Annotated in this window: 62 protein-coding genes, 1 tRNA gene, 1 riboswitch and 1 other annotated feature (1 of these 65 running past the window's edge); of the genes, 29 read left to right on the forward strand and 34 right to left on the reverse strand. The window is 36.9% G+C overall.

What is annotated here, in order from left to right:
* Both F3D3_RS14640 and brnQ read left to right on the forward strand, forming a co-directional pair.
* The coding region (locus F3D3_RS14640) for an ISAs1 family transposase (RefSeq protein WP_139132106.1) at positions 1 to 352 on the forward strand (352 nt) is incomplete at its 5' end.
* A 263-nt stretch (positions 353 to 615) separates the two neighbouring features.
* Positions 616 to 1,935 carry a branched-chain amino acid transport system II carrier protein gene (gene brnQ, locus F3D3_RS14645; RefSeq protein ID WP_069875089.1) on the forward strand — a complete coding sequence of 440 codons (1,320 nt, stop codon included), beginning with the start codon at positions 616 to 618 and terminating at the stop codon, positions 1,933 to 1,935.
* An 84-nt stretch (positions 1,936 to 2,019) separates the two neighbouring features.
* Here brnQ and F3D3_RS14650 read toward each other — a convergent pair whose 3' ends face one another.
* The 26 genes from F3D3_RS14650 to F3D3_RS14760 all read right to left on the reverse strand — a co-directional run bounded on the left by F3D3_RS14650 (position 2,020) and on the right by F3D3_RS14760 (position 27,725).
* Entirely contained in the window at positions 2,020 to 2,538 is a 519-nt protein-coding gene (locus F3D3_RS14650) for a hypothetical protein (RefSeq protein ID WP_069875090.1), read from the reverse strand.
* Between the two features lie 194 nt (positions 2,539 to 2,732).
* Positions 2,733 to 2,894: a hypothetical protein gene (locus F3D3_RS24195; RefSeq protein ID WP_175438389.1), complete on the reverse strand. Its 162-nt coding sequence runs from the start codon at positions 2,892 to 2,894 to the stop codon at positions 2,733 to 2,735.
* A 175-nt stretch (positions 2,895 to 3,069) separates the two neighbouring features.
* A complete protein-coding gene (locus F3D3_RS14655) occupies positions 3,070 to 4,161 on the reverse strand; it encodes an RNA-guided endonuclease TnpB family protein (protein WP_069875092.1) in 1,092 nt (363 codons plus the stop codon).
* Positions 4,158 to 4,559: an IS200/IS605 family transposase gene (gene tnpA / locus F3D3_RS14660; protein WP_069870028.1), complete on the reverse strand. Its 402-nt coding sequence runs from the start codon at positions 4,557 to 4,559 to the stop codon at positions 4,158 to 4,160. The genes F3D3_RS14655 and tnpA overlap by 4 nt, the downstream gene beginning before the upstream one ends.
* A gap of 310 nt (positions 4,560 to 4,869) precedes the next feature.
* A complete protein-coding gene (locus F3D3_RS24200) occupies positions 4,870 to 5,046 on the reverse strand; it encodes a hypothetical protein (protein WP_175438390.1) in 177 nt (58 codons plus the stop codon).
* A gap of 53 nt (positions 5,047 to 5,099) precedes the next feature.
* Positions 5,100 to 5,276, reverse strand: coding sequence for a hypothetical protein (locus tag F3D3_RS14665; RefSeq protein WP_207645386.1), 177 nt, complete (start codon positions 5,274 to 5,276; stop codon positions 5,100 to 5,102).
* 160 nt (positions 5,277 to 5,436) lie between these two features.
* Positions 5,437 to 5,631 (reverse strand): hypothetical protein, encoded by a 195-nt coding sequence (locus tag F3D3_RS14670; RefSeq protein ID WP_069875095.1) that lies wholly within the window; start codon positions 5,629 to 5,631, stop codon positions 5,437 to 5,439.
* Between the two features lie 349 nt (positions 5,632 to 5,980).
* The gene (locus tag F3D3_RS14675; protein WP_069875096.1) at positions 5,981 to 7,723 is read right to left on the reverse strand and encodes an IS1634 family transposase; all 1,743 of its coding nucleotides are present in this window, start codon (positions 7,721 to 7,723) and stop codon (positions 5,981 to 5,983) included.
* 495 nt (positions 7,724 to 8,218) lie between these two features.
* On the reverse strand, positions 8,219 to 9,916 hold the full coding sequence (locus F3D3_RS14680) for a diguanylate cyclase (protein ID WP_069875098.1): 1,698 nt from the start codon (positions 9,914 to 9,916) through the stop codon (positions 8,219 to 8,221).
* A complete protein-coding gene (locus F3D3_RS14685) occupies positions 9,913 to 10,416 on the reverse strand; it encodes a GNAT family N-acetyltransferase (protein WP_069875100.1) in 504 nt (167 codons plus the stop codon). The genes F3D3_RS14680 and F3D3_RS14685 overlap by 4 nt, the downstream gene beginning before the upstream one ends.
* A gap of 195 nt (positions 10,417 to 10,611) precedes the next feature.
* Positions 10,612 to 10,833: a hypothetical protein gene (locus tag F3D3_RS14690; RefSeq protein WP_069875101.1), complete on the reverse strand. Its 222-nt coding sequence runs from the start codon at positions 10,831 to 10,833 to the stop codon at positions 10,612 to 10,614.
* Between the two features lie 29 nt (positions 10,834 to 10,862).
* Positions 10,863 to 11,456, reverse strand: a complete 594-nt coding sequence (locus F3D3_RS14695; protein ID WP_069875103.1) for a zinc dependent phospholipase C family protein — start codon at positions 11,454 to 11,456, stop codon at positions 10,863 to 10,865.
* Between the two features lie 246 nt (positions 11,457 to 11,702).
* Positions 11,703 to 13,112, reverse strand: coding sequence for a 6-phospho-beta-glucosidase (locus F3D3_RS14700; protein WP_069875104.1), 1,410 nt, complete (start codon positions 13,110 to 13,112; stop codon positions 11,703 to 11,705).
* Between the two features lie 65 nt (positions 13,113 to 13,177).
* Positions 13,178 to 15,037 carry a beta-glucoside-specific PTS transporter subunit IIABC gene (locus F3D3_RS14705; RefSeq protein ID WP_069875106.1) on the reverse strand — a complete coding sequence of 620 codons (1,860 nt, stop codon included), beginning with the start codon at positions 15,035 to 15,037 and terminating at the stop codon, positions 13,178 to 13,180.
* A gap of 172 nt (positions 15,038 to 15,209) precedes the next feature.
* The gene (gene licT / locus F3D3_RS14710) at positions 15,210 to 16,028 is read right to left on the reverse strand and encodes a BglG family transcription antiterminator LicT (protein ID WP_242877145.1); all 819 of its coding nucleotides are present in this window, start codon (positions 16,026 to 16,028) and stop codon (positions 15,210 to 15,212) included.
* A 383-nt stretch (positions 16,029 to 16,411) separates the two neighbouring features.
* Positions 16,412 to 16,786, reverse strand: coding sequence for an enolase C-terminal domain-like protein (locus F3D3_RS14715; protein WP_069875109.1), 375 nt, complete (start codon positions 16,784 to 16,786; stop codon positions 16,412 to 16,414).
* A gap of 1 nt (position 16,787) precedes the next feature.
* The gene (locus F3D3_RS25215; RefSeq protein ID WP_084389084.1) at positions 16,788 to 16,931 is read right to left on the reverse strand and encodes a hypothetical protein; all 144 of its coding nucleotides are present in this window, start codon (positions 16,929 to 16,931) and stop codon (positions 16,788 to 16,790) included.
* Between the two features lie 105 nt (positions 16,932 to 17,036).
* Positions 17,037 to 17,873 (reverse strand): hypothetical protein, encoded by an 837-nt coding sequence (locus F3D3_RS14720; protein ID WP_069875111.1) that lies wholly within the window; start codon positions 17,871 to 17,873, stop codon positions 17,037 to 17,039.
* A 327-nt stretch (positions 17,874 to 18,200) separates the two neighbouring features.
* Complete coding sequence (ilvB, locus tag F3D3_RS14725; RefSeq protein ID WP_069875112.1) at positions 18,201 to 19,820, reverse strand: biosynthetic-type acetolactate synthase large subunit; 1,620 nt, start codon at positions 19,818 to 19,820, stop codon at positions 18,201 to 18,203.
* A 39-nt stretch (positions 19,821 to 19,859) separates the two neighbouring features.
* Complete coding sequence (gene ilvN / locus F3D3_RS14730; RefSeq protein ID WP_069875114.1) at positions 19,860 to 20,342, reverse strand: acetolactate synthase small subunit; 483 nt, start codon at positions 20,340 to 20,342, stop codon at positions 19,860 to 19,862.
* Between the two features lie 70 nt (positions 20,343 to 20,412).
* Positions 20,413 to 20,653 (reverse strand) — a binding site (T-box leader).
* Between the two features lie 52 nt (positions 20,654 to 20,705).
* Positions 20,706 to 22,112 (reverse strand): GH1 family beta-glucosidase, encoded by a 1,407-nt coding sequence (locus F3D3_RS14735; RefSeq protein WP_242877146.1) that lies wholly within the window; start codon positions 22,110 to 22,112, stop codon positions 20,706 to 20,708.
* A gap of 82 nt (positions 22,113 to 22,194) precedes the next feature.
* Positions 22,195 to 23,148 (reverse strand): CdaR family transcriptional regulator, encoded by a 954-nt coding sequence (locus F3D3_RS14740; protein WP_207645387.1) that lies wholly within the window; start codon positions 23,146 to 23,148, stop codon positions 22,195 to 22,197.
* A 142-nt stretch (positions 23,149 to 23,290) separates the two neighbouring features.
* Positions 23,291 to 24,055: a type I 3-dehydroquinate dehydratase gene (aroD, locus tag F3D3_RS14745; RefSeq protein WP_069875117.1), complete on the reverse strand. Its 765-nt coding sequence runs from the start codon at positions 24,053 to 24,055 to the stop codon at positions 23,291 to 23,293.
* A gap of 75 nt (positions 24,056 to 24,130) precedes the next feature.
* Complete coding sequence (locus tag F3D3_RS14750) at positions 24,131 to 24,952, reverse strand: shikimate kinase (RefSeq protein WP_069875119.1); 822 nt, start codon at positions 24,950 to 24,952, stop codon at positions 24,131 to 24,133.
* A gap of 569 nt (positions 24,953 to 25,521) precedes the next feature.
* Positions 25,522 to 26,616: an ABC transporter ATP-binding protein gene (locus F3D3_RS14755; RefSeq protein WP_069875121.1), complete on the reverse strand. Its 1,095-nt coding sequence runs from the start codon at positions 26,614 to 26,616 to the stop codon at positions 25,522 to 25,524.
* Between the two features lie 122 nt (positions 26,617 to 26,738).
* A complete protein-coding gene (locus tag F3D3_RS14760) occupies positions 26,739 to 27,725 on the reverse strand; it encodes a 1,4-dihydroxy-2-naphthoate polyprenyltransferase (protein WP_069875122.1) in 987 nt (328 codons plus the stop codon).
* Between the two features lie 182 nt (positions 27,726 to 27,907).
* Between F3D3_RS14760 and F3D3_RS14765 the strand changes: the two genes are divergently transcribed.
* From F3D3_RS14765 to F3D3_RS14775, 3 genes are all read left to right on the forward strand, one after another.
* Entirely contained in the window at positions 27,908 to 28,747 is an 840-nt protein-coding gene (locus F3D3_RS14765) for a YitT family protein (protein ID WP_069875124.1), read from the forward strand.
* 23 nt (positions 28,748 to 28,770) lie between these two features.
* Complete coding sequence (locus F3D3_RS14770) at positions 28,771 to 29,820, forward strand: hypothetical protein (protein WP_069875126.1); 1,050 nt, start codon at positions 28,771 to 28,773, stop codon at positions 29,818 to 29,820.
* Between the two features lie 108 nt (positions 29,821 to 29,928).
* A tRNA-Thr gene (locus F3D3_RS14775) sits at positions 29,929 to 30,004 on the forward strand.
* A gap of 1,031 nt (positions 30,005 to 31,035) precedes the next feature.
* Here the strand turns inward: F3D3_RS14775 and F3D3_RS14785 are convergent.
* On the reverse strand, positions 31,036 to 32,460 hold the full coding sequence (locus F3D3_RS14785; protein ID WP_069871022.1) for a transposase: 1,425 nt from the start codon (positions 32,458 to 32,460) through the stop codon (positions 31,036 to 31,038).
* Between the two features lie 163 nt (positions 32,461 to 32,623).
* On the opposite strand from F3D3_RS14785, the gene F3D3_RS14790 reads away from it, so the two are divergent.
* Positions 32,624 to 33,187, forward strand: coding sequence for a hypothetical protein (locus F3D3_RS14790; RefSeq protein WP_069875130.1), 564 nt, complete (start codon positions 32,624 to 32,626; stop codon positions 33,185 to 33,187).
* A 753-nt stretch (positions 33,188 to 33,940) separates the two neighbouring features.
* On the opposite strand, the gene F3D3_RS14800 is transcribed toward F3D3_RS14790, so the two are convergent.
* Positions 33,941 to 35,266: an ATP/GTP-binding protein gene (locus F3D3_RS14800; protein WP_069875134.1), complete on the reverse strand. Its 1,326-nt coding sequence runs from the start codon at positions 35,264 to 35,266 to the stop codon at positions 33,941 to 33,943.
* A 336-nt stretch (positions 35,267 to 35,602) separates the two neighbouring features.
* On the opposite strand from F3D3_RS14800, the gene F3D3_RS14805 reads away from it, so the two are divergent.
* Positions 35,603 to 35,905, forward strand: a complete 303-nt coding sequence (locus tag F3D3_RS14805; RefSeq protein ID WP_069875136.1) for a hypothetical protein — start codon at positions 35,603 to 35,605, stop codon at positions 35,903 to 35,905.
* A 128-nt stretch (positions 35,906 to 36,033) separates the two neighbouring features.
* Entirely contained in the window at positions 36,034 to 36,894 is an 861-nt protein-coding gene (locus F3D3_RS14810; protein ID WP_242877147.1) for a DNA/RNA non-specific endonuclease, read from the forward strand.
* Between the two features lie 156 nt (positions 36,895 to 37,050).
* Here F3D3_RS14810 and F3D3_RS24205 read toward each other — a convergent pair whose 3' ends face one another.
* The 4 genes from F3D3_RS24205 to F3D3_RS14825 form a co-directional block, all read right to left on the reverse strand.
* Positions 37,051 to 37,212, reverse strand: a complete 162-nt coding sequence (locus tag F3D3_RS24205) for a hypothetical protein (protein ID WP_175438392.1) — start codon at positions 37,210 to 37,212, stop codon at positions 37,051 to 37,053.
* 122 nt (positions 37,213 to 37,334) lie between these two features.
* Positions 37,335 to 37,697 carry an alanine--tRNA ligase-related protein gene (locus F3D3_RS14815; RefSeq protein ID WP_139132108.1) on the reverse strand — a complete coding sequence of 121 codons (363 nt, stop codon included), beginning with the start codon at positions 37,695 to 37,697 and terminating at the stop codon, positions 37,335 to 37,337.
* Positions 37,698 to 37,821: 124 nt separating this feature from the next.
* Positions 37,822 to 38,658: a GNAT family N-acetyltransferase gene (locus tag F3D3_RS14820; RefSeq protein WP_069875142.1), complete on the reverse strand. Its 837-nt coding sequence runs from the start codon at positions 38,656 to 38,658 to the stop codon at positions 37,822 to 37,824.
* A 199-nt stretch (positions 38,659 to 38,857) separates the two neighbouring features.
* Complete coding sequence (locus F3D3_RS14825) at positions 38,858 to 39,088, reverse strand: hypothetical protein (protein WP_069875144.1); 231 nt, start codon at positions 39,086 to 39,088, stop codon at positions 38,858 to 38,860.
* Between the two features lie 243 nt (positions 39,089 to 39,331).
* Here F3D3_RS14825 and F3D3_RS14830 point away from each other — a divergent pair, with 243 nt between their 5' ends.
* The 3 genes from F3D3_RS14830 to F3D3_RS23410 all read left to right on the forward strand — a co-directional run bounded on the left by F3D3_RS14830 (position 39,332) and on the right by F3D3_RS23410 (position 41,905).
* On the forward strand, positions 39,332 to 40,177 hold the full coding sequence (locus F3D3_RS14830) for a site-specific integrase (protein WP_069875146.1): 846 nt from the start codon (positions 39,332 to 39,334) through the stop codon (positions 40,175 to 40,177).
* Positions 40,170 to 40,790, forward strand: a complete 621-nt coding sequence (locus tag F3D3_RS14835; protein ID WP_069875148.1) for a transposase zinc-binding domain-containing protein — start codon at positions 40,170 to 40,172, stop codon at positions 40,788 to 40,790. The genes F3D3_RS14830 and F3D3_RS14835 overlap by 8 nt, the downstream gene beginning before the upstream one ends.
* A 66-nt stretch (positions 40,791 to 40,856) precedes the next feature.
* Positions 40,857 to 41,905 (forward strand): IS630 family transposase gene (locus tag F3D3_RS23410; RefSeq protein WP_139132109.1). Its coding sequence is split into 2 segments (ribosomal slippage): positions 40,857 to 41,366 and positions 41,369 to 41,905, totalling 1,047 coding nucleotides; the frame shifts between segments, so codons are not numbered across the junction.
* An 11-nt stretch (positions 41,906 to 41,916) separates the two neighbouring features.
* On the opposite strand, the gene F3D3_RS14850 is transcribed toward F3D3_RS23410, so the two are convergent.
* Complete coding sequence (locus tag F3D3_RS14850) at positions 41,917 to 42,234, reverse strand: magnesium transporter MgtE N-terminal domain-containing protein (RefSeq protein WP_069875152.1); 318 nt, start codon at positions 42,232 to 42,234, stop codon at positions 41,917 to 41,919.
* Between the two features lie 529 nt (positions 42,235 to 42,763).
* Here F3D3_RS14850 and F3D3_RS14855 point away from each other — a divergent pair.
* From F3D3_RS14855 to dapA, 4 genes are all read left to right on the forward strand, one after another.
* Positions 42,764 to 43,570, forward strand: a complete 807-nt coding sequence (locus tag F3D3_RS14855; protein ID WP_069875154.1) for an RNA polymerase sigma factor — start codon at positions 42,764 to 42,766, stop codon at positions 43,568 to 43,570.
* Positions 43,571 to 43,646: 76 nt separating this feature from the next.
* Complete coding sequence (locus F3D3_RS14860; protein ID WP_069875156.1) at positions 43,647 to 44,102, forward strand: OsmC family protein; 456 nt, start codon at positions 43,647 to 43,649, stop codon at positions 44,100 to 44,102.
* 188 nt (positions 44,103 to 44,290) lie between these two features.
* On the forward strand, positions 44,291 to 44,575 hold the full coding sequence (locus tag F3D3_RS24685; RefSeq protein WP_069875158.1) for a hypothetical protein: 285 nt from the start codon (positions 44,291 to 44,293) through the stop codon (positions 44,573 to 44,575).
* A gap of 140 nt (positions 44,576 to 44,715) precedes the next feature.
* Positions 44,716 to 44,894: riboswitch (Lysine riboswitch) on the forward strand.
* A 187-nt stretch (positions 44,895 to 45,081) separates the two neighbouring features.
* Positions 45,082 to 45,960 (forward strand): 4-hydroxy-tetrahydrodipicolinate synthase, encoded by an 879-nt coding sequence (gene dapA, locus F3D3_RS14870; RefSeq protein WP_069875160.1) that lies wholly within the window; start codon positions 45,082 to 45,084, stop codon positions 45,958 to 45,960.
* Positions 45,961 to 46,300: 340 nt separating this feature from the next.
* On the opposite strand, the gene F3D3_RS14875 is transcribed toward dapA, so the two are convergent.
* A protein-coding gene (locus tag F3D3_RS14875; RefSeq protein WP_255364392.1) for an IS3 family transposase occupies positions 46,301 to 47,457 on the reverse strand; the annotation gives its coding sequence in 2 pieces (ribosomal slippage) (positions 46,301 to 47,175 and positions 47,175 to 47,457; 1,158 coding nt in all).
* Positions 47,458 to 47,779: 322 nt separating this feature from the next.
* Here F3D3_RS14875 and F3D3_RS14885 point away from each other — a divergent pair.
* The 14 genes from F3D3_RS14885 to F3D3_RS14950 form a co-directional block, all read left to right on the forward strand.
* The gene (locus F3D3_RS14885) at positions 47,780 to 48,337 is read left to right on the forward strand and encodes a flavodoxin family protein (RefSeq protein ID WP_069875164.1); all 558 of its coding nucleotides are present in this window, start codon (positions 47,780 to 47,782) and stop codon (positions 48,335 to 48,337) included.
* A 94-nt stretch (positions 48,338 to 48,431) separates the two neighbouring features.
* Entirely contained in the window at positions 48,432 to 49,124 is a 693-nt protein-coding gene (locus F3D3_RS14890; protein WP_069875166.1) for an epoxyqueuosine reductase, read from the forward strand.
* A 29-nt stretch (positions 49,125 to 49,153) separates the two neighbouring features.
* Positions 49,154 to 49,552, forward strand: coding sequence for a VOC family protein (locus F3D3_RS14895; RefSeq protein WP_069875168.1), 399 nt, complete (start codon positions 49,154 to 49,156; stop codon positions 49,550 to 49,552).
* A gap of 3 nt (positions 49,553 to 49,555) precedes the next feature.
* Complete coding sequence (ymfI, locus tag F3D3_RS14900; protein WP_069875170.1) at positions 49,556 to 50,293, forward strand: elongation factor P 5-aminopentanone reductase; 738 nt, start codon at positions 49,556 to 49,558, stop codon at positions 50,291 to 50,293.
* Between the two features lie 43 nt (positions 50,294 to 50,336).
* A complete protein-coding gene (locus F3D3_RS14905) occupies positions 50,337 to 50,975 on the forward strand; it encodes an alpha/beta fold hydrolase (RefSeq protein ID WP_069875172.1) in 639 nt (212 codons plus the stop codon).
* A 77-nt stretch (positions 50,976 to 51,052) separates the two neighbouring features.
* Positions 51,053 to 51,559: a hypothetical protein gene (locus F3D3_RS14910; protein WP_069875173.1), complete on the forward strand. Its 507-nt coding sequence runs from the start codon at positions 51,053 to 51,055 to the stop codon at positions 51,557 to 51,559.
* On the forward strand, positions 51,556 to 52,494 hold the full coding sequence (locus F3D3_RS14915) for a lysine exporter LysO family protein (RefSeq protein ID WP_069875175.1): 939 nt from the start codon (positions 51,556 to 51,558) through the stop codon (positions 52,492 to 52,494). Before F3D3_RS14910 ends, F3D3_RS14915 begins: the two co-directional genes overlap by 4 nt.
* A 36-nt stretch (positions 52,495 to 52,530) precedes the next feature.
* Complete coding sequence (locus tag F3D3_RS14920) at positions 52,531 to 53,109, forward strand: GrpB family protein (RefSeq protein ID WP_069875177.1); 579 nt, start codon at positions 52,531 to 52,533, stop codon at positions 53,107 to 53,109.
* A gap of 23 nt (positions 53,110 to 53,132) precedes the next feature.
* Positions 53,133 to 53,771, forward strand: coding sequence for a chloramphenicol acetyltransferase (locus tag F3D3_RS14925; protein WP_069875179.1), 639 nt, complete (start codon positions 53,133 to 53,135; stop codon positions 53,769 to 53,771).
* 134 nt (positions 53,772 to 53,905) lie between these two features.
* Positions 53,906 to 54,250, forward strand: coding sequence for a DUF898 family protein (locus F3D3_RS14930; protein ID WP_207645388.1), 345 nt, complete (start codon positions 53,906 to 53,908; stop codon positions 54,248 to 54,250).
* 202 nt (positions 54,251 to 54,452) lie between these two features.
* On the forward strand, positions 54,453 to 55,211 hold the full coding sequence (locus F3D3_RS14935; RefSeq protein ID WP_069875181.1) for a class I SAM-dependent methyltransferase: 759 nt from the start codon (positions 54,453 to 54,455) through the stop codon (positions 55,209 to 55,211).
* A 333-nt stretch (positions 55,212 to 55,544) separates the two neighbouring features.
* Positions 55,545 to 56,600, forward strand: coding sequence for a LacI family DNA-binding transcriptional regulator (locus F3D3_RS14940; RefSeq protein WP_084389075.1), 1,056 nt, complete (start codon positions 55,545 to 55,547; stop codon positions 56,598 to 56,600).
* Positions 56,601 to 56,618: 18 nt separating this feature from the next.
* Positions 56,619 to 57,503, forward strand: a complete 885-nt coding sequence (locus tag F3D3_RS14945; protein ID WP_069875183.1) for a carbohydrate ABC transporter permease — start codon at positions 56,619 to 56,621, stop codon at positions 57,501 to 57,503.
* On the forward strand, positions 57,493 to 57,671 hold the beginning of the coding sequence (locus F3D3_RS14950) for a carbohydrate ABC transporter permease (RefSeq protein ID WP_139132110.1). 646 nt of this gene lie beyond the right edge of the window; the window shows 179 of its 825 coding nt (coding positions 1–179); it begins with the start codon at positions 57,493 to 57,495; its stop codon lies off the right edge, out of view. The genes F3D3_RS14945 and F3D3_RS14950 overlap by 11 nt, the downstream gene beginning before the upstream one ends.

Genomic DNA, 57,671 nt, shown 5'->3' on the forward strand with positions numbered 1-57,671 from the left:
AGGTATGGTAAGGCGCACAGTGACCACAAAAGGAAAAGAAAGCGTAGAAGTGAGCTATTTCATATCCAGTTTAAAAACACCAGAAGAAGGACCATGTGAAGTGTTTGCAAAGGCCGTGAGATCACATTGGGGTGTAGAAAGTTGTCATTGGATACTTGATGTTGTTTTTAGAGAAGATCATAGCCGAGTAAGAATGAATAACGGTGCTGCAAATCAATCCATGTTGAAGAAGATAGCCATGAATATTTTAAAACAAGAGACCATCACGAAAAAGAAGACCAGTTTAAAGTTGAAGCGTTATAAAGCATCAATAGATGAGTCTTTTCTAACGAAAGTAGTATCTGAGCTGTAGAAAAAAGGCTGAGTTATACCATTCGTAGGGTAAGTCGGCTGTAGTGATACAAACGGTTTATTAGTTGTGCCCTCAAAACTGTAAAAAGGATTGAGCTCTGCATTAAAACATAAGTCATGCCACATAATCCAATAGCGCAATGCTATTTTTTTAAGACTTTGAATAAAAGCCTTGATTATGGTAGATTTTCATGCGATAGCCGTGTACATTATGCCCGTTAACATTGCACTAAGCGTAAACGATTCTGAATAAGGAGGCAATTTATGAAACGAGAAATAGAAGATTCTATTGTAGTAGGTGCAGCACTTTTTGCAATGTTTTTTGGTGCAGGTAATTTAATTTTTCCCCCTGCAATTGGTTTATTCAGTGGTGATCAGTGGTTATTCAGTTTAATCGGTTTTTTTATAACCGGTATTTGCCTACCTGTCCTCGGGGTACTTTCGGTTTCCCTATCCGGGGGCACCATCAGTGACTTGGCCTCAAAAGTCGGTCCAAAATTTTCACTGATATTCAGCACAATCCTCATATTGGCAATTGGACCCTTGTTGGCTATTCCAAGAACGGGGGCAACTGTCTACGAGATCGGCGTGGCACCACTTGGAAACTTTAATCCACTTTTGGTATCTATAATTTATTTTTCAATTACACTCTTCTTTGTGATCAAACCCTCTGGTATCATAGACAAGATCGGCAAAATCTTAACGCCAATATTATTGCTTGTCATTGGCGCTATTATTGGAACAGGCCTTTTCCACCCGATTGGTAATCCTGTAACTACTAAACTTGAAAACGCTTTTTCTTTTGGATTCTTACAAGGCTACCAAACAATGGACGCCCTTGGTTCAATCGTAATGGGAGGCATTATATTAGCCGCATTAGTTGAAAAAGGTTATAAAAATCGTAAAAAGCAAATTAAAATGACCACTATTGCGGGCCTTCTGTCTGGAACATTGCTCACTTTAATCTATGGAGGCCTCATGTTTTTAGGCGCCTCCATCAGTCCAATGGTTGCGCCAGATATCAGTAAAACCGCACTCATTTTAGAAATCACACAATTCGTATTAGGTCCAAACGGTCTTTTGGTCATTTCAATTGCAGTTTCAGCAGCTTGCTTAACAACTTCTATTGGATTAACCGCTATTGTGGGGAATTTTTTTGAAAAGGTTTCGGACGGCAAATTACCGTATAAACTCACCGTCATTTTCGTTTGTGCCTTCAGTGCAGTAATGAGTGTTGTCGGTGTTGAGACGATCGTTGAAATTGCAGTGCCATTATTAGTACTCATCTACCCAATCGCCATGGTATTAATACTATTTAACCTATTCGATCGCTATTTGCCACATGTTGCAGCCTATAAAGGTGCTGTTTTAGGCGCAGGTTTAATTGGTTTTGTAGACGCAGCGAAAGCACTCAATTGGGATGCGCTCAATGTTATTTTCGAACCTATATACACACTTGTGAGCCACTTCCCACTTGCTGATTATGGATTTGCATGGACTCTTCCTGCATTAGCATTTTCACTCATTTTCGGATTACAGGGCCTCTATGCAAGTCAGCTTAAGCTCCCTTCAGAAACCATATGAGTATTGTACACTACATTTACAACTGTCATAATCATAAAAATCGCATTTAAGGGGGGCTATAAGAGCCCCCTTTTTTTTCGATAATCACTTTATCTTCTGATTTTGCCAAAGTTGATTCAGTTTAGTCGCAAGCCATGATGTTGCCATAGGTGCTAAATCTTTGGTATCTAGCTCAATTAGATGTTCTGTACATTTTATTTCTAAAATTTCAATAAGCACATTGATATCATACCTTGATACTTTGTGTTCATAAATTCGATCATATGAATAAAGGTAGATCGTTATCGATCTCAGCCTAGAATCACCATAACTCTCAAGTCCAATTTTCTGAATGTCCTCATATTTTATGCTGAAATCCTTACCTAAAGCTTTTTTGAATATCAGTTGCTGTCGATTGATGACTATATTATATATATTCAACTGCTTTAACACGATCAAAGTAACTACGCTCAAAGAGATCGCCATAAATAGTCCAGAATAAATATGCCCCCTTACGATAAACAATATGCAATATACCGCATAATAGAAATAGACTTCAATTGCAAAATTAATGGTCCGCCTATAGGGTGTCAATATGTATTGAACTTCGGTTTTGGTTTCCATTGCTTAACATCCTCTCTTTTTCTTGCTTTTTATTTTTATATAACCCTTGAGGAGATGTCCCCCACTTCTCTAAGTGGGGGTTCATATTCCTAATTCAGTGGGAGTCCAAACGCCCACTGAATGCAATCCGATAGGATTGTGCAAGTGTTACGAAGGTAGCGAAGCGGACTGAGTAGACACTTTGATACCCTTATTTAGATAATTTCACACTCAATATCACTCAACCTTACAGGTCCTTTTTTCTTAAGTACATATTTAATCAGCGGATATGTAAAAATCCCTGCAAAAAAACCGCCAATAGCCATTCCCATAGGCATATATATGAGGGCCAACACATGATGGCCAACTTGTTCCATTGCCTCATTTGCAGTTGAGGATCTCATCACATAATGGATGAGATCAAAGAATAGAGCTACAAGTACAGTGACATACTCCCACCACTTGAAGAAGTGGGGGCTTCTTGTTCGAGTAGCCTAACGGCTACAGCATAAGCAAGCTATCCCCGTGTGCCCCACGGTTCTATGAGTTCGTTTACCCTAATAATAAGCGTATACCTTCCGTTTTGATATTTATACTTGCATTGTAATCCCTATCCATTGTCATGCCACAATCTTCGCAATGATATGTCCGCTCTGAAAGCAATAATGTTTTCTTGACTATCCCGCAAGCACTACACTTTTTAGAACTTGGAAACCATTTGTCAATTTTGACGAGGTGTTTTCCTTGTTCCATCAACTTGTAATTAAGCATAGACACGAACATCCCAAACCCATTATCCATAACACTTTTACCAAAATTCAACGCTTGTGACATCACCTTCATGTCCAAATCTTCAATACACACTGCATCAACAGCATCGGCGATCTGCTTTGACTGCTTGTGTAAAAAGTCTTTTCGTTGGTTCKTCACTTTCTCATGAATTTTCGCTACTTTTATTCTTTGTTTGTTTCGATTTTTACTGCCCTTTTGGCACAACGATAGCTTTTTTTGTTCGCGTTTGAGTTGTTCAAGAGACTGTCTGTAATACCTAGGATACTCTGCTGATATGCCATCGGAAGATAGAAAAAGTGCTTTCATGGAAAAATCTAACCCTAAGAATGTTTTAGGCTGAACTGTTTCTATAGTCACTTCATATTCATATAAGATACTTGCAAAATACTTCCCAGTTGCAGTTTGACTTACCGTTACAGCTTTAAGTTTGTATTCTTTAGGAATAGCTCGGTGCTGTTTGATTTTCACAGCTTTAAGCTTTGGTAAAACAATACAACCATTTTCTAACTTGATATTTCCATTTACAAAATTAGTTGTATAACTTTTGTTATTATTTCGTTTTGACTTGAATTTAGGAAATCCTGTTTTAGGCTTTCTAAAAAAGTTGTTATAGGCTGTTTGCAAATTCATTTGCGCATTAGCAAGTGCTAGACTGTCGACTTCTCTTAGCCATTCAAATTCTGCTTTATATTGTGCGGGKGTATTTTTCAGTTTTTGATTTGTYYTCTTGTAATATTCTATTTTATCGCCTAGCATTTTATTGTAGATAAAACGCACACAACCAAAAGTCTTACCTATGAGCACTTCTTGTTCTGAATTTGGATATATTCTAAATTTGAACGCTTTATTCAATGCTTTTCACCTTGACTTTCTATATATTTCTTGATGACTTCAATAGGSGCGCCACCAGTTGTAAGTAAACAGTAACTTCTTGACCAAAAATATGCTTTCCATAGTTTTTTACGAATTGACTGAAATTCATTTTTGAGTAGCCTTGAGCTCGCACTTTTATAAGCATTAATAAACTTTGATAATTCACTATTTGGGTGTGCCTTGAACAGTATATGAATATGGTCACTKTCGTGATTCCACTCTARCAATGTTATATTGTAATTTTTTGCGATATATTCGAATATTTCTTTAGCTCTTTCAGATACTGCATCGTCAAGGACCATTCGTCTATATTTGATTACTAGCACAAGATGATAATACATCAAGAATACCGAATGATTATTATTATCCATTTTCATTTATTTACAACCTCCTTTGTATACTACTACTGATTATATTATAGCATTTTCTACAGCATATTTCAAAGGCAAAAACCACCGATTCATCTCCCACCTACGCTCTCACTCCGTGAGCAAGGAAGGCTAAGAGGAAGGAGACTTCTCAGCTTTTAGGTTAAAAGTCCTTTCTTAACGCGCTTTAAAACCTACAATAATTACAGTTTGTAGATTATAGCGATTCCTTTACATAATTCACACAATATAGCCTTTTTTACAACTGATCATCACAATTAAGGCATTTAGGAAGTGAAAAACTAAAATAAGACTATGCTCATTGTTTTTTCTTATATTGTGATAAGTTGACAAGTAGTAATGTAATATTGGCAAATAAAATGACGAGTCCAGTTGTAATCGGCTGTGGCGTAAGCACTTGAAATACGACAATCGCTACCGATAGTAAAATGCCCAAACACGATATATAAATTGCAGTCTTGTTCTTAGTTTTCATTATGATGATCTCCTCGTGTATAAAATTTACATCTGGTTTAAATTTTTTCTCTTTTACTTAAATCTATTTACATAGCCTTCTTTGAAATCATTATATAATCCACCATAAACCGAAAATTTCTTTGGATAGTACAAAAATTCACTTTCTAAATCACATATCATTGGCACCTCAGAAGCAGTATAGTGAATTGTCTTGTTCTCACAAACAAATTCGATTGCTCGTGCGTCCACGTCCCTACTTGCTAGTACGGCAAAAGACATTATCCCACATTGAAGTCCTCGGGGTAATCCCAGACGATTCTTTTTAGAATTCGCCTATATGCTTTAAATCGCGATTGCTAAACTTGGATAAAATTTTGTTTGTATATATTTCGTACTCCATTTTAGATCTCTATCTTTTTTTAGTATGCTTTCCAGAGTTTCCCTTTACAAGATCAACAGGAAATCGAGACTTGTTGCGTTCAACTTTATCAAGCATAATTTTCTCAATATCAGCGATTTCATCCTTTAAAGCCTCTTCATCGTAACGATCACCCCATTGAAAATGCTCTAGCCATTCATATAACCCTTGGGAGATGTCCCCCACTTCTCAAAGTGGGGGTTCATATTCCTAATTCAGTGGGAGTCCAAACGCCCACTGAATGCAATCCGATAGGATTGTGCAAGTGTTACGAAGGTAGCGAAGCGGACTGAGTATACGCTTTGATCCTCTGTTATCTGTCTTTACATTATACTATACTTTTTCATAGTTAAATCAATATAAAGTCACTTACAACTTTTTTTAGCGTTTAAAAGAGGCAAATAAGCCTTTGTCTTATCCCATAACTTGTGATATAATCCTGTCTTTGACAGTTGCTGAATATAAAAAGCCTGTAGCTCCTTGATAATAAAGGAGTTACAGGCTTTGCTGTTGTTGTAAAAAGTGAGTAATGTTTTTACTTTTTTGTATCTTTAAAAATTTTTTTTATTTTACTTGTTGTAACAATTTGATAGTCAGTTTGAAAGCCAAATGCTTCATGTAAAGCATCGGTAAAATCAGTTCTTGTATATAAAGGCTCATACCCTTCGCCCTTAATTTCCTTGAAATTCATGTCTCTTAACTCACTAATGATTTCAGGGCAGGTAAATTCGTCATTAAGTCGCTTTTCAAGTAGCCTATAAATAATTAGCGATATAAAGCAAGTTGTGAAATGTGCTTCAATCCTGTCGTCATTGCTTAAGTACACAGGTCTTGCTTTGAATTCGCTTTTCATAATCCTAAAACATTCTTCAATTTCCCATCTCCTGTGATTTACCTTAATGATTTCAGACACATCATCCTCAAGGTTTGTACAAACGCCATAAAAACCATCAAAGGCTTCTTCTTTCTGGATGATAGTAGAATCAATGCTGAAAATCTCTTTTTCTGCAACTTCTCCATCTGGAGTAACGCTTGTTTTGTGAATAAATCTTTTGTAATCGTTAGCGTTGCATTTCTTGAGTTTTGTTGGGTTTGTATCTATAACCTTTTGGGCACGTTCTATTTGAGAGTTGCGGATTTTACGCTGATAATCCCTATATTTGATAGAATAAGTTACAATCAATCTTTGCTCAAAATCCTTTTCTTTGATCCAGCGTTCCTTGAAAAAGACTTTTGCTCGCATTTTTGCTTTATCTTCAGAAGTAGCTTTTTCCATCATTTCATCAAGTTTAGAAATGTCATAGTCTTTTTCGCTTCCGGTGAGTTTCCAGCCATCAGGAGCAAGAGCCCATTTTTTAAGGTGTTCTTTCAATTTTTTAATAGATTGAGTGGTGATAAAAGCCCGACCATCTTTGTCGTTAAACTTTCGATTATCTTCAGAAGCCAGACCCGCATCAGTGCAGACAATAAATTTAGAAAGCTCAAAGTCAGAAATTATTTTCTTTTCTAAAGGCTTTAAAGTCAACTGCTCATTCATATTCCCCCTGGTAATGCTAAAAGCTAGAGGAATGCCGTCTCCATCCATAAACAAACCCATTTGAACAATTGGATTGGGCTTGTGATCTTTACCATGGCCATATTGTTTATTGCCATCTTCCTGTTCAATTTCAAAAAAGTAGTTGGTACAATCATAGTAAAGTACACCAGTATTTCTTTTTGAAACCTTTAGACTGTTTTCATACAAAGACGACTGGATAAAATCTGTTTCTTTAGCGAGAACTTCAAGAGCTCTGTATATTTGATGCAACTCAAAATTAGGTTGCTCAATAAACTTTTTTGAAAGCTCGTAGGTTGCAAGTTTAGAAGAAGGAAATAGAACTCTGCCGTAAATTAACCGAGAAAGGATTGAGTTTAAATCAAAATCAAATTTGTATTTATGAGATATTTCCTTGCAAATCTTATGTAGCCCAAGTTCGTGATATATTTTTTGCAGGAATAGATATCCTCCGTTAAAAGAACGCTGCTCACCTTTAATAATACGTTTTGAGGGAGAGTATTTAACGAGCACTTCTCGTTTCTCTTCTTTTTCTTTCTGGTTTAATTCTTCAATATATTCTTTAGCCCATTCATATGGATCTTGGCCTTTAAGCTTTTCACGAAGAGTCTTTTCAGTTCCTAGCTTTTCCACTATCTTAGTAGAATGAACACCATCAATCCAAGTCGATTTAATAACATACAGGGACGCGGAATTCTTTGAGCGTGATATTTTAAGTCTCATAAAAAACACCTCCTATCTCTTATATTATAGCACAGTACTCAAAGGTACTCAATATTAAAATATGAAATTTGACAAAAAAATAAGCCTATTTCGAGGCTTTCAAAGATTTTTTTGCTATGCAAGTGTCAAAGACCCGCGTTTAAAAGAGGCAAATAAGCCTTTGTCTTATCCCATAACTTGTGATATAATGAATTGTAAAATAAACGCTTGCCCAAGCGAGGCTAGTATCTCTTAGGAGATACTAGCCGTTTTTATTTTAATGCTGATACCTACTTTAGACAAAATATCTCTTTTTCTTACAAAAAGTGTCGAACACCTTGCCACACAAGACATTCGACATTATTTTATCAAAAAACTTTAACTTAATCACCTCAAATTATTTTTTTCTTGTCGATCTTCAATATAACCCTTGGGAGGATTGTGCAAGTGTTACGAAGGTAGCGAAGCGGACTGAGTATACGCTTTGATACAACCGTTTCCCATCGTGTTTTTCTCTCACAACACCGTATACCGATTACGCCCACCACGTTTAGACAGATACATCGCCTGATCACTTTTAGCGATCCATTCCTTAGACAAATAGCCTTTTACATAAGGGCTTATACCAATACTTACACCCACCGTAAGATCAAGCTCTCCCACGATAATTGCTTCACTGACGATATCAATCAGTTTAAGTGCCAAAGCTCTAATCTCTTCACTGCTTTTATGCTGAGCCAAGATTAAGAACTCATCGCCCCCAAATCGAGCAATTACGTCATTATGATCCAATGCCGTACGCAACCCTTCACTGATTACCACCAGCACTCTATCCCCCACATGATGTCCATAAGTATCGTTTATGGGTTTAAAGCCATCCAGATCCAAAAACAGCAAATAAGCGTTTTCCTCTTGAACCGATTTTGTAAAACGCTCAATAAAAGATAAAATGTATGGCCTGTTATAAAGGCCTGTCAATTCATCTAGCTCGATACGACGTTCAAGCACTTGATTGCGCCTATCAGTAGTGGCAAACCCTTCAATTATAATCAATGAAAAACACCATACCACCACAAGGCCTGCAAAAGGAAGATAACTATATTCGTTGGGATATCCAAACTCCTTAATTAAAGCAATCGCAATTGCTGCGCAAGCCGTTAACATTAAATAAGACCCTTTGGCACCCTCACGAATCGCCTTAATCAGCATCAAGCTTATAATGACGATACAAATCACACTCAGATACTTGTATGGCGAAAAAACCAAAGTATACAAACGATTATCTAATAACATCGGAATTGCCCCTAAAGTAATACTGATCACCACAAGACCCTTTTCGAAAAAATTAAGCTTTTGAGAAGGGAAAAGTCTTAGAATAAAAAGGCAAAACAAAGGCAGCAACAAATACCCTGAAGCATACTCCAACCGAACTAAGAGATTCCACGAGATGGCATTTGCAAGTTGATGAATAAGACGATCCACAATCAGAAAGTCATAAACACTCATACTGATACAGACAAGGGCAAAGTACAAAATTTCGATCCGCTTACGATGTGTCACAAAAACACCTAAAAAGAAAACCCCCATTGCAAAAAGACTTGAAACGACAAAGGCCGATACAAATTGATGCCTTTGCATATTTTGGACAATCTCATCATATCGACCAATCTTAATAGGGTTCCAAAATCCCCCTCTGTAATAGTGTTCATTTGATATCTCCATGGCAATTTCTGCCCGACCTGATCCATCTGAGACAAACGCCCCCATCACAGGGCGCCATTCAGGAATCTTTTGATCCACATCCCCATTTTTGGCGACTTGCACCCCATTGATATATAGATTATAGGCAGTTACCTCATCATAGATAAAAAAGCCATAGATCGCATTTGGGTCTAAACCTGTGAGCTTTCCAGTATAAACGCCAACGCCATAGGGTGAAAAATCAAGGTCTGCATCAGCTTCCCAACTATGCGGTACTTGCTTGAGCATCCCGCGTTGATCTTTTAGATTCACACCATATCTCGTATTTGGATAAAAACGCCACAAACCCGTCAAATTAATTCGTTCGCCTTCCCACTCTGAAAGATCTAAAGTTTCATCAACTAAGGGCATGCGCTCCACCAAGCTATAAACATGTGAATCCATCCAAAAATAAGACCCCAATACGATTAATCCTAAAATAATGATATAGAAAAACATACCTTTTATTTTCATCTGATTAACTCATACCTCTTCTCAACTAAAACTCTCCCCCACATCTCTTGTGAAGTTTCCTCAGTCACTTCAAAGCCTGCCTTTTCATACATTGAAGAAGCTTGCTCTTGATCAGACGTCGTCAAAAGCCATATCTTTTTATAGTCCATTTCTTCACAAAATTGCATCGCTCTTTTAAAAAGTTTATGTCCTAAGCCAATACCCCTATACTCTGGTTCTATTAAAAACCATCTGAGCTGAGCTTCCGTATCACTATAGCCCAATATGGCAACATTCCCAATGATAACACCCTCTTTTTCCGCAATAAAGAATCGGTCTCTCTCCTTTGAATGTCTCAGTGTAAAATCATAAAAAGTTTTGCAAACATAACCCTCAAACTCTAAATCGTAATCACATTCTTCTTTATAAATTTTTGCATGTAGATAGGCTAAACAACCTAAATCTCCCGATTCCAAATTTTCTCGTATGGTTATAGTATCTGTCAAATTAATCGAATTCATGCGCCCGCCTCCTTTATAGCAAATGGTTAATCCTTGTTTTAACTATTCTACTACAATGAAAGTCGCATAACAACTTTTATGACTTCTATTCCCTACAAATATGTATATAACAAATTAAGAGCTCACTTCGTGATCTCGTACCAACTTTCGCTGACACATTTCGGCTCAAGTTTATTTGCGATAAAAAAAGCGTTGTCACCTTTGTGAACATACGCTCTCGCATTTTTTTCCCATTAATGGTTCTCCATAACTTCTACCAGAATCAATTTCCTCTAAACATTCAGAGAGATAATCTTCTAAAAAAAGGCCTTTTGTCGGCTTTGAATCTGATTTAACCATATATATTTCGAGATAATCCTCTAAAAATTGCATTTCCTTCTGCCACTGTAGTACACTCTTTCCGTCTGTTTTCTTCATCGTTTTTTCACCTCACTTCTAATTTTTTTCTATATATAATCATTCCATAGGGTCTCCCAAGGATAGACTTCAATAGCGCCTCTATAAACCATAGCATCTGTAATCACTTTACAGGCATAGATTGAAGTTTGAATTGCATAGATCAAATCGTTTTCATAAGTTTTAGGATTCTCAACATAGTTTTTTCTAGCCATCATCAATTGCTGTTTTATACCACCTATCTGATGCGTCGCAAATCCACTTTCATCAACTTTAAAGAGTTGAAATCTTAACATTTTCTTTAAGACAAAGTGAAGCTTGATTTCATAAATCCCATGCTTTCTATACTGAATGAATTTTGAAAGCTCCGAGTGATAGAGGCAAAAGAAATCACAGATGTAATGGCAGAGAAAGCCAAGCTTTACGGAGTATGTCTTCACACTGAAATCGCCTGCTACCAATTCTTCTGAAAGTGCCATAATGCGCTCAAAATCGTTGTCAAACATATGTGGCGTCTTATTAAACCGAGGGTCCACATCTGGCATGATATTTCCATAGACGAACGCGACTCTATTGAGTTCATAAAGTGCGCTGACCTCCTTGAAAATTAAATCCGCCATTGTGATGTGCGTTACAAAATTCATACATTGCCCCCCATAGACCGTTGATCCTAAGACCAATATAGCAAAGCAATATAAAATCTAATTATAGTTTATGTAAATTTGTGATGAAATATTTGTTGTGCCACTTTTTATCATAGCTCACAATGGTTTACACGCCTCATAACACAAAACAGAGAGCCCTCACGGAATCTCTCTGTTTCTACATTAAAAAATAATACGATTCATAAATGACCCAAGTTTAATGCGCTCAGGCCAAGTCGTCACGCTTTAAAGCTTCTCACCATTAGTAGCAATGACGTCTTTATACCAGTGGAACGATTTCTTTTTATAGCGCTTTAGACTGCCTGTGCCATCATCATTTCGATCTACATAAATATAACCGTATCTCTTTTTAAGCTGTGCTGTGGATGCACTGACGATGTCTATACAGCCCCATGACGTATAACCCATAACTTCAACACCATCCTGAATGGCTTTTTTAACTTCATTGAGATGCGCCCTTAGATACTCAATCCTATAGTCATCCACAACCGTTTGAGTGCCATCGTCTGTGGTGACGAGTTCATCCACTGCACCCAGTCCATTTTCCACGATAAACAATGGGAGTTGATAGCGATCATAGAGCTTATTCAGTGTATACCTAAGCCCCTGAGGGTCTATTTGCCACCCCCATTCAGAGGCTTTCACATACGGATTTTTATACCCTTTGATCAGGTTCCCACCAGTGGACTCACTCAATTCTGGATGTGTGGTTGCACAACTGCTTGAGTAATAGCTGAATGAGATAAAATCAACGGTATGTTTTAAGAGGTCTAAATCCTCTTGAGTGATATCAAGCTTAATATCATTTGCCTCAAAGTAATTTAAAATATACTTTGGATAATGCCCTCTCACGTGTATATCTGCAAAGAGATAGGTTTCACGATCACGCAGCATTTTGAGGATGATATCATTTGGATCTGGTGTCAAGGGATAAAGTGTCACCCCAAGTACCATACAGCCGATCTGAGCTTTTGGCATCAGCTCATGTCCAATCTTCGTGGCAAGGGCACTCGCCACCAGTTCGTAATGTGCCGCCTGATAAAAATCTTTCTCGATCAATTCAGATTTAGGCGTATTAATCCCAGCACTCATAAAGGGGGCATGAAACAAAGAATTGATCTCGTTGAAAGTCAACCAGTACTTCACTTTATCTTTATAACGACTAAAAATTGCCCTACAGTAATTCTCATAAAAGCCAATCAATTTACGATTCCTAAACCCGTCGTATTGCTCTGATAAATACAGTGGCATCTCATAGTGAGATACAGTCACAAGTGGCTCTATGCCATATTTTAAGCATTCATCAAATAAATCATCATAAAATTGAAGGCCCTTTTCGTTTGGAAGGGCTTCATCGCCCTTTGGAAATATTCTCGACCATGCGATGGAAGTTCTAAAAACTTTGAAACCCATTTCCGCAAATAATTTGACATCTTCTTTATACTGATGGTAAAAATCAATGCCTTTGAGTTTTAAATTGTCTTCGGTGGGCACCTTGGTCCGATCCTTTACAAGACCTCCTGGGAGAACATCTTGTACTGAAAGGCCTTTGCCATCTTCTTGGTAAGCACCTTCACATTGATTCGCCGCCACGGCTCCGCCCCATAAAAAATCTTTTGGAAATCCTATTGCCATTTATTTCTCCTTACTGAGTGAATCTGTACGCTAGGTTAATGTCTATACTAAGTTGCTTTGTATGCTCAGTTAATCTCTATAAAAGTATCTAATGTTTTTACGACTTTATCGACCGATTTGATACCAACGTAGCTGTCATGATTCGTAATCACCACGGGTGTGATCACATCAAAACCTTCACTTTTAATGCCTTCGATGTCAAAAGTTGCGATTAAGTCTCCTTTTTTAACTGTATCTCCAGTGTTTTTAAACACTTCGAAGTACTTGCCCTCTAGTTTAACCGTATCAATCCCAACGTGAATTAGAATTTCTGCGCCTGAATCCGCTTGAATTGCAATGGCGTGTTTGGTGTTGAAAATCGTCACGATTTTACCATCTACTGGGGCAACGACTTTGCCTTCTGAAGGGATAATCGCCGCGCCTTTACCGACGATTTCATCTGAAAAAGTAGAATCGTTGACTTCGGAAAGTGCCACCACTTTACCTGCAATGGGTGCTAAAACAGATTGAGGTGCATGCGCTTTAAGTTCAGAGGCATCTGTATCATTTAAACTTTCTAAATCATCTTCAATCGGATCTTTGTAGATCACCATCGTCACGATAAATGCAATGGCTATACTCATTGCCGCGCCGATACAAGCAAAGTAAAAACTGTTCATATTATCGCCACCGATATAACTTGGCAGTGTCAATAGACCCGGTGATCCACCAGAGTAGTTTCTGACTTTAGTGATGCCCATAAAGAGACCGCCGATACCGCCGCCGATCATAGCCGCATACATCGGTGTTTTGTACTTCATGTTAATCCCGTATAATGCGGGTTCTGTGATACCACAAACCGCTGTAATACCTGCTGATGATGCCAATTGCTTAATCTCAGGTTTCTTGCTTTTGATACTGACTGCTAGTGCCGCGCCACCTTGTGCCACGTTTGATCCAAGCATCCCTGGATAAAGCAGTGTATCGTAGCCAATCGTCATTCTGTTGTTGATTGCGATTGGGATGATGCCATAATGTGTGCCCGTCATAACGAGTAGTGGTGAGAATATACCGATGAGCATTGGTGCAAGCCAGCCCACATGTTCATTGATGCCATTCATAACGGATGCCACGTAGCTGCTTAAGATATAACCTAGTGGTCCAATAAGAACTAAACCTGCGATCCCTGTGACTAAAATTGTCAATAAAGGTTTGGTAAAGAATTTAACCGCTTTGGGTGAAATCTTATCCGCAATAGGTTCCACATATGACATGAACCATACGATCAAGATAATCGGTAAAACCGATGATGCATAGCCTGCATTGCTAATTGGCAAGGAGAACAATTTAATGGCTTCACCAGATTCCTTAGAAGCTGCAACCATTGCAATAAAACTTGGATGTAACAAGATGCCCCCGAGCATCATTGCCATATAAGGGTTACATTTAAATTTATGAGCTGCTGAACTGGCGAGCAAAATCGGTAAGAAATAGAACCCTGCATCTGCCATAAAGTTAAGAATTTGATAAGCTTGCGACGTATTGGTGACCACTTTGAAAGTGACAAGGATCGCCAAGATCGCTTTAATCATACCTGCTGCAGTAATGGCTGGCAAAATAGGTGTGAAAATGCCTGTTAAAGTATCGATCAGTCTGTCCAATATTTTTTTGTGTCCTTGATCTGGCCCTTTGGATACCTTGATATCTGCCATTTCCATCAAAGGTTTGTAAACGCTTGCCACATCACTGCCAATGACGATTTGAAACTGACCGCCTTTTTTGACCACGCCCATAATCCCTGGTACATTTTTAAGGGCTTGATCTTTGGCCTTGCTTTCATCTGCTAAGTTGAGTCGGAGTCTCGTCGCACAGTGTATTATTCCTGTGATATTACCTGCTCCCCCTACTTTCTCTAAAATCTCTTTTGCTAAATTTTGGTAATCCATTTTATAGCCTCCTTGATTATATTTAAAACCACAGCCCATAACCTTTAATTTTTTAGTTTATGTCCTTTGGTTTCGTTTCAAAACGACGTCATACACTTTCAAAAAAAATACCTAGAAAACAAGTGGGTCTCCACTTACTTCCTAGGTATAGCCTGCCTTGCCAGTAACAATCCTAATTCATTGCTATTCTTTTTATGTGTACCGTGAGATAAATGAGTTCTGTATCCGTCAAAACCTTAGCATAATTGAGTTTGATATACGCTCTGATCTTAGTGGCGCATTTGTACTCTCTTTCGTATTCTTTTTTAATGGTTTTTATGAGTGCTTCATTATCATCCTCAAGCTCTTTATTGTTGATCACACGTTGTGCGAAAAACTTTAAATGTGTTAAAAAGCGTTCATAGTGAATGGATTCTTCATCGAATTCAATATTGAGTTGATATTTGACGATTTGAAGTATATTTTGTATCATGCCGAGCATATCCGTGGATTCCACCACGTTGCCTACTTTAAGAGATGCCCCCACTAAGTGAAGTGCAATATAGCCCGCCTCATCTTCAGTCAATCTGATTTTCAATCGCGCCTCAATGATATTAAGCGCTTCAAGGCCGACTTTATACTCCTTGTTGTAGTACTTCTTAATTTCCCAAAGCAATGCATTTTTAAAATGAATGCCCTCTTCATATCTTTGGATCGCATAGCTTAAATGATCTGTTAACGATATATAAATACTATCGTTGATTTTACAATCCAGGGCTTCCTTGGCATAACTCACAATCGCATTAGCGGTTTGAATATGTTCATTGGGTATACTGGAGAGCAGTTCAATTAATTGATTGGATGTTTTTTTGTCCTGTATCATATAAATCTTTTCTATAAGTGAAGTTTCAATAACATCCCCTGATTTTTTCTTAAACCCTAGCCCACACCCGATCACCAACACTTCGATGCCATCTTCATTATGCGAGCGTACTAAATTGTTATTAATCACCTTATCAACAACCACAGCCAATTCCCTTCATATTAAAGATACAAATTAAGATACAAATTAAGATACAAAAAAGGCAGTCTTCCCCCAGATGCATAGCATCAAGTGGTATAGCCTGCCTAACAGTAACAATCCAACTCTCTTATAACAAAATATTATCATAATCCCTATGCGATGTCAAACATGCATTTCAATTTTTGTTTTAATTATGATACATCCCTCAATGTGTTTAGACGAGGACGTCTTTTTATCTTAAAAAAACTTTCTTTTCATAGGTGAGCTTCTCCACCATTTCTGGAATGGGCTCAAAGCCAATACCTGGTTTTTCAGGGACAGCAATCATTGAATCTGCGTCTATCACCATTGGTGGATCAATGAGATCCTTTTCATAATATCGCGTAGATACCGCCACACCATACGGGAACTTCTTGCTCCATACACAAATCGTGGATTTTGATAGATTCAGAAATACCTCTACATCGACTTGATTTAATGTTGATGATCTTACAACTGCCAAGTTCAATGGCCTGACGAGCATCTTCAAGACTCTCGATGCTTTCATCAAGGCATACAGGCGTCTGAATGGCCTTCTGTAATACCGAGTGATCAATGATGTCGTTCTCACGAAGTAGCTGTTCAATATAAGCGAGATTGAATTCATCAAAGGCTTTAAACAGTTCTAGATCTTTGAGACTATAAGCTGCCTTGGCATCCACTGTTAACACGATATCGGGAAAAGCCTTTCGCACGCCTTTGACCACTTCAAGGTCTCGAAATGAGTGTTTTTAAAGATTTGTTTTTAAACTTGGTCATAAGGTCCCATAACGCATTTTCCACAGCGGCTATTGCCAGATTATTACCCTTTATAAACCATGTCTTTTCTATAAAACTTTCTGGGCTTTTTATCTATAATTTATTGACTTTACTTTATCATTTTAAGACATGACCAGATATCGTCCAAAAACTGTCTTGAATTTATCTGAATACTCTGAATACAAAAAATGTAGATTGCTATTTTCTTAGCTTTAATTTCTTCGTAAAAATATAAATCGAAAAGAAAGTAAGAATTGATATTGGCATTAAATACCTAAACTCAGTATGCTTTGTCAAAGCGCTTCCTTGCCCTCCCATTTCTGAATCCTTGAGATTTTCAATGCAAAGTTTTTTCAGTTGATTAAGAATGTCCTCAGCATTATATTTTTCATGAATTTTGTATTGACTTAATTCGGATAGTTCATTATGCATTGGGATAATTATTTTTTCAGTATCAGTTTCAATATATAACCCTTGAAAATCATTTGCAAATTCAACTAATTTTAATACTGAATATGATTTTACAGAGAATTTTTCCAATAAATTTTCCATAAATTTATCATCAAAACATTCTTCTAAATAGGAAATATCTCGACCTAACGATCCTCTTTCAGAAATTTCTCCATTTATGTAGTTGAATTTAATAAACCCTTTTTCGCCACTATCTAACTGGAACGTCGTTACATAATCTTCCCTAGCGGATCTCATAATTTGAGATACATTCGAATTATCGATATCAACATCGATATAATCTTTACCCATTAAAATATATAACTTAAGAAATTCATTTTTTGTTTTTGAGTAGAAGGCACCATTTTCAAATTGATTTTCACTTTGTGAAGTTGCATTAAGTGCCGTAGAGCTATTTTCTGATTCTTTATCATTACTAATCTCTATATTGTTTTGAATATGTCCCCTGAGCTCTTCTAAGATTTTGTTATCCTCGACTTTTACATCCACCTCATTAGAATCTGCATAAGAAAACGAACTCAAAACTAAAAAAATCATAACCGATAATACAAATTTTTTTTTCATCACCATTCTCCATCTAAAAAGTATATATGTATACACACTTAATTTATACCATTTTTTTAATTTGCCGCCAAGTATTTTCCAAAAATATTTAAATGGAAAAATAAGTTCCGATTTCAATGCTAAACGAAAGTTTTTTTATGAAACGTAATTTTTAGGCTCAACTCTATTTGTCACAACTCTATTTGTCACAAAAAAAAGTCCACACAATGTGCAGACTTCATCTTATATATAATATTTCCCTCTATCTCATAGTCCGCTGAATAGACTATGAAATCTTTAAAGGTTCATGGTTATAATTAAATATATTCGAGATAAAATGACTTGGGTTTATAGTGAATCTACCTCTGGACTCACACGAACGTCTATTATGAAAGAATATTCACTCTGAAAAGCTTCATCTAATACGGATTGGATTTCAGAGTTGGACTCAATTTTGCGTCCAGCAATCCCATAGCCTTCTCCGATCTTCACGAAATCAGGCGATATGGAAAAATGAATGCCAAAGTGGCTTTTCTTGCCATACGCATTGTCTTGAAGTTCTCTTACCATACCCAAAAGGTTGTTGTTTAGAATAATGACAATGACTTTATGTCTAATTTCAGAAAGTGTCCCCAGTTCTCCAAGAAGCATTTGAATCCCCGCATCTCCCATAACTGAAACCACCATTTTCTCTGGTGACGCAAGCTTAGCGCCAATCGCTGCGGATAAACTATAGCCCATAGTGCCTAAACCCCCAGAGCTTAAAAACTTTCTATTTTGTGAATACTGGATATGTTTTGCTGTCCAGATCTGATTTTGACCGACATCTGCCGTGACCACTGCATCAGCTGTCAAGCGCCTCGATACTTCGTTCAAAAAGTGTTTCGGATTTACACAATCCCCTTTAGCCAAATCTGTATATTCAACTACTGCACGCTGGAAATCGAACTGCTTTAACCAGTACTCATCTTCATTGGGTTTTATTTTTTCATTGAGGTACTCTAAAATCGTCTTAGCATCACCAACTACTGGTATTTGATAGTTCACAATCTTACCGATTTCAGAAGGATCAATATCGATGTGTATGATGTTCGCCTCAGGTCTGATCAAGCTGAAATTTTTAGTGGCACGATCAGACATTCGAGCCCCTATGACGATCACTAAATCTGCATTTTTAACGACTTCTTCACAGAGCACATCTCCATGCGACCCAAGCACCCCCACATAGTAAGGCGAATCCATGGGGTATGAACTGATCCCCATAAGTGTGTTGACGACTGGAATTTTTCTGGTCTCGGCAAATTGAGTTAGGGCTTTTTCTGCCCCTGACAAAAGAACGCCGCCCCCTGCTATGATCATTGGGGTCTTAGCCTCGTGAACCCGTTTAAGGATCCTTTTAAGCTGCCCAGAATGCCCGATTACAGTGGGTTTATAACCATTGATTTCGACTTCTTTGATGTGCTTAAACTCGATTTCCTCAAGTTGAACATCACTTGGGATGTCGATGAGCACAGGCCCCATTCGCCCCGTGGTGGCAATTTTAATCGCTTTTGCCATAATGGTTGGCACCTCATCGGCATGGGTCACCAGAAAACTGTGTTTTGTAAAAGGTTCTGTGGCCCCTAATATATCTACTTCTTGGAAAACATCCTTCCCAATAAATTCCCTACGCACTTGCCCAGTAATAGCGATCAAGGGAATTGAATCCATATAGGCTGTGGCGATGCCTGTGATCATATTAGTGGCACCAGGCCCCGATGTGGAAATACAGATCCCCACCTTTTTGGATACGCGTGCATAACCACTTGCCGCATGTACTGCTGATTGCTCGTTTCTAACCAATATATGTTTTATCTTAGAACGCCTTAAGGCCTCAAACATAGGTAAGATAGCCCCCCCTGGATATCCAAATACGGTATCAATTCCCTCAAGTTCAAGACATTTAATCATCGATTCTGCTACATTCATAACCTCTACCTCTCTAAATTATTCAAAGCACCTCTTCGATCAACTGTTAAACCTTGCAAGTCCAGTCAATCCGGTTCTAGCCATTTCACTGACACCATAAACTTTCATCATATCCACAAAGGCATTTATCTTATCTTGATCCCCTGTGAGTTCCACAGTGAGACTTTCCTTTGCAATATCGATGACTTTGCCTCTAAAAATATCAACAACTTCTAATATCGATGGTCGATTCTGCTCGTTCACCATGACTTTTACGAGGGCAAGCTCTCTGTAAACTGACGTATCTGGTTCGAGTTCAGTGATCTTGATGACGTCAATCAACTTTTGAAGTTGCTTTTTAATTTGCTCTACGATTTGTCTATCGCCACTGACAACGATGGTCATCCTTGAAATTTTAGGATCTTCTGTTTCACCCACAGACAAACTTTTAATATTATAGCCTCTTCTACTAAATAGCCCTGCCACGCGACTTAGTATCCCTGGCTCATTTTCTACGATCACTGACAATACATACAGATTCATCTGCTCTCCCCCATTTCTTAAATTTCATGTCCAATAGATATAAAAAACCCCGCACTCATAAGCATTTGCTTATAAGGACGGGGATATTTCCACGCGGTACCACCTTATTTGTCTCAATTTTGAAACCTCTTAAACTTGACGTCATATCATATAACATCAATCGTCTATAACGGGACTGACCGACAAGTCTTACTGTCTCTTTCAGACTTGTAGCTTAGGAGCGAGTTATAATTCATAATCGTACTGGTTCGCATCAACCACCAGCTTTCTGAAACGCTTTATAAACTTTTGTTCTCCATCTCTGCTTTTGAGCTTTCGAAATTTGATTATTGTATTGAATTATAACAATGATCAAAACGGCTGTCAAGGCATTTGTTCATTATTTTTTCTTTTTTGTTCTCTAACATAATCCATATAAAAATAAGCACTGTCTTTAGGATAGCGTTTAAGGGTTTTATAATCCACATAAAAGAGTCCAAATCGTTTGGAATACCCTTCTTGCCATTCGAAGTTATCGAAGAGCGACCATAAGAAGTATCCTCTTATATCACCACCTGTAGCGTTTATGGCGTGAACCATCTCAAGGTGTCTTTTTAAATAGAGCACTCTCTGTTCATCATGGATTCTAAAGTCCCTTTCTAAAAAATCAGGATATGCTGCGCCATTTTCAGTGATGTATATCGGGATTTGAGTAAATTCCGATCGGATGCGTTCAATCATGGCTTTTAGGGCGTATGGGACAACTTCCCAGCCCATGTCGGTGACAGGTACTCTGGGTTTTCCAGCGCTGTACCCTATGCCGCCTACTTTGGTTTTAATAAGCCCTCTGGTGTAATAGTTAATGCCCAAGAAATCACATGGTTCAGAAATGGTCTCCATGTCGTGGGGGTGAAGTTTAAGCCGCCCTCTCGTAAGCCTGTTGACCAGTGTCATCACCTCTTTGGGATAAGTCCCTTTAAAGAGCGCCTCTAAAAAAAGTCTATGTGATACGGCATCTGCAAAACGCGTTGATTTGTAATCGGCTTGAGAAGAGGTGTCAGGATAAAGTGGGGTCACGCTGAGGACAATGCCGATTTCGCCAATCATCTGCATTTCTCGAAAGCGTTTAACCGCTTTTCCATGTGAGAGCAAAAGATGATGCACCGCTAAAAATCCTTCTTTTACGCTTTCGTATCCCGGTGCGTGCAGACCCAGTGTATGCCCAAGAATGCCACTACAAAAAGGTTCGTTATGTGTAAACCACAGGGTCACTCGGTCCCCTATTTTTTCAAAGAGATAGGTGGCATATTCTAAAAACCAGTCCACACATTTCCGATTCGTCCAGCCGCCTTCCTGCTGTGCCCATATAGGCAAATCCCAGTGATAGATTGTAACGCACGGTTTAATACCTCTTTGTTCAAGTTCGCTTATGAGGTCCAGATAAAACTTGATCCCTTCTGGATTCGCTTGATGCTTCTTTGGAAAAATGCGCGACCATGAAATCGAAAATCGATAAGCATCTACGCCAAGCCAGTCGATTAAACTCACATCTTCTCTATACTGATTGTAATGATCACAGGCGATTTCACCCGTATGACCTTCAAAGACCTTATCTTTAATATTGCAGAAAGGCTCCCAAATAGATGGTGTCCTGCCATCGGCCTCTAAATTGCCCTCTATTTGAAACGCGCTGGTTGCTACCCCATAGATAAAAGGTGTATTTTTAGGTTTAACCATCTGGTTTGCTGCAGTTCTTTTTTTGATCCTGTGTTTATAGAGTGTTTTTCTCATAATGACCTCCCTTTGGGATGCATGTCTCACTCTGTTCTTACCCTTTTTAAAGTGTCTTATCCATTTTACGCGATCTTTCCCTTTACTGAATCTTATCTACTAGATAATTGAGATAGTAATTAATCGCATCATTGAATTTTCGTATATCATAGCCTGTTATGGTCTCAAGTTTGTTAAGCCTATAAATCAGTGTATTCCTATGGATAAACAGTTTATGAGCAGTCTCTGTGATGTTGAGGTTGCATTCAAAAAAACTCATAGCCGTTTGTTCAAGCTCTTCATCTCCAACACTTTTAAGTTGTTGCTTTAAAACTTCTGAGAGAATTGCAGAAGGGTTTGTGATTTCACTTGCGAGCGGCCGTTTTAGTCTCTGAATGAGGAGTGGCAAAACCAAACCTTCATAGGTGACCACTTTGGTATTTTGTTTAAGGTGTCTGCCCAGTTGCATCAGTTCTTCCAGCTGATTATAGCCTTCATGCAGCTCCGACATCTGATTGATCACATTGCCCACTGCAATTTGAGCACTGGTGTAAGCTTCAGCTTCAATCATATCCAGTAAATCTATCGGTGCAAGCTCTGCATTTGTTACAAATATCACAACTTCAGAGGCATTTATATTTACAAATAGCATTTCTCCAAAAGCCGAACGGATGACTTCCATGACTTCCTCATGGTTTTCCTTATACCTTACGCGCCATAATTTGATTGGCAACTGTAAAATTTTATAGTAGTTTTTGTAAGCTTCTGCTTCTATTAACAATTGAAATTCCGAAATTTCAGGTTTACACATTTCTGGTTTACGTGTTTCAATTCTACGCATTTCATGCAAAATAAGTCCTTTTTGAACCCATGCAGTCACAAACTCTGTTTCTAATGCCGTTAAAGCTTTATGTACTATGAGATCAAAGTCATCAAAGCTTGAAATTCGAACACAAACCCACTTTAGGTCTATGTCAAAGGGTTTATTTTTGTCCCTCCAAACTTCTACTTCACATTTGAGTATTGCTTCAAGCTCTTTGCATAAAGAATTAATCATCACGCCACCTCGTATCAAAAAGAGAATTGTCATCTATAACAATTCTCTTTTTATTTCTATTCGTCTGTTTTTATTATACCTCTTTATTCGAGCATATTTCAATTCATAATAAACCAGTATACATCAAATTCTCTTAGAGGCTTTAAATGGCTTCGTGAATGATTTGAAGAACCGATTCTAACTTTTCGACTGGAATTTGTCCTGGTGCGGATACTTGACCTACGGCTCCAAAGGTTAAAGCTGACCCAAAAATTTCACCTGCCATTCGGCTAATCACGCCGAGAGATGACATAGACATGGTGACAATAGGGCGATCCGCATAATTTTTATGCATCTCATGGGTTGCCTCTAAAAGCGTTAAAACATCTTCAGTACAAGTTGGCATAACCGCTATTTTCAAAAGATCTGCTCCAATCGTTTGCATCTTACAGAGCCTTTTGATCAGTTCATCTTTAGAAGGTGTTTTCGAAAAATCATGATTTGACGCTATGACGAAAACACTATTTTTATGACAGCATTCTAGGATCTCTTTAACAACTTCATCCCCCGAAAATAGCTCCACGTCGATGATGTCTGTACGACCGCTCTCTGCGATTGCTTTATTAAGCGCTCTGTATTCAGGCATTGTAATATGCTTTTCGCCACCTTCGTTTTGGGTTCTAAATGTTGTAATTAAAGGCATTTCAGGTATGACACTTCGAATTGCCACTAAAGTCTCTAAGACTTTTTCAACGTTGAGTGCCTCTTCATAAAAGTCAATGCGCCACTCGACCATATCCATTTTTTCATGTTTAAATGAGATTGCGCTTTCAATTATGGCCGCTCTTGTCCTTCCAACAATTGGAACAACGATCTTAGGTTTTCCCTCTCCTATTGTAATGTCTTTAATGGTAATCCATTTTTTCATATTTGCCTCCATTTAGGGTTTTATTTAGATTATCCCTCCACTCATACTTCTCGCTTCTCGCTCACCACTTGTCATTTATAAAGTGTCCTCATAAATATTCGGTAATACGCGATCTAATTCAAGATGCATCAATTGCTCAACAATTTCTAAACTAATCTCCGTCACACTTTTCCCGTCTGTATCGATAGCGATATCCGCTGCATTCTGATACAGTGCCATACGGGCATTTAAAATATACTCAATTTTTTCAATGCTCATGCCATCTTTTAAAAGCGGTCTGGTATTTTCAGCACTTACGCGCTCCAAGATGATCTCTGGACTTGCCTTTAACCACACAATTACGCCACTTTTCTTTAAATTATCCACATTTTTTTCATTCAGTACAGTACCACCACCACTACAGAAAATGATGATGTTTTTATGGGCACTCATTTCTTCAACTGTTTTAAATTCCAGTTCCCTAAAATAAGCTTCGCCATGTTTTTCAAAGATCTGCGCAATGGTCATCCGTGTTCTATCCTCGATGACTTTGTCGATATCGATCTGATCCATAGCAAGCATTTTGGCGAGTTCACGGCCCACGGTAGTCTTTCCAGTTCCCATAAATCCAGCCAATACAATATGGTGTGGAAAGAGATGTCTTGATTGAATCCGTCTACAACTCCTTAAAACATGTGTGTGAATGTTTTTTATTTCCTCTTTAAATTCAGCCTGCTGTACATAATCCCCAATTCGATGAACGACTTCTTTTTCTCTATCGCTGTTAAAAATAGGCACACCCATTGCTTTCTTTTCATGCATAATCTGTTTGATGATGCTTAATCTTTTTTCAAGGATTTTAGCAAGCTCTTGATCACACTGGTCCACTTGTGAGCGTAATTCTATCAATTTATCCATCTGAATCCACCTCTTTCAATAATTGGTCAAACATTCCTGATCTATGTTGGACGAAGACTAATGATTTATTTAACTCATGATTTATTTTAAAAAAAAAAGAGTTTCTTTTAGAAACGCCTTCGGGTTGTACTTTTTGTTTTTGCGATCCGATTAAGTTTGCTCAAAGATAACTTGATTTGAGACTTATGAATTTGTTGTATGAAAAATAACGAGGGCAATAAAAGTAAAAACCCCAGTTAAAAAAATAATAAAAATGATTTGATTGTTTTTTCATCCACTTAAAATTCAGCATTGTTGTCCCCTTAATCCGTAATAGCCATGATATTATAAGCATTATAGGCTAATTATCCGTTCGCTGTCAAGCGCATTTAAAAATAAACACCCGATGGAGGTATACCAATACTTAAAAAATGTATGGTATTTCGATGCCCTCACGACGTCATTTGCAGACATCACAAAACACCCCCTGATCTTATTTTGAGATCAAGGGGGGATTTGACTTATATCTATATGTGAGTGAGGGCTAAATAAAGTGTTTCTATACGCCTGTTTTTATTGCTTATTCTGATTTAGTATAAAATTGATTTTTCAGTTTCTTTATCAAAGAAATGGAGCTTATTGGAATCAAATGTGATGAATATCTCTTGATTAAACTCAAGGTCTATATTGCTATCTTCCTTGGCAATGTACTGTTTGCCTTTATACGTGAAATAGACATTGAGATCACTGCCCAGTAATTCTGTGACCTCAACTTTTACTTTAAGGCCCTTCCCTGATGATTCGACTTTGATGTCCTCTGGTCTAACGCCAAGAACAACCTCTTTGTTAAGATAGCCATTTGCTTTTATCGTTTCAGCCGTTTCTGGAATAAGATCAATTTCTGTGCCATCTATTTCGACGACCACTTTACCATTTTTCTCAACGAGCTTGCCATCGATAAAGTTCATTTGAGGTGCACCGATAAAACCTGCTACGAACATATTCGCTGGTCGATTGTAAATTGCTTTTGGTGCATCGACTTGTTGAATGTTGCCTTCATTCATAACACAGATTCTAGTACCCATAGTCATGGCTTCTGTCTGGTCATGTGTTACATAAATAAAAGTCGTTTGAAGGTCTTTATGCAGTTTAATCAGTTCAGCTCTCATTTGGACTCTCAATTTAGCATCCAAGTTTGAAAGCGGCTCATCCATAAGAAATACTTCTGGTTTTCTGACGATGGCACGACCAAGGGCAACCCTTTGTCTCTGACCACCAGACAACTGTTTAGGTTTACGGTCTAAAAGAGGTTCTATACCCAAAATTTTAGCAGCTTTTTCGATACGTTCTTTGATTTCAGCTTTTGGTGTTTTTTGAAGTTTTAAGCCAAATGCCATGTTATCATAGACCGTCATATGTGGATACAAAGCGTAGTTTTGAAATACCATGGCAATGTTTCTATCTTTAGGTGCAACGTCATTGACAAGTCTATCGCCTATGCTCATTTCACCTTCACTGATTTCCTCAAGTCCTGCAACCATCCTCAAACTTGTCGTCTTACCACATCCCGATGGCCCAACTAAGATCATAAATTCTTTATCTGCAACTTCAAGATTGATGCCTTTTACAGCGTGGAATCCATTTTCGTAGATTTTATTGATATTCTTTAGTGTTACGTTAGCCATGTTATCCTCCTCTATCCGATCGTATATCTTCTATAACCGCGTATTTTCTATCCTCATTATAACGAACCCCCCAATAAAATGATATTGGAGGTCTCTACAAAGTTTGTTGTATGATTTGTGCATTACAAAATTTGCTGTACAGCATAGAGTAAAAAGCCCAAGATATAAACGCTTGAAAATATGACGAAATTCTTAACCGCTAATACGAATGTATCTGACTTAACAGGGTGCTCCACGAATTGCCATGATTTAACTCTGAGAATCGGAAATGTTGCAAGTGATGCTACTTGTATCGGCGGTAAAGCCTCAATCATGATCCCGAGAACGATTGCAGCATAGGCTCCATAAACTGCCCAAAGGTAAAGTTTAGTCGCTTGCTCTTCTCCAATTAATATTGGCAGTGTCATGCGCTTGTTGACTTCATCTTCTGCCATATCACAGGTATTATTTGCAAGCATAATGTTGGAGATTAAAAACATCATGGGCAAACCGACGACGATAATGTTGATGATTTCGCGCCAGTTTAGAAAAAATATGGCTTCATTACCCGTTAAATTATAAGTGACAATCCCAAGTGGCACGATGTGGATATATACCGACAATCCCACGATGACCACACCCATAAAAAAGCCACTCACAGCTTCACCCATTGGCGTTCTAGAAATAGGAACAGGTCCAAAAGAATAGAGCAGTCCTACTAAAAACGAAAACATGCCAATCCAAAGTACAATCCAATCCGTTTGAACTGCCAATACAACCCCTAAAAAGGCGCCAAATGCAACCAGCGCAATGATAATCCACTTTGCATGTTTGACATTGTAAATGGCTCTGGCTATTGGATTGTGCTTTTCGTAATGAAAGCCTTCTTTTAAAATAGCTTTTTTGTAATCCATATAATGATTGGCAGAGGTCGTTGCCATGTCAATCATAAGCAAGGAGAAAAACATCAAAAGTGCATTGGTAAGATTAAACCTATGATAGCGCGTGATCGCATATAAAGTCCCTACGAAAAAAGGTAAAATACTGGCCACCTTGGTTCTGATTTCAACAAGGTCCAGAAAAGCTTTGAGTCTTTCAAGTTTTATTTTTTCAAGTTGTAGTTTTTCCATATGAACCCCTCCTTTTGGTTTCTATTCTATTTATACCCTCCATTTCGAATGCAACCAATTAATTTTGTCTTATTAATGCCATATGTGTTGCTTTTGCAGTTAAGCCTCTCTATAATGGGTATAGTCTCTACTATAAATGGTAGAGATATACACCTATTTAGGATCACAAAACGGAGGTCGCTATGCGTCTTATACGAGATTATTTTATGACTACACTTGGCGTCATTATTGTTGCCATTGGTATTTGCTTTTTTCTTATACCTGCAAATCTTGCCACTGGCGGTATCACGGGACTTGCCATGGTGATCAACAACCTCATACCCAGTCTTCCAATCGGCATTATACTCTTATTTTTAAATGTTATTCTATTTGTAGTGGGCTTTGTTGCCATAGGGCCACAATTTGGGGCAAAAACCATTTATGCCAGTTTTCTACTCACTGGGGTCATCTATATCTTTGATACTTTTTTTAAGCTGTCTGGACCGCCGGCAGATGACTTGCTCGTCAATCTCATTGTAGGCATCTTAATCCAAGGCATCGGCTTGGGCATTGTTTTTAATCAAAACGCTTCAACAGGTGGCACGGACATTATCGCTAAGGTGCTCAACAAGTTCATGCACTTTGATATTGGCAAATCGCTTTTGATGGCTGATTTTGTGGTGGTTATTCTTGCGGGGTTAACTTTTGGCCTTAATTTAGGGATTTATGCCTTTTTAGGAATCGTTTTTAACGGCGTAATTATCGATAATGTCATTGAAGGTTTCTCTGTAAAGGTGAGTGTTTCCATTATTTCAAAAGAATCTGATAAAATTCAAAAATATATTGTTGAAAATATTGAGAGAGGTGCTACAATATATACGGCGAAAGGTGCTTATACCATGTCAAATAAGGAAATCATCACTTCCGTTATGGGGAAAAAGGAGTTTATCCGACTTAAAAGCTTTATCAAAGAGATTGATAAGGATGCCTTTGTAATGATTTCCAATGTTCGTGAAGTCCTTGGCGAAGGATTTTACAGTTAAATTTGCATAACGAGAGGTGCGATATGCGCAAATGTTTGCTATTTACTTTTTTAAGTCTGCTCATTTTTTCAGGTTGCTCAAATGCTTCTAAAACGGATGTGATCCTTGCAGATGCGACTGATTCAAATGTATCCACGCCTTCTGAGGCAAGCTCTGATCCTGTCACAAGTGAAAATATCATGGTCACAACGGATCCCTCAAGTGCACTCAATGAAACTTATGCGGTCTTTATGAGTCACTCCCCAAGTTTATCAGATCTTGCCGCTTATATCGATACCAACATCCCCACAGTCTCTGCTGATCTTGCAGATCAAATGTTACAAGATTGGATTGTCATGCTCGATCTTTCATCTTCTGAACGCGATACAGTTTTCTACGGAAGTGATTCAGAGCTTTATTTCAAGACACTCTATGAGGTTGCAAATGCACTTTCTGAGTCTCATGGTGCCACTCTCTTTATGGGGACCCCAAAAGCAGAAGTCGCCTTACAAGTTAAAGATTATGACGTTCAGAATTATCTCAATGCACTGTATGATGAAGGTTACGGCCTAATGTCCTCTGAAGGGTTATTTTATGCCTACCCAGATTACATTTACATCCTCGATCACTATGGTCAATACGCTTCAAGTTCTTTAAATCAATATTTAGAAGTCATGGTAAACGAAATCCAAACACCTCTTTTTGCTGAAGAGACGCTCAATGTTTCTGTGGAGACGCTCTTTCAGAGAACGTATTACTATGAGACGCTCTTTGCTTCAACTCAGGACCTTCAAAAGCAACTCCGCATGAATCTGGCTGGTCTTTTAAATATGTGTTATTACAGACTGCTGGTGCCTTCATCTTATGATATGCTTGATGATGAACATCGCGTTTCTGAAACGCTTAAGGCGTTTTATCAAGAGGCTGTGGCGCATAATGACACACCTCTTACCGCCGCACTTTGTGCGGAAATGCTTTCTTTCTTCAATGAAAAAGACGACATCCTCAATGTATTCGATGATCCACGTATTTACGAACACGCAAATCTTTATTTTGAAAGTCACTTAGGCAATGCGCTCAATATTGGAGAATAATTTCTAAAGATTATACCATTATTACAAATTCGAACACCGATTTAAAGAACACCCTCTATATTTATGCTTTACAAAAGAGAGAATATCTTTTATAATGTATGAGGATGTGCCGTCTTAGCTCAGCAGGTAGAGCAATGCCATGGTAAGGCATAGGTCGTGAGTTCGAGTCTCATAGTCGGCTCCATTTGAATAACTGGCTTCTAGCGATTTGCTAGGAGCTTTTTTACTGCCCCAAAAAGACGATTTAGCCCCATAGTTTATAAAGAGGGGATTTATTACGTTCTATGACAATACTAATCATAAATTTATGCATTCATATGCAATTTTGAAACTGGAAATTCTATTTGTTTTAAGTTGATTATAGGCTTTAAGATTAATCCATCTATATAATATAGAAGCATTATAAAAAAGCGTGACCCCGTTTAAGTGGCCACGCTTTCTTTTATATGCTGCTATTCACTTTACCATCGTCTAAATAGTCTTTGGCCTTATGATACATAAATTTGATGATCTTTCTCATAACCCCTTTTGAAATAATGGTTCTGATCCATAATGGCAAAGTTCTCTTGTGTGCTTATTCCAATGTATCTCAGTGTTTTATTAGGATCAGAATGTCCAAAGTGTTTAGTAGATCAGATATTCTTAGTCCTGTATGAAGCCCAAGCATGAAGAGGATGTAATTGCTCTCCGAACCTGCTCTGAGGTAGGATGATATGTCTTTGATTTTTTCTCTGTCTCTGATGGGTTCGACAGTTTTGCGCTTGGCCATTTGTACACCTTCTTTGCATGAAAAAAGAGCACCGATTGGATACCCTGATCTTTTGATTTGATTAATTTAGTTTGAGACTGTGATTTCTTTGTAGACTTCTATGATATAAGGATAACATAAAAAAAGTGCGGTTTCGTACGGATTTTTATTAAATAGCATTATTGGATATATTTTTATTAATTTTAGCAATTCGAAAATCAGATATATTTTACTTATTTTATATGGATATATTTTACTTATTATATGTATATATATATTGCATTTTGTAATTAAATAGCATATAATTCACAACAATACAATTGTTGTATTATTTTACCTTTTATATATTTTTAGATCGTTGCGAAATAAAAACCAAAGTTATCCACAAGCAAAATTGAAATATCTAAAAAAGTTCAAAAAAAAAGCGCAACAGAATAAAGACTTACTCAATTTCGCAGTAAGTTATTCTATGCAACCATAGTTTTTATAGACAAATGACCAATGTTTAATTTACTTTTATGAATGATAATGAAAGCAATCAATTGTGTGATGCCAGCTAAAAAGATGTTTGATTTCAGGGTTAAGGTTTTATTGACTTTGGAAATATTGATTTGCATAAAGGATTTAAGTTGTGCGATGGTTCTTTCACAAACCGTTCTTATTTTGTAAAGATTGATCCATTCATTACTATTTCGAGGCATAGCAGCATTGAATCTGAAATTATGGTGAACAGTGATGTTTTTAATTCTTCCATATGGTGAATTGGTACAAGGATTATCACAATCAAGAATAACGGATTTTACTGAATCAGACATTGTAAGAGATCTTTTAGGGCAAATAAACTGAATACGATCTGCTCTATTGGCTCCTTTAATCACCCCAGCATAGGTCATTGGTAACTCAGGATCGTTGGGACAAGTAGGGATACCGTCTTCATTAAACAGGGGTTGAGGCAGCGTAGAATTATTTCGAGGATTAAGGTTGATGATAGGTATGATGCCTTTTTTGTAAAGATACGCATAATTATCAACTGCATCAAAGCCTGAATCCCCAAGAAAGTAGTTGAATTTAGAATCTGGGTGTAAATCGAAAAACGTTTCAAGTGAAGGGATAAGAGATTTAGCATCATATTCATCTTTGATTTCTTGAGGCGTAAGGTTAAGCTGTAGCGTATTGTCGGCATTATAAAAATTAATATCTCGAATTAATCCAAACCCGTTGGTAGCGAGGATGACCTTTTGATAGTATCCGAAATGCCCATTAAGATAAGTCAGTTTAGCTTCAGGGTTAGAAGAACTTTGTTTTGGCATCTTTGATTGGGCATATTTTTCTACATCAAAGGTCTTGTCGTACTTATGAGATTTAGCGTAAGTTTTAACGGTTTTAAGAATAGATTGATAGAATTTAGGGTTATTTTCCTTAACGTATAACTCGAAACCAGTTGTATCGGTAATGAGTATTTTGGCGAGGCGATCATCTGCATCTATTGCAAAATCAGAGGTAAAATCAACAAGATGATGAAACATTTCGAGGATTTGGTCATAAAAGAGAGTCTTGAACCTAGAAAACTGAGAGGGATGAGGTGCTCTGGAAAAGCCTAGAAATTTTCTAAAATCACTTGAAATGTTGATGATAAAAATGAGAGTGGAAATGGTAGGTAGACCGAGCAAGTTGTAAAAGATAAATGCTTTGAGCATACCTTCAAGTGGAAAATCTCTGTTTTTTCCAACATTAGAGTAGTAAACACTGTAGAAAGATTTTGGAATAACATCATCTGTGTCAATAAACTGGTTAAAAAGAGAAAAAAGTTGATCTGATTTGTATGAAGTGAGTTCATCAAACTCAGCATCAAGATCAAACAGGGAAACCTGATTAGAAGCAGAAATTAGCATTATTACCTTCCTTTCTTTTGAGTATGAGTTATCAACAGGAACACACCTTATTTATACCCAAAATGGAGGGTAATATGCTATTTCTATAAATAAAAGCAAGTATTTTCAATGCTTACAGAGTTTCGCAAGAAACTATTATATATTTTCTTAAGGAGGAAATATCATGAGAAAAAAAATATCTTTATTATTAATGGTAGCGTTATTAGTTGTGTCTATGCCAATAAATAACTCTTTTGCCGCATCAGAAGACATATCAGATGGCAATATGATACTTACAAGCACAGAAATAATTACAATTGAAGATGATAATGGAACTTCCTTTGATGTTGAAATAAAACAATATGTTGAGATGAGTAGTGTTATATCTACTAGATCATTTGAGGCTAAATATCCAGTAGGAACTAGAAGTACTTGGTCATTTCGCATAACAAATTTACAATTAGGAATCCCATCATTCGTTGGGGCCTCTCCAATAAGTGCTGCAGTTATTAAAAAGCTAGCTGCTGCAATTGCACAAGTTTTAGGCGAAAAAGTTGGATCTTCTTTCGTTCCACTGGTTGGATGGACTTCGTGGATTATCACTGGAGCGGCACTTGCTAATCAAATTTATGGTAATGAGGGATTCCAAGTAATAATAACTGGCGTTTATGAACGTCGATATTTTAATCAAGGTGGCTATTATACTTATGACTGGGCTCTTGATTTTCCTACTGTTACGCCTTACTAAATAAAAATAAAAGCCTAATAGGCTTTTATTTTTTATAGTACCACAATATAAGAAATAAAAAGGTTGCAATTGAAAAAGTAATGTATGATAACATTTTTTGAGATTTTAATTTTGTTTTTGGAAGTATAAATGTAATCATATTTAATATAAAAAATGTCACTAATAATATTGTATAAGTCATTTTTAGCCATCCTTCTGATAGTATATAGCAATCTTAAAATACAACTATTGTATTTTAAGATAATTATATACTATCAAAAGGATATTTACCAATAAAAATTTCTTGAATAAAAAATAACCAATCATCTCATCAGTACGCTATTGAGAATACATATACACTGCGTCCTAGAATAACACACCTCCTCCGCCACCATCTCCCGCTCAACGTCAGATAGAGGCTCCCAAAAAGCCTCCACCTGATTTTTCCTATCATACATATCCCCGACCCTCTCGGCATATCCGAATAAGTAATCGCCGAAAGTTCCCGATGTGCCGCAGCCACCTCCGCAAGATTTAAAATCTCCTGCTCAAGCTGATGAATCTCCGCACAAATCGCATTATAACGACTTAGCATTTTTTTGATATCTCTCTCACACATAAAAATCCCCTTCAAACTCAGGCTCTAACTCTAAATAAGTTGTGGCGTCCAACTCTCATCTCACCACTCATAGCCGTCAATGGCAAACAATATATGGCTCTTTTTCATCATAAACTGCTGCTTTTCGTTGTATTTTCCCCCTCTTTTGTTTCCCTCTAACACTCATCCAACTCTCCTATAATTTGTAACTCTTTGATAAATGGAATAGCTCCAAATTTTCCGAGTTTATAATTGGTTTCAAAGACCAAATCTTTTCTGATCTTAAAATCAGACAAAGATTTCAAATTGCTCGCACCAATATTGTTTTTTTCCACAAACCAAATTTGATCCCTTCTAAACAAAGAGGAGTTTAATAAAGACGTATTATGAGTTGAAAAAATTAACTGTCCTCCAAAACAATTCTTACTAGAATTAAACATTTTTACTATGAATTCTACTAAAAAGACATGCAAACTAGACTCTAATTCATCTACAAATATTATTTTCCCATTATATATAGAATCAAGTATGACGCCAATTAGCGCGAAAAATTTTCTAGTTCCTAATGATTCTTCGTTAAAATCTAAATACTCAAACCGACTAAATTCATTTTCATTTTTATAAACCTTATGCTTAGAACCTATTTCCATCTTTATAAAATCAGACAATTCTTCGGCATCAATTTCTAACTTATTAAAAAAGTATCCTTTTAACTCTTCTGGAAGGTCTTTTAATTCTTCTTTAAAATCTACATTTGTTTTGCTTATTTTTAGATCATCTAAACCAAAGTCAACAGATTTCATGATCTCAATTATTTCATTCCTATACTTATTATTAGTTTCATCATCTAAAAGTTCGACCGTTTTAGCAAAATTCTCGTCCGTTTCACCTATCATTATAATATTATTAACAAATTCTGCTACAACCTTTACATCGTCTTCAACACCATTCTGTACAAGTGTTGATAAAAATAAGGCATTTTCTCTTACAGTTCCATTGCTGTTTAAATATTTCTTAACATTTTTTAATTTTGTCCCAAGCTCTATTGGTCCACTATTATCTCTATAAAACAATTGACTTTCCCTAGATGAATATTTCACATATAGCCATTCGGATTCAACACGGTTTTTATTTACTTCAAAACCATATCGATATCTTAATCTATCTTGTATAAAAACTATCTCAAATAAAGATGGCGCTTTAATATTTTCTTCATAAAACAAAAATGGCTTAATGTTTATTTTATCACCAATTGTGTAGTCTTTAAATGAGTTCTTGACAAAATGCTTAAAAAAATTCATCCCAGCAATAAAATTTGATTTACCTGATCCATTTGCACCAAATAATACTGTTGATTTAAGTATATTGCCTTCATCTGATTTTATGATGTTCTCAAGTAAATGGTCATCATTAGTCGAATTACTATTTTTAGTCGAAACCATATTTAAGGTTGTTTCATCTTTTATAGAATAATAATTTCCTACTGTAAATTCTAATAACATATTATCACACTCCTATAGGCTTATAATATAATAACAAAGCGCATACTGTCAATCGAATGTTTTTAATTCGTGATTTATTCGCGAAAAATCAACTTTAGACATCGATTTGCTTACTATAATTCTCATACTGCTTAACTGAATAATGCACTTTCTCCGCCTTTAGCTCCCATATAAAGATCTTACTGCTTACACTCGGTATATGTTAAAATTCAAGGCTTAGCCATACTTTTTGTTCCATGCTTACCCAAAATGGTGTACACTTAAAAGCAGCTGGTTTTGTATAGCCGATAGGTACATCAGCTTGTATTCAAAATTACCAGCAAAGGAGTTTACCAAATGATCAAACTTATAGAAAAAAAACCTTACACCGCACCCACTGTCATTGAACGCGATGTAAGAAACACTTCGGAACTTGAAAAAGAATTGAATACCCATTTTACTCAGCTCAGTATAGGCTCTGACCTATACCTGTTATCTGAAGTAAGCGAAGAATATGAGGCACTGAACATCGTCTTGGATGATAAAGCCATCTCAGGGACAGTCTATGTGGTCAGAGGCACCCCATCAAAGATCACAAGCATTACCGATGATGACATGATGCATTTCAAGGCCGTAGCCCGTTTTATAGAATTCAACTGATAACAATGAAGACTTTAATACTCATATTACTCTTTTTGCTACTCGGTAGCATAACCGTCCTTTTTGTCCATTTCTTTCACAAAAATAAACGGTCTAAAAAGCTGAAATTGACCCTGATCACCTCTTTGTTGATTCTGGCAGCCTCTCTTTTTAACATCAATGATGGCACTCTTTTTAATTTGGGCACTTCTCTATTTTTTTCGCTCTTATCGCCTAGCACTTATGAAGAGGTTCAAATCGAAATTATGCCAGACACAGTCCTGCTCAACGGCAAATCATATGAGATAATTGAGGTAGACGGCGGTAACCCATCTGGAGATCGGCTCTCAAACGTTGCGGTCGACATTGGCTTTGGAGAAAGGCAGTACTTTGCTTTTACAAACGAATACAGCCAATTGGTGTACGTCTATGCCAGTGTAATTATCCTCCAAAACGATAAAACAGAAGCAGTTCTACCCTCTGGCAGATATTACAGTGACGAAGCGAGAGTTTCTGGCACAGAACGTCCAGACCTCGATCAAGGACATGTGATTGCCGATAGTCTCGGAGGTGTTTCAAATGCTTATAATATAACCCCTCAAAACAGTACATTAAACCGTCACGGTGATCAAGCCTATATGGAAAAAACAATTCGCGATGCAAAGGGGTGTGATGTATTTTTTGCTTCAATCACCTATCCCGATCAAGTCACACAGATTCCTATTCAATATAAATATCAATACAAAATTGGAAACCGGAAAATTGTCGATACCTTTAGAAATGTAGATCCCGATGAATCAAACCGTTTACTCAATGCTGACCCCAATGCTTATGAACCCATAGAGGACATTGATGAGCAAGAAGAACTTGCAACGATTGATGCGAATCAAAATGGTGTTGTATCTATCGCTGAGGCCAAGGCAGCAGGCTATAAGATGCCTATATATTCAGATCACTGGCTTTATAAGTATATGACGGATGCTGATGGAGATGGAAAAGTCGGGCAATGAGATTCAATTGTTCTTACTAAAAAAGCAAATTTACCACTTAATTCATGCTCTTTTTGGGTTATTCTAGGGTTATGGTGTCAGACACCATAACCTTGCAACGATTCACTTATTGTAATACCCTTAACTTCCTAAAAAAATTAACTCTCAAGCCCTATTTTAGGATTGATCCTCTTCGTTTTCACTCATAAATGCCAGTATTTCATCCAGACTTTTAGTGGTGTTTACAACTGCATTTAACAACTCTTTCCCTTGCAGTTCTTGTTTCTTTTTCATCAAAATATTCAACTCGTTAAGCGCTGAATCATACTTATCTTTCACCTAGGAAACCACTTCTTTTTGCTTAGCGATTTTTTCATCAATGGATACACTGAGAATATATCCTTGCTCAGAATTTGATGGTACAACTTCCGCTGGATCAGAAAGAATAAATACCACTGCTCTTATGTGTTCAGCGATAATTCTAAAACTTTTTTTTTCGTTTCATCATATTTTTGTACCGTTACGCGTTCTAACGCATTAATAATAGGTGTAAATAAATCCGTTTCATAGACATTATTTAATCCATTTGTTAAGATCAATAATCGTTCAAATTCGAGACCAACGTCTATGTTCTTTTGTTTTAATTCTGTTAATGAACCGTCTGTCTCTTTGTTATTGCTCATAAAAACATTGTTTCCTAATTCAACATATTTCCCACAACTACATGCAGGTCCACAATTTTCGCCACAGTCTGTCAGATCATTTACATAAAACATTTCTGAATCTGGTCCACAAGGACCTGTTTCATTTTTGGTGTCTGACACCGTCAAGCTTAATTATTCTGTGCCTTACTTATCATATTGGGTGTTATTTCAAAGGTTAAATCGATAAACATATTTTCCTCTTTTATGGCTTGTTTACCCGCACATTGAGCTTCTAGGTAGAAGTTTAAATGACTTTCATCATTTCGTATTGCTCAATAGAAACTGTAAATCCTAGCTTTTTTAAAAAACCTTCATAGACCATGTTATTACTTGAAACTGTTCTTAAACTTTCAATACCATGCTTATCTTTTGCATAGTTTAGTAAATGAGCTGCATAACCTTTAAACCTTTCGTCCATATGGGTCCAAAGCCAGAGAATGGTCCCGTTTTTACTTATACTCACTACTGAAATAAGTTTCCCTTCTTTATAAATCCCATAATTCAGTATATTCTTAAAGTGTTTTATGGTAAAAATCTCACTTTGCCAATTAAGATATAGTTCTCCCAAGGCTTGTCTTGATTTAACAATTTCCTCAATGCCAATTTCCTCGATAGATTCTAAGGGTTGCCCCTCATAGCTAAATCCCTTATGTTCGTACTGTCTGTAATCATGAACCTGCGCATAGCCAAGACGTTCATAAAACCGCTTTGCATTCTCGTTAACTTTTAAAACCTCTAGGTATAATTGTTTGCAATTCTGGGCTTTAGCCAAAGCTATATGGGCTTCAAATAGTTTTAAACCAATCTTTCTATTACGATGGGCTGGATCAACTGCAAAAGCACCACAACGCATGGTTTTTACACCACCAAACGCATGAATATTACCTAGACTTAGTCCAATAGGTTCACCCTCTTCTAATGCGATAAATGACAGGGATCTGTCTGCTTCATTGTTCAAGAACCGTTCAACAAAAAGATCAAAAGCTATATTAAATTTGAAAAAATAATCTGAATACCCTTTTGCAAAAGCATTGTAAATAAGCTTGTCATCTACTTCATTACATTTTTTTATAATCATCATTTATACCTCCGCATCATCTTTTGTACCCACAGCTTTGTGCTTCATACATATGTGCATAATAAATCTTTATCTTAAGAAGAAGGTGCAGATGACTTCCTTCCTCAACAATAGTGACTTCATCCATTACAAGAATTCTATTTGCCATGAGAACTATCTTTTAAATTTTTATCGGAATATTTTCTAAAAAGTGTCTTTCAACCTAAGCTATTTTGACGCCATATTCAATCATTGAATTCCATGTGTCATCTTTTTCTGTTGATATTTTGAAAGACTTTCCTTTGAAAGTTATGATTAATTCATTTTCATTAAAAGCATGGATATACCAAGTTAATTTAATGTGTTCTGATAGAATGAGCACTAATTCTGCCATTTTATCATCGGTCACACAATATTCATTAATATGCCAGATAGGAAATTCATCTTCTGGCATTTCTTCTACTCTGCTGGAATGAATATAATTTTTATACTCATTCAATATTTTAGTGTCATCTAAACTTTCTTCAATAAGGCCTATGCTATATATTTTTTAACTCCTGAAACTATTCATAATCTTTAACTGCTTTGTTGGACGAAACCGCTACCGCGGTGACTTTTTAAATCTTTTTGCCCTAGACATATAGTGCTTTCTTTAGATATTCTTATTCTGAATCTAAAAGAAAAGGCGCTATTTTTTATGTCTAAATTATTATCTAAAATGCAAATGGATATGGAACTCAGAGGTTTCAGTCCAAAGACTGTCACTGTCTATCTTAAAGGGGTTAAGAAAATTTCAGGATTTCACAATATTGCCCCTGAAAATCTCAATTATGATCATGTGCGTGAATTTTTACATGATGCAATTACAAGTAGAAAGCTCAGTCGGTCTTATGTAAATTCAAACTACAGTGCCATTAAATTCTTCTTCGAAACTACTCTTGGTCGTGAATGGAATATGGTCGATATTCCTAAAGTGAAACAACCTTCCAAACTCCCCATCACTTTAACACCCGCACAGATTCACGCACTTTTTGACTCTGTCACAAATCTTAAGCATAAAACCATGCTTGTAGTCTGTTACTCTTCGGGTTTGCGCGTTGGGGAACTTATGAACCTCAAAGTCTCTGATATTCATTCAGATACGATGCGCATTCGCGTCAAAAATGGCAAAGGCCTCAAAGAACGCTACACGCTTCTTTCGAAAAGTGCACTTGATCTTTTAAGAATTTACTACAAGCAATATTACCCTAAAGATTACCTTTTTCAAAGCTTCTCAAAAGACAAACCATTGACGACGCGGAACATTCAAATGGTGTTTAGAACCAAGTGTGATCTCTTGGGATTTCCTAAAGAAGCCACGATCCACAGTTTAAGACACAGCTTTCAGGCACATCTGCTTCTTGCCGGAACCAATGTTGTCGTTATTCAAAAACTGCTTGGTCATTCTAAGCTTTCAACGACCACTGTCTACCTTCATTTAACTACCGCTGACGTGACTAAAGCCATTAGTCCGTTTGATAGTTTGGAGGTTTTTAATGCCTAATCTCCAAGATATTTTTGTGCGTTTCTTTGAGGACTATTGTCAAACCCACACTCCCTCATATGATCAATATAAAGTCATGAATGCTCTCATGGCTTGTCGTACTTCTAAACTGGGGGGACATCATAATGTTTGCACAAATTGTGGTGAAACTTCTATTGCTTATAATTCTTGTCGTAATCGTCATTGCCCACTTTGTCAGTCTTTCAAAAGAGAAAAATGGCGTGTTGATCGTAACTCTGAACTTTTAAATGTCCACTACTTCCATGTGGTTTTTACTGTCCCTGAAGAACTCAATCCAATTTTCTTTGCCAATCAAGCTTTGATGTACAATTTGATCATGAAGTCTGCTTCTAAAACGCTCTTGTCTCTAGCTGCCGATAAAAAGCATCTAGGAGCTCAAATTGGTCTAACTGGTATTCTCCACACATGGGGTCAAACACTTTCTTATCACCCGCATGTTCACTTTATTGTACCTGGTGGGGGGCTTTGTACTAAAACCATGCGCTTTAAAAAAACCCGAAAAAATTATCTAATTCATGTTAAAATACTCAGTCGTTTATTCCTTCTAAAAAATCCAGTGATTATACTGCACTTGAGTTTCTATATAAATTGAATTAAAATTTTATAAAAATCATCCGATATATATCATAACCAAAACTACTATGTGAGGATGAACCCTATGAATAAACGCAAGCCACTAACTCAGGAACAAATAAAAGAACTTTTAGAAGCAATGAGGTCATCAAAAATCAAACGTGAATATCGTCGAATTCAAGCTATCTATTTATACGGAACAGGAAAAGAGGTCGGAGAAATCGCTGAAATAACACAGTTAACTCCTGTTACGATTTCAAGATTATATACAAAGTATCGTAGCATAGGGCTTAGTTCAATTCCAGATGCTGCACGCAAAGGGAGACCAAGTCGGTTAACCGAAGAGCAAGAGGCTACAATAAAAGACCTCATTCTAAACAAAACCCCCGCCGATGTTGGTTTTGTAGCTAATTTCAATTGGACAGCTGGAATTGTAGCAGAATATATTTTGAGAGAATTCAAAGTTCAATACAGCATCAAAGGTATCACGTTGATATTGTCTAGACTGAATTTATCATTCACACGTCCTATGTACACGTTAGCTAAAGCTGATCCCCTAAAGCAAGAGCAATTTCGCAAGGCATTTATTGATGTTAAAAAAAATTGATAAACGGTGAAATCCAACACATACTATTCGAGGATGAATCTATGATTCGAGATTACCAAGCGATCGGAGCTACATGGTTTGAACGCGGCAAACAAAAAATCATAAAGACGTATGGAAAGCATCGTGGCGTAAAACTAGTGGGCTGTTTAGATTATGAGAGTGGAGATATCTATTGTGAAGAGCACGAAACATACGATGCACAAACATTTCTTGGTTTTCTGAACAATGTACTTGAACGGTATTCTGGTAAAATTGTTATGGTTCTTGATAATGCAAGGATACACCACGCCAAGTTACTTCAGCCTTTTCTTTTAGAAAATTCCCATCGACTTGAGTTAATGTATCTACCTCCATATAGTCCAAATCTAAACTTGATAGAAGGTCTCTGGGGTTGGCTTAAAGAAAAAGTCATCAACAACGTTTTTTATAACAAGACATATGAGATTAGAAAGAATGTCTCTGCTTTTCTAACAGAAATTGCAAAACATCCACATATTATTATAGATCGGTTATGTGTCCAATTGTAAATTATTAAAATTTAATTCAACTTATATAGGATACCCAAAAGGTCAGCAATGTCATCTGTGGACATGTTAGAAAATACCTGAATGGCAACGGAAATATCAATAAGGTCCAAAATTCTTTTTTGTAATTCTTCATTTGACTCTTCAATAATAGAAGCGATTTCAACAGGCGTTAATAAGTTGATGAAAAGTATAAGCTCTTCTAGCTCAATTTCATCAAGAGCAGCTGAAATATCAACTGAATATTGAGAGTCTAATAGTTCTTTCAGTTCAAGTAGTTTTTCTTCTTTTGCCAAAGAGCGCAAAAGTTCTTTTAAATCTTTGATTTCCATGTTATACCTCCTAATTTTTTTTAGAGGGCATAACCGATGTCCTTTAATAATTGAAAATAAAACTATTTTTCATACTTACAAACAGGCAAAAGCAATTGAAAACTGTAAAGAAGTTTAGCAATTGTCTGATTCAAAAGAGTAATTCTAGTTTTGTTTTGAGTCCCTAAAGGATCATCAGTCATACCGCTACTACTGTGTGCGTCCAATTTCTTTCACCTCACTTTCACTTGAAAAATCATCTGATTTATTGAGTTGCTCAAATTAATATTATACCGTTCTTGGATTGTATTGTAAATATAATTAACAAGCTATTATGCAGTCTAAAATTAGAATGTGGTGAGATTTATAAATCAAACTCATGAAAACTTTATTATATATTATAGTTATCACAAATAACTAATTATGAAATATTACTCTCCGCTCCAGTACAGCAGAATAACCTACAAATGATTATTGCCATTGGCTTCAGGGTGCATATGCTGTTTCACCTTGGATAATCTTTATAACTCAACAGAGGAGGAACCGCCCTATGTCCGAAAACGTTTTGGAAACCTCTCATTTGGATGCAAGCTACGCATCCCAGTACAAGAATTTGTATCAAGTCGCGTTTAGAATAACTGGGTCGATTCATGATGCCGAAGACGTGATGCAAGAAGCCTATATAAACGCATTCAAAGGGTTTGATTCATTTGGTGGACGTAGTGCGATTAGCACTTGGCTATACCGTATCACGGTAAATTGTGCCCTCAAGTATATGAAACCGCGTAAAAACTTTCCCGTTGAACGCATGGCGGCCGATAAAGGCGTCACAGTAGAATTCTTTTTTGAAAGCTTAAAGGATTTTAGACAAGTAGAAGATGAAGTGTTATACAATGACATGCGTGAGACGTGTGTGCACATGTTTACAGAGTGTTTGCCGACCAAGCAACGCCTCACGTTTGTTCTTCGGGTGATTATGGATTTGTCTGTTGCGGATACGGCAGCCATTTTGGAGATATCCGAAAGTGCCGTAAAGACCAATTTATACCGTGCAAGGGTGACATTGCGTCAAGCGATGGACGGCAAATGTGCGTTCATCGATCCCAAATTTCCGTGCAAATGCAAACTTTGGGTCAATTATGCCATTGAGAATAACCGCCGTGATCTGATTGCTTCTGTTCCAGTCATCAACCGTAACGAAAAAGCATTGGAGAATCAAATTCTCAGCGAAATGAACTTCTTAAAAAAGGTGAGCATCCTCTACCGGAGTGAACTGAAAGTGGGGGATGCAGATGTTTTTATCAAAAAAATGAAGTCAATTTTAAACCAGAGTGAGATGAAAGTATTAAAATCATAAAAATTTAGACCCCAATCATGTAACCTCCATCGTGTTTTTGTATCTAAAGATATATAGGACTAAAGGAGGTTTTATGATGGAAAATCAATTAAAGGTAAAAATTGAGCGGATCAATGACGGTGTCAAATTCAAATCGACGGTAGACGGAAAGCCAGAAATCACGACGGATTACATTCCACCTTATGGAGACGGAATGAGCATGTTGCCCCTTGAGCTATTTCTAATCAGCTTGGGAACCTGTATTGGTGGCGCCGTATGTCCATTGCTGAGGAAGATGCACAAGTCGGTAGACGATATGGAAATTCACGTGTCTGGGGTTAGAAAAACGGAGCATCCAACTGGATTTAGCACCATCAACGTGTGTATTCAGCTGCAATCATCAGATGCGACCCTCGAAGACCTGAAGAAGGTGCTTGCCTACGCAGAAGGAATCTGTCCGGTTTGGTCGATGCTGGACAAAGAGATTAAACTGAGTTTTGACTTGTCTGTGAGTGACTTGAATCATCAAGAAGGGGGGAAAACGAATGGATAACAAAAGGGTGCAGAGGCGTGGCTTGAAGCCATGAAAGAAGATCATAGTTGCTCATCGTGTGGTGTCATCAATAGTCCTTATGACCTAGCCTGCAGAAAATGTGGTCATACCCCTTCCAGTGGGTATCATGATAGACATCGCGTGAGTATCCTGGGGATAGGTAAATAAATAAGCTTGAGGTGAGTGTCATGCAGATTGCTGTGGCACTCATTTTTTATATTACGTTCATGCTGGATTCACCAATGAATATAAAAATGTGTGTGCTAAATACTAAGCTTGGAATCCGAAATCTTGATTTTGTAGCAGTCAAGCAAAATAATAAGATTTATATTCAGATGACTGATGATATTTCTAATAAAAAGACCTTTGAAAGAGAGGTGGATTCATTACTTAAAATAAAAGATGCATACCCGAAGCTCTTAATTGCAAGGACAAGACACGAAAAGTATCAGTATGAAGGAATTTATATGTAAGAAATGATGGGAATGCCGACGATTTGCCTACGCTATTTTGCTATGGCTAAGACGTTTCTAAAACGGATTTAAAATGAAAAAAAGAAGCGAATTAAAGTTGACAGATATACAAAACCGCGTTAAGATTATACATAACTTCATAAAGCAGTAGAGGCGCACCAATGAACAGTAGACGTGTTGATGTATAAGGGTACATGTGAGAGACGTTAAAAGGCAAAGGTGCCGAAGTGAATACCACCCAGTATGGTAGGATCTGGTTAAATGGTTAATAGCCTTTTAACTGTCATAAGTTTTATACTTATGGAGTGCTACTTGTGATCAATTTTAGAATTATTTTTGTTGTCCACAATTAGCGCTTTGCTAGTTGTTTTTTTATGTAAATCATTAGTTCTCGTCTGACAAAACAAGGTTTTGGCGGACAATGATATGCAGTTTGAAGACTAAATAAATATTGGGCTTATACTCTGAAAGAGCGGGTATGCCAACAAAAGAATAGGAGAGCGTATATGGCATTATTTACAGGATCAGGTGTAGCGATCGTCACACCTTTTAAAGAAGATTTCTCGATTGATTTCGATCGTTTAAAAAGTTTAATTGATTACCAAATAGAAAACGGTTCAGATGCGATCATTATCTGTGGTACCACAGGTGAAGCATCCACTTTGACAGACGATGAGCAAATCGCATGCATCAAAGCCGCTGTTGAATACACAGCAGGTAGGGTACCTGTTATAGCGGGCGCTGGAAGCAATGATACTAAACATGGGATCAATCTGTCTAAAAGAGCAGCAGAAGCAGGCGCAGATGCCTTATTGCAGGTAACACCTTACTACAATAAAACCAGCCAAAAAGGACTGTATGAACACTTCAAAGCAGTGGCTGAAGCCGTTAATATTCCAATCATTTTATATAATGTGCCTAGTCGGACAGGTATGAATATCAATCCAGAGACTGCACTTAAACTCTCTGAAATTGACAATATTGTTGGTATTAAAGAAGCCAGTGGCAATTTCGCTCAAGCTGTTGCTTTGGCACACTTATGTCAAGGCAAATTAGATATATATTCGGGAGAAGATGATAAAGTGCTCCCTTTATTAGCGCTTGGTGGTGTTGGCGTTATTTCAGTGGCTGCCAATGTCGTTCCTCAGAAAATGCATGACATGGTTTCACTCTATTTAGAAGGCAATCATCAAGAGAGTTTGGCGATTCAATTAGAACTTATTCCGCTGATCAATGCATTGTTTTGTGAAGTCAATCCAATGCCAGTGAAAGCGGCTCTCAATATTATGGGAGGTGTGTTAAGTGTGGGGCCTTGTCGTCCGCCGCTTACAACTTTAGAGGATTATAATCAAAAGGCTTTGGAGAGTATTATAAAAGTATTATAAAAACGATTTAGGATTTAAAAATTGTGATGAGCCTATAGAGTCTAATTCGTAAAGATAAATTAAGTGGACGATCAATTAAATCAAGAGAATTGTTGGTGGATGCCTAATAGCGGGTCCGTCGACAGTTCTTTTTTTATTATAAACAACAAAATGATGGAATACTTAGTCATCCTTTCATATTTAATATATCCAGATTGGTTATTATAATGGGTTCTAACATATTAACAAGTTCATCATATGAAATTTCCTGTGTCAAAAACCACTTATTATAAGCCCTATAATGTACACGGTTGTCAAGACACAAAATGCATAATTTATAGTTATGACTCCTTTCATAATTTTAGGCCGCTTGTTGTGAAATATCATAATAGATTTCAGCTGGCGTTTTATAGTCGTAACTCTGGTGTCCACGTGTAAAATTGTAGTGTTCAATATATTTCTTTGTGAGTATTTTTACCTCTGTCACTGTTTCTGGGTACTCTAAATAGAGGCGTTCCCATTTATATGACCTGAAAAACCTTTCAATTGCGATGTTGTCTGTAGCACGGCCCTTGCCATCCATACTAATTTTTGTGTAGTTGTAACTCTTTATTAAGTCAATGTAAGCATTTGATGTAAATTGGCTACCTTGATCACTGTTGATTATTTCAGGCATCCCATGCTTTCTTACAGCATCTTTAACGACTCTGGTGACCGTATCTGTTTGTAAAGTATTGCTTATAGAATAGCCTACAATAAAGCGAGAATACCAATCAATTATTGCGGTTAGATAAACAAATCCAGTAGGGGTACCCACATATGATATGTCTATTGACCAAACTTGATTAGGCTTTGAAATCTTCATATTTCTAAGAAGATAAGGATATGTCTTAGCCATTTTTGCGCGTTTGCTCAAATTGGGACCTGGATAAAAAGCGACAATGTCCATCTCATCCATATATCGTTTGACAAGGCGTCTGCCAATATTGTAACCGAGATTTTTCAGTTCATTTCGAATACGTCTTACTCCGTAGGAGGCTTCTTTATAGTGGATCCTATCAATAGCATTTTTGATGTCTATCTCAGCCTGTGATGGTTCAGGTTCAGGTTCAATGACCGTATGATATGCTGTGGACCTTGGTAGATCAATAAGTTCGCACTGATGTTTTACGGTTAGATTTGAGTTTTTAAAATCAATTAAAGCTTTTTTTTCCTCATTTCGGATACTTGTTTGTGCTTTTTTTTTAACCAATCTACATCCATAGTGAGTTCACCAATTTTCTTCACCAGATGTTCTTTTTCTTCTTCGTGTTCTTGTTTCAACTTGTCTATATCTTCGCCTTTCTTATCGAAGACCACTGACATATTTGATAAGAACTCTATTTTCCAGCGACTGAGGATTGGCTGTGCAATTTCATATTTTCTTGATAATTCAGATAATGTGTTTTCTTCTCGAAGGATTTCTAGCACTATTTCTACTTTCTCCTGAGGGGTCCATGTTCTTCTTTTTCTACTCATAACTGTATTATAACTTAAATTTGATTTTTTGTGTCCAACCCTATGTGTACATTATAACTGTAGAAGTAGAAAAAGAATCCTATAGAAGTGGATTCAATATATATGTTCAAACAATTGATGCTCCTGGTGTTTCTTATTGAGGTAGAAATTAGTTTGTTGAGCAACTACATCTTATTTAGATTCAAAACGATTCAAAAATCAAATATTATTATTTGGATCAATAGATCAAAGCATCCATCGCCTATTGAATGGAAAAATAGCAAGGGTTTAGAGTGGTTGATAAACTTACTCAATCATTCACTGAACACAGGAGGCATAACAAATGAAAACACTCATACTAAATGGTTCCCCAAGAAAAAACGGAGATTCAAGATTTATAATCGACGCTTTGACAAAGGCACTAAAGGGGGAAATCATACTGATCAATGTCTATGATGAAAAAGTAAGTCCCTGCATAGACTGCCGTTACTGCTGGAAAGAAAATGACTGCGCCATCAAAGATGATATGAGCAAAACTTATGATCTTATGAATGAAGTTGATAATGTTATCTTGTCATCTCCAATCTACTTTTCAGAATTATCAGGCCCTTTGTTGAGTTATGTGAGTCGATTTCAAAGGTACTATGCGCAGAAAGTGCTACGTGCCGATCCCAATTTTTATATGAAACCAAAAAAAGGCTTGATCCTATTAAGTGCTGGTGACGATTTATCTAATCTTGAGAGGCCGATCAAGACCGCTAAGATCATATTGGGAATGATCAATACTAAATCATTAGGCGTTATTGCCACAGTTCAAACAAATGAAATTCCCGCTAAAGAAGATAAGACATTAGATCAAAAAATCATCGATATGGCTAAATTGTTAAATTCCGCTGAATAAGGGCGCAGTAGTATAGCTGGACACTCTAACCATGGCATATTAATCTAATATGCGCAAGAAATCTTTGAAAACCCAAAGAAAGGTGGCAAGCCAAATGAATTTAGAAAAATATATCCTTGAACTTGGTGCTGATAAAGTGGGTTTTGCAGATTTATCAGAGATCCCACTAGAAAAGCGACATCATTTAAACTATGGCATAAGCATCGCTAAAGCTATTAATCCTGAAATCGTGGTAAATATAGCTGAGGGTCCAAATCAGAAATACTATAAAGAATATCAGAGATTAAATGCTAAGCTAGATCAAATTGCATTACAAGTGGCAAAAGAGATCCGAGCTTTGGGTTATGAAGCCATTGCAAAAACAACAACTACTGTCGCATCAAGCGAGAGTTTACAGACAGATTTGCCACATAAAACAGTGGCAACTAGAGCAGGTATGGGCTGGATCGGTAAATGCGCATTACTTATAACAGAAGATTATGGTTCCGCAGTGCGATTGACATCCGTTCTCACAAATTTAGAATTCCCCCTTGGAACGCCAATAAATGAATCTAAGTGTGGCAATTGTACCTTGTGTACCGATGTATGCGAGGGTAAAGCCGTTAAGGGCATTAACTGGCATTTGGGCATGGCAAGAGCATCCTTTTATGATGCAAGCGCATGTCGAAAAGAGGCCAGAAAAAAAAGCGACCTTGAAAATATTGAGTCAACTATATGTGGTCAATGTATAAACATTTGTCCCTATACAAGGCGGTATATAAAAACATCGCAAGAAAAGGCCCTTTAAAGATCATAAAGAATTTTAGGAGAAACGATATGAAAATGCACCATATCTGTATTCAAACAGATTGTTATGAAGCTTCAAAACAGTTTTATGCCGTTATCTTAGGTTTCAAACTGATTCAAGAGACTCCCAATTTTCATAAAAGAGCCTTCAACACATGGCTAGAACAAACAGGGGTTATGATTGAACTTCAAACCAATAAAACGGGCGAGACATTAAGTGATTACAACCAAAATAGCAAAGGAATGGTTCACTTTGCACTGTCTACAGATGATATAGAATTTGAATATCAAAAAATCAGAGCTACTGGATTTAATCACTTTCTAAAAAAAGAAGGTAAAGACATTTATGAAGTGGAAGGTGGCAAATTGTTTAAGCTTGTGGCCCCTGAGGGAACCATCATTGAAATTAGAAGTAATGAGGGCTTATAAATTATGAAAAATAAAACCGTTATTATTACCGGCGCTGCTAAAGGTATCGGGAGATCCATTGCTATAAAATTTGCAGAAAATGGATATAATGTGCTTATAAATTATCACAAATCTGAAGCAAATGCCAAAGCATTAGGCGCATACTTGTCCGCAAATGGCTTTTGCTATCGTTTGTATCAAGCAGATGTCACCCAGAGAGCTGAAGTTGACCAAATGATCGAGTACTGCATAAAAGCATTTGGAAACATCGATATCCTTGTGAATAATGCTGGTGTTTCCGCGACAAAGCTCTTTACAGATATTAGTGAAAATGAATGGGATAATATGATCTGTGTAAATTTAAAAAGTGTCTTTAATTGTACTCAAAGTGTTCTAAAAATTATGCTACCCAATAAAAGTGGTAAAATTATCAATATTTCATCTATATGGGGGATGGTTGGCGCGTCATGTGAAGTGCATTATTCCACCTCAAAATCTGGTATGATTGGGTTTACAAAGGCTTTAGCGAAAGAACTTGGTCCATCTCATATAAGGGTCAATTGTGTCGCACCTGGCATCATCAATACCGATATGATGAAAGATTATGATGAAGAGGATATTAAGCTCATGGAGCAACAAATACCACTTGGCAAATTTGGAGAAACTGAAGCAGTGGCTGAAACGGTGTTCTTTCTGGCATCAGATGGAGGCGATTATTGGACTGGGCAGGTTTTATCTCCCAATGGCGGCATAGTCATATAAGTCATATGAGGTAATTGTTGCTATAGACAAGGAGTTTGTATACATGAAAAAAATATTAATATTAAGCGGTTACGCCTGTAAATCATGGATTTGGAATTCAATAAACTTTGATCATACTTTATATGAATATGACATCATCGACTGGCCACGTGATAAAATATCAGCATTTCACAGCCTTGATGAATATGTCGAATATCTATATGAAAATAATCTTTCTAAAGTGGACTACTATGATAGCGTAATTGGTCATAGCATGGGCGGGCTAATTGGTTTATATTTAGCAGCTCAATATCCAGACAAGATCAAAAAACTGATTTTAGTGGAAAGTTATATATTGTCGCCAACACCATTTTTTCAAAATTTAGTTTATGTAAATAACCTCAACACTCATCGAGAGCCCATAGAAAACATGCTAAGAGAAGAAAGCCCTTACTATTCAGAAAAATTGCCAATGCAACTTAGAGCATTAGATTTAAGTGACGTTGTTTATAATATTACTCAAGATATTTATGCATTTTACGGGGATAGAGGAGAAAAAGATAATAGAATCATAAAAAATGAATTAGGCTGGAATAAGGCCCTTGATGATAAAATCAATGTACTGTTTATTTGTGATTCATGTCATTTTCCTATGTTGGAAAACTCATTGGAATTCAATCAAAAAATTATAAAAATCATTTAAAAAATAGTTTCTATTATCTGTTTTGACACTCAAACGATAGACCTAATGAATTAAAAACCTCAAAAGCGAGGCACCTTATGCAATCTAGAAAAAAATACATTCTACAATTTGCACTTATATTAGTTCTATTTCTGATTGTTCTAAGATTAGTAGGTGTGATTGATTTAAGTCTCTATACTTCAAAATTTAATTCAAATCAAACTGCGTCGTTTGGAAAATCAAGTAACTTGAAAAATTATCAGATTGAACTTGAATATAAGGATAAAAATATCGACCAACATATGATCATAAACGGCGATTATGAAACTGAAACGGTTACTGTGAAAATTGAAACTTATACTTTCTCTGGAAATTACTATTTACCATTTTATAAAAATTTTGTCATGCATTATAAATGTACTTACAAAACACCTCCGATGACCCTCGAAGATGGCACAGAAGGCCATCTGATTAGTGGTGAAATAGAAGGGGCCATCGAATCGGAAATCACTGGACTATGTACCATAAAAAAAGCCAAAGCATTAGCCATAGAAAGAGCTGTTGAAGCCATGAAGAACACTGTAATTCAAAGTATAATCCCATGACTTGGATACCATTTTTGTGTTTAGGGACAGGTTTATTAATTGGCATTAGAGGTCCAGTATTAAAATACGTAGACGGGGTGATCAACACTGCTCTACTCCTCTTATTGCTTACAATTGGCATGAATATCGGTATAAATAATTCTATTATGCACAATTTAGGTACAATTGGAATCAATTGCACAATTATTGCCTTAAGTTCAATTCTCTTTAGTGTTGGATTTGTATTATTCGTGGAAAAATTAATTTTACCTCTAGAAACACTTAGAGAAAAATTATATATTGGAGATCTTGATATTGAAAGTAAAGTTCAATCCGATCAAGCGCCCCAAAAGTCACCTTTAGTTTTCGCAATGCCAATCAGTATTATATTAGGCGTCGCATTAGGCTATTTTTTATTGTCAGACGCACAAGTGGGCCTACTTGATTTCACTTTAGCTGGATCACTTATTTTACTGTACATCGGCGTTGGTATTAGCTTAGGTCATAACCGTAACGTATTGGGTTATATTAAACTATTAGGCTTCAAAGTCATCTATATTTCAATTGCAATTTTTTTAGGCAGTTTAATAGGTGGCAGTCTATCGGGCTTAATACTGCATGTACCCCTTTCGATTTCTGTAATGTCAGCAAGTGGTATGAGCTACTACAGTATTACAGGTGCCTTTATGACACAAGTCTATGGCATTGAAGCAGGGACGTATGGCTTTGTTGTAAATGTCATGCGCGAATTTTTCACAGTGCTCTTTTTGCCCTTATTGATTAAAGTCAGTAAAGGCAGTGCAATCGCAAGTGGAGCAGCAGGTAACATGGACACGATGTTAGTTCCAGTGACTAAATTCGTCGGTACCGAACTTGGACTTGTTGCTTTGATAACAGGGGTTATTCTTACCTTTGCAGTTCCGTTTATCTTACCCATACTATATGGTATACTTTGAAATAGCACATTATTTTAAAAATTTTGGAGGAACAACATGAATAAAGCATTATCAAAAATGACAAACGAAGAACTATGGACATTATTTCCGATCGTTTTAAAAGAACACAACGCACATTACAAAACATGGTATGATGATGAAGCCTCAGATATTCAAAACTACCTTTCAGATAAAGGCATCTCGCGAATCAATCATATTGGTAGCACTGCTGTAGAAGGACTCCTTTCTAAACCCACTGTGGATATTTTATTAGAAATAAAAAGGGACGCTGCAATGTCTGACGTCATGACACTTCTATGTCAAAATGGGTGGACTCTGATGAAATTTCAAATGACGCCTTTTTTAAGTTATGCTTTTAATAAAGGTTATAACAATGACGGTTTTGCAGAAAAAGTCTACCATTTGCATATGAGAAGTTCCGGCGACTGGGACGAGCTCTATTTTAGAGATTACTTAATAGATCATCCCGAAGTAATCGTTGCATACAGTCATTTAAAGCAGGACTTATTGGCACTTCATAAGAATAATCGTGACGCTTATACTGAAGCTAAGACAGCATTTGTAAAACATTTTACAACTAAAGCTCGCGAAGCCTATGGTCGAAGATATAAGTAAGATCTGTCGCAAAGGAGATCACAGTGGAAAAAAAAATCAATTTGGAAACTTGGCCGAGAAAAGCACAATATGAATTATTCAAAACCATAGACTATCCACATTTCAATATATGTGCCAATGTAGATATCACTAAATTTTATGCACATATAAAATCAAAGACACTATCCTTTTATACGACAATGATTTATGTGACCACAAAGGTCGCCAATGAGATTCCTGAATTTAGATACAGAATGAGAGCAGATGAAATCATAGAGCATGATCTTATAAATCCCTCATTTACAATAATGACACAACCGGAAGTGTTTAGTTTTTGTTCAGTACCTTTTTCAAACGATCTGAGTATCTTTACACGTTCTGCACTCGATAAAATACAAAAACTACAAGGCGCTGTAAACCTTGAAGATGAACAAAACAGAGATGACCAACTCTATATCACCAGCATACCTTGGGTGACCTTCACAAGTCTGACCCATCCCATAAATATAAAATCCGTTGACACCATTCCAAGAATCGCTTTTGGAAAGTACTTTAAAGAAAACGGTTTTATAAAGATGCCTTTATCTGTACAAGTCAATCACGTTGTGATGGACGGTGTACATGTTGGCAAGTATTTCGAAAGATTACAAGAGATGCTAGACAGACCTGATTCATATTGTTAAAATTTCTTAATCCTAGGGTTCTCATTAATATAAAATTAGTGTATAATTTCTCTATATGCGCCATAAACGCCTCAATTGTATTTTGATTTTCATTTGTGATAATCTATAGTTGCTTAATACATAATGGGGGCACAATGGACGAATTAACCATGAATACGAACAATATGTCATCAAGAGGAGAATCCTATTTTGATGGTGGACTACTTCAACTTATAGGTTGGACTATTTTAGGCGGAATTATAACAAGTTTTACTGCAGGTATCTGCTATCCATGGGCATTGTGTATGGTGTATGGTTGGAAAATCAATCATACTGTTATTAATGGTCGAAGATTACAATTTAATGGTTCGGCAATCGGTTTATTTGGAAATTGGATTAAATGGTTGTTGCTTACTATCGTTACAGTTGGAATCTACGGGTTTTGGGTTGGCATAGCTTTAGAAAAGTGGAAAGTAAAAAACACAACTTTTGTAAACTAAACAAATAAAATATGAAATGTATTAAGCAACTATATTTTTATATTTTTCTAAAGGGAGCTCGAACGCGTTGTCCAAAGTATGAATAGCACTATGAAAGTCAAGCATGACATGCATTCAGATTGTATCGAGCTTGCATTTCATGTGATCAGTCAACTGTACGGCCTTTTATAGAGCTCAATTTAACTATATAAGGAGCAATCAAATGAAAAGAGAAGCATTAAAAGCAATATGGAAAAATGAAGAAGCGTACGTTTTTAGAGGCTGGAATTTTTCACACTTGGATGGGCGAACAGAGGAAGAAGAGATTCGTTGGGATTATAGAAAAATCGTAACACATCATCTAAAACCCACTGATAGACTGCTTGACATGGGTACTGGTGGCGGTGAGTTTTTACTGACACTCAATCATCCTCATCAACTCACCACAGTGACAGAATCCTATTTACCAAATGTCACAATCTGTGAAGAAAAACTAAAGCCTCTTGGGATAACCGTTAAATACGTTGAAGATGACTGCAATTTACCCTTAGTAGACAATGCCTTTGACATCATCATTAACAGACATGAGTCGTTTGAATTACGTGAAGTTTATAGAACGTTAAAAAGTGGTGGCCTATTTATCACTCAACAAGTGGGCAGACTTAACAATTTCGAATTTTCAAAACAACTTTTACAGGCTGAAAATAAAAAACCGAAATTTGAACATCATCTTGAAAATGAAATAAAAGAAGCGCAACAATTAGGTTTTGAAATTTTGAGTTCAGATGAACAATTTCCCTATTTAAGATTTATGGATATCGGTGCACTTGTGTATTTTGCCAAAATTATTGAATGGGAATTTGAAGACTTCAGTGTTGATCGCTGTTTTGATCAGCTTATAAAACTGCATCATGAAATTGAACACAAGGGTTATGTGGAGAGTACAGAGCATCGCTATCTACTGGTAGTTCAGAAGAAATAGCCCCATATCGCAAATATAGCATTTAATGAATCCGATAGGCTAGGCCGTTGAAAATAGAATGATGTCCTTTTTCAGAGTCTAGCTTTTTTAAATTTATTGCAGTTTTATATTGACAAAACGTAACAAAATCTATATATTTAAATTAGAAGCGGCGTAGTTCGTTTTTTTTAAAACAGATGAGTTTAACGTTAAACTTGATATGAATTCTAATTTGTTCTCGACATAAATAGCACACCATTTTTGACCCACCTAGATTACAATACCAACGGGTATTTTTTTTAGACCAATAGGTTTAACGATAAACCTATTAAAATAGAAGAGGCTCAAGAGAGCATGTACATGAAGGAGGGGATTGTTACGAAAGTCACGATAAAAGATATTGCGAAACATGTAGGGGTGTCCGCAATGACCGTATCCAATGTCATCAACAAGAGAAGCAGTAGGGTGTCTGCTGAGACAGTGTCCAAAATCGAAAAGGCAATTGTAGAACTTGGATATATCCCAGATTACTCTGCAAGGAGTCTGGTTTCAAAAAAGTCTAAGATGATCGGGGTGATCATTCCACAAACGGAGACACATAAGCAATTTTTACTTGAGAATCCCTTTTACAGTGAAATCGTAAGCGGCATCGAAAGTAAGCTCAGGGAAAAAAATTATTATATGATGCTCACGGGGGTCGATAAAGATTCCAGTTATCTCGATGTTTTGATCAATTGGAACTTAGATGCGGCGATTATCTTAGGCATCTATCAAGAAGGGTTCTATGAACAACTCAAAAAGATTAATATTCCAGTGTTGTTGATAGACAGTTATATCCACGATGGCTATTTTTATAATCTTGGCATCGATGACCTCTATGGGGGTTATATTGCGACTCAACATCTCATCGAAAAAGGTCATCGAGAAATCGCTATTATCACTGGACACCTCAAAAAAGATGGTGTCGCAGAAAAACGCTTTTTAGGCTATAGAAAAGCGCTTGATGAAGCTGATATTCCTTTTAATGAAAATTATGTCTATGCGGATTCGGTCAGTTATGAGTGTGGTATAACAGCGGGGCAAAAAATAGTGACTGAATGCAAAGCTGTTACAGCTGTATTTGCAACAGCAGATTTAATTGCAGCAGGGGCTATTGCAAGCTTTCATGCCGCCAATATAAAAGTACCTGATGATATCAGCATTATCGGGTTTGATAATTTATCCATTTCCAGAATGACATATCCGCTACTCACCACTGTAGATCAAAAAATATTTGACAAAGGCATGAAGGCCGCTAATATATTGATGGATACATTAAAAAATGGCAACTCAAAGATAGAGAAAGATGTGATTTTAGACATTGAAATTATTGAACGCAATTCTGTAAAGCACATTGAATGTAAAATATAGACAAGAGGAGGTGATCTTTTGGTAGGCAATAAGGGCATAAAAAAATATCTAACCATTGCCTTTTTCTTATTACCCAGTTTGATTGGCATGTTAATCTTCGTCATCATCCCCATAATCGCGTCCTTTGTCTTGAGTTTTAGTAAATGGGATTTGATCGGTGATATAGAGTGGGTGGGCTTATCTAATTACAGCAAGGTTCTTAATGACCCGACGATTAGAGAAGCTTTCAAACATACGCTTGTTTTCATTGCGGGGTACTTGCCGCTGGTACTGAGTATATCCCTTGGTCTTGCACTGGTTATGAATAAAAAGCTAAAGGGCATTGTGGTCTTTAGGGCACTTTATTTCATTCCGGTGATTTCTTCTTGGGTGGCAGTTTCAATGATTTGGAGATGGCTTTTAAATTCTGAATACGGGCTCATCAACTACTTGTTATCCCTGATTGGCATCGTGGGTCCAGGTTGGCTTCAAGATCCTAAGTGGGCCATGGCAGGGGTTATCATGACCAGTATTTGGAAAGACATTGGGTTTATCATGGTGATTTATCTAGCAGGGCTTCAAGAAATTCCAGATCATTACTATGAGGCAGCCAGTATAGATGGCGTCAATCGCTGGCAAAATTTTTGGTATATCACATGGCCATTGTTATCCCCAACGACATTCTTTGTCATCACCATATCACTGATCAATTCATTCCAAGTGTTTGATCAAGTTTGGATTATGACAGCGGGTGGACCTGCTGGAGCCACAAGCGTCTTAGTAGAACAAATCTATCGAAATGCCTTTAGCTACTACAAAATGGGATATGCTTCGGCAATTTCATGGGTACTGTTTGCCTTAATTTTCATCATCACCATTATTCAGAATAAATTGCAGAAAAAGTGGGTGAATTATGATGAATAAAAGCACACTGAAAAAAGTCATATTTTACGTGATTTTAATTTTGGGCAGTATTGTTATGCTCCTTCCATTTTTATGGATGTTGTCCACCTCTTTAAAATCTTCTGATGCGACGATGCTCTTACCACCAGAGTGGATTCCAAAAGAAATCACTTTTGACAACTATAAAGA

The organism is Fusibacter sp. 3D3, from assembly GCF_001748365.1.
Lineage (GTDB): Bacteria > Bacillota > Clostridia > Peptostreptococcales > Acidaminobacteraceae > Fusibacter_A.

What these genes read in the sequence shown, in the direction of transcription:
- brnQ (WP_069875089.1), top strand. Translation starts at nt 616, where the DNA reads ATGAAACGAGAAATAGAAGATTCTATTGTAGTAGGTGCAGCACTTTTT.
- F3D3_RS14650 (WP_069875090.1), bottom strand. Translation starts at nt 2,538, where the DNA reads ATGGAAACCAAAACCGAAGTTCAATACATATTGACACCCTATAGGCGG.
- F3D3_RS24195 (WP_175438389.1), bottom strand. Translation starts at nt 2,894, where the DNA reads ATGGAACAAGTTGGCCATCATGTGTTGGCCCTCATATATATGCCTATG.
- F3D3_RS24200 (WP_175438390.1), bottom strand. Translation starts at nt 5,046, where the DNA reads ATGAAAACTAAGAACAAGACTGCAATTTATATATCGTGTTTGGGCATT.
- F3D3_RS14675 (WP_069875096.1), bottom strand. Translation starts at nt 7,723, where the DNA reads ATGAGACTTAAAATATCACGCTCAAAGAATTCCGCGTCCCTGTATGTT.
- F3D3_RS14680 (WP_069875098.1), bottom strand. Translation starts at nt 9,916, where the DNA reads ATGAAAATAAAAGGTATGTTTTTCTATATCATTATTTTAGGATTAATC.
- F3D3_RS14685 (WP_069875100.1), bottom strand. Translation starts at nt 10,416, where the DNA reads ATGAATTCGATTAATTTGACAGATACTATAACCATACGAGAAAATTTG.
- F3D3_RS14690 (WP_069875101.1), bottom strand. Translation starts at nt 10,833, where the DNA reads ATGAAGAAAACAGACGGAAAGAGTGTACTACAGTGGCAGAAGGAAATG.
- F3D3_RS14695 (WP_069875103.1), bottom strand. Translation starts at nt 11,456, where the DNA reads ATGAATTTTGTAACGCACATCACAATGGCGGATTTAATTTTCAAGGAG.
- F3D3_RS14700 (WP_069875104.1), bottom strand. Translation starts at nt 13,112, where the DNA reads ATGGCAATAGGATTTCCAAAAGATTTTTTATGGGGCGGAGCCGTGGCG.
- F3D3_RS14705 (WP_069875106.1), bottom strand. Translation starts at nt 15,037, where the DNA reads ATGGATTACCAAAATTTAGCAAAAGAGATTTTAGAGAAAGTAGGGGGA.
- F3D3_RS14720 (WP_069875111.1), bottom strand. Translation starts at nt 17,873, where the DNA reads ATGAAAAAAAAATTTGTATTATCGGTTATGATTTTTTTAGTTTTGAGT.
- ilvB (WP_069875112.1), bottom strand. Translation starts at nt 19,820, where the DNA reads ATGAATGTAGCAGAATCGATGATTAAATGTCTTGAACTTGAGGGAATT.
- ilvN (WP_069875114.1), bottom strand. Translation starts at nt 20,342, where the DNA reads ATGAATCTGTATGTATTGTCAGTGATCGTAGAAAATGAGCCAGGGATA.
- F3D3_RS14735 (WP_242877146.1), bottom strand. Translation starts at nt 22,112, where the DNA reads ATGAGAAAAACACTCTATAAACACAGGATCAAAAAAAGAACTGCAGCA.
- F3D3_RS14740 (WP_207645387.1), bottom strand. Translation starts at nt 23,148, where the DNA reads ATGATTAATTCTTTATGCAAAGAGCTTGAAGCAATACTCAAATGTGAA.
- aroD (WP_069875117.1), bottom strand. Translation starts at nt 24,055, where the DNA reads ATGAAAAAATGGATTACCATTAAAGACATTACAATAGGAGAGGGAAAA.
- F3D3_RS14750 (WP_069875119.1), bottom strand. Translation starts at nt 24,952, where the DNA reads ATGGATAAATTGATAGAATTACGCTCACAAGTGGACCAGTGTGATCAA.
- F3D3_RS14755 (WP_069875121.1), bottom strand. Translation starts at nt 26,616, where the DNA reads ATGGCTAACGTAACACTAAAGAATATCAATAAAATCTACGAAAATGGA.
- F3D3_RS14760 (WP_069875122.1), bottom strand. Translation starts at nt 27,725, where the DNA reads ATGGAAAAACTACAACTTGAAAAAATAAAACTTGAAAGACTCAAAGCT.
- F3D3_RS14765 (WP_069875124.1), top strand. Translation starts at nt 27,908, where the DNA reads ATGCGTCTTATACGAGATTATTTTATGACTACACTTGGCGTCATTATT.
- F3D3_RS14770 (WP_069875126.1), top strand. Translation starts at nt 28,771, where the DNA reads ATGCGCAAATGTTTGCTATTTACTTTTTTAAGTCTGCTCATTTTTTCA.
- F3D3_RS14785 (WP_069871022.1), bottom strand. Translation starts at nt 32,460, where the DNA reads ATGCTAATTTCTGCTTCTAATCAGGTTTCCCTGTTTGATCTTGATGCT.
- F3D3_RS14790 (WP_069875130.1), top strand. Translation starts at nt 32,624, where the DNA reads ATGAGAAAAAAAATATCTTTATTATTAATGGTAGCGTTATTAGTTGTG.
- F3D3_RS14800 (WP_069875134.1), bottom strand. Translation starts at nt 35,266, where the DNA reads ATGTTATTAGAATTTACAGTAGGAAATTATTATTCTATAAAAGATGAA.
- F3D3_RS14805 (WP_069875136.1), top strand. Translation starts at nt 35,603, where the DNA reads ATGATCAAACTTATAGAAAAAAAACCTTACACCGCACCCACTGTCATT.
- F3D3_RS14820 (WP_069875142.1), bottom strand. Translation starts at nt 38,658, where the DNA reads ATGATGATTATAAAAAAATGTAATGAAGTAGATGACAAGCTTATTTAC.
- F3D3_RS14825 (WP_069875144.1), bottom strand. Translation starts at nt 39,088, where the DNA reads ATGCCAGAAGATGAATTTCCTATCTGGCATATTAATGAATATTGTGTG.
- F3D3_RS14830 (WP_069875146.1), top strand. Translation starts at nt 39,332, where the DNA reads ATGTCTAAATTATTATCTAAAATGCAAATGGATATGGAACTCAGAGGT.
- F3D3_RS14835 (WP_069875148.1), top strand. Translation starts at nt 40,170, where the DNA reads ATGCCTAATCTCCAAGATATTTTTGTGCGTTTCTTTGAGGACTATTGT.
- F3D3_RS14850 (WP_069875152.1), bottom strand. Translation starts at nt 42,234, where the DNA reads ATGGAAATCAAAGATTTAAAAGAACTTTTGCGCTCTTTGGCAAAAGAA.
- F3D3_RS14855 (WP_069875154.1), top strand. Translation starts at nt 42,764, where the DNA reads ATGTCCGAAAACGTTTTGGAAACCTCTCATTTGGATGCAAGCTACGCA.
- F3D3_RS14860 (WP_069875156.1), top strand. Translation starts at nt 43,647, where the DNA reads ATGGAAAATCAATTAAAGGTAAAAATTGAGCGGATCAATGACGGTGTC.
- F3D3_RS24685 (WP_069875158.1), top strand. Translation starts at nt 44,291, where the DNA reads ATGCAGATTGCTGTGGCACTCATTTTTTATATTACGTTCATGCTGGAT.
- dapA (WP_069875160.1), top strand. Translation starts at nt 45,082, where the DNA reads ATGGCATTATTTACAGGATCAGGTGTAGCGATCGTCACACCTTTTAAA.
- F3D3_RS14885 (WP_069875164.1), top strand. Translation starts at nt 47,780, where the DNA reads ATGAAAACACTCATACTAAATGGTTCCCCAAGAAAAAACGGAGATTCA.
- F3D3_RS14890 (WP_069875166.1), top strand. Translation starts at nt 48,432, where the DNA reads ATGAATTTAGAAAAATATATCCTTGAACTTGGTGCTGATAAAGTGGGT.
- F3D3_RS14895 (WP_069875168.1), top strand. Translation starts at nt 49,154, where the DNA reads ATGAAAATGCACCATATCTGTATTCAAACAGATTGTTATGAAGCTTCA.
- ymfI (WP_069875170.1), top strand. Translation starts at nt 49,556, where the DNA reads ATGAAAAATAAAACCGTTATTATTACCGGCGCTGCTAAAGGTATCGGG.
- F3D3_RS14905 (WP_069875172.1), top strand. Translation starts at nt 50,337, where the DNA reads ATGAAAAAAATATTAATATTAAGCGGTTACGCCTGTAAATCATGGATT.
- F3D3_RS14910 (WP_069875173.1), top strand. Translation starts at nt 51,053, where the DNA reads ATGCAATCTAGAAAAAAATACATTCTACAATTTGCACTTATATTAGTT.
- F3D3_RS14915 (WP_069875175.1), top strand. Translation starts at nt 51,556, where the DNA reads ATGACTTGGATACCATTTTTGTGTTTAGGGACAGGTTTATTAATTGGC.
- F3D3_RS14920 (WP_069875177.1), top strand. Translation starts at nt 52,531, where the DNA reads ATGAATAAAGCATTATCAAAAATGACAAACGAAGAACTATGGACATTA.
- F3D3_RS14930 (WP_207645388.1), top strand. Translation starts at nt 53,906, where the DNA reads ATGGACGAATTAACCATGAATACGAACAATATGTCATCAAGAGGAGAA.
- F3D3_RS14935 (WP_069875181.1), top strand. Translation starts at nt 54,453, where the DNA reads ATGAAAAGAGAAGCATTAAAAGCAATATGGAAAAATGAAGAAGCGTAC.
- F3D3_RS14940 (WP_084389075.1), top strand. Translation starts at nt 55,545, where the DNA reads ATGTACATGAAGGAGGGGATTGTTACGAAAGTCACGATAAAAGATATT.